The 54,685-nt window shown below is 67.2% G+C and carries 55 protein-coding genes, 4 tRNA genes and 3 pseudogenes (1 of these 62 cut by a window edge); 22 read left to right on the top strand and 40 right to left on the bottom strand.

Annotation, left to right across the window (positions count from 1 at the left end):
• The 3 genes and pseudogenes from ASF16_RS06910 to ASF16_RS27100 form a co-directional block, all read right to left on the bottom strand.
• A protein-coding gene (locus tag ASF16_RS06910) for a hypothetical protein (protein WP_056164722.1) crosses the window boundary here: on the bottom strand, positions 1–273 show its 5' portion. Its footprint begins 21 nt before the window's first position; the window shows 273 of its 294 coding nt (coding positions 1–273); its start codon is at positions 271–273; its stop codon lies off the left edge, out of view.
• Positions 274–449: 176 nt separating this feature from the next.
• Positions 450–672: pseudogene (locus tag ASF16_RS26670) on the bottom strand (DUF4148 domain-containing protein); the annotation flags it as partial.
• A 1-nt stretch (position 673) separates the two neighbouring features.
• Positions 674–836, bottom strand: a pseudogene (locus tag ASF16_RS27100) (DUF4148 domain-containing protein); the annotation flags it as partial.
• Positions 837–1,270: 434 nt separating this feature from the next.
• Here ASF16_RS27100 and ASF16_RS06900 point away from each other — a divergent pair.
• Both ASF16_RS06900 and ASF16_RS06895 read left to right on the top strand, forming a co-directional pair.
• Positions 1,271–1,867, top strand: coding sequence for a hypothetical protein (locus ASF16_RS06900; RefSeq protein WP_056164716.1), 597 nt, complete (start codon positions 1,271–1,273; stop codon positions 1,865–1,867).
• Positions 1,868–1,953: 86 nt separating this feature from the next.
• Complete coding sequence (locus tag ASF16_RS06895) at positions 1,954–2,661, top strand: RNA polymerase sigma factor (RefSeq protein ID WP_235507281.1); 708 nt, start codon at positions 1,954–1,956, stop codon at positions 2,659–2,661.
• 327 nt (positions 2,662–2,988) lie between these two features.
• Here the strand turns inward: ASF16_RS06895 and sctC are convergent, their stop codons facing one another.
• The 21 genes from sctC to ASF16_RS06790 form a co-directional block, all read right to left on the bottom strand.
• On the bottom strand, positions 2,989–4,914 hold the full coding sequence (gene sctC / locus ASF16_RS06890) for a type III secretion system outer membrane ring subunit SctC (RefSeq protein WP_082516786.1): 1,926 nt from the start codon (positions 4,912–4,914) through the stop codon (positions 2,989–2,991).
• 34 nt (positions 4,915–4,948) lie between these two features.
• Entirely contained in the window at positions 4,949–5,365 is a 417-nt protein-coding gene (locus ASF16_RS06885) for a type III secretion system chaperone (RefSeq protein WP_056164710.1), read from the bottom strand.
• 27 nt (positions 5,366–5,392) lie between these two features.
• Positions 5,393–6,445 (bottom strand): type III secretion system export apparatus subunit SctU, encoded by a 1,053-nt coding sequence (gene sctU, locus ASF16_RS06880; protein WP_056164892.1) that lies wholly within the window; start codon positions 6,443–6,445, stop codon positions 5,393–5,395.
• 8 nt (positions 6,446–6,453) lie between these two features.
• The gene (sctT, locus tag ASF16_RS06875) at positions 6,454–7,263 is read right to left on the bottom strand and encodes a type III secretion system export apparatus subunit SctT (RefSeq protein WP_056164708.1); all 810 of its coding nucleotides are present in this window, start codon (positions 7,261–7,263) and stop codon (positions 6,454–6,456) included.
• 53 nt (positions 7,264–7,316) lie between these two features.
• Positions 7,317–7,586, bottom strand: coding sequence for a type III secretion system export apparatus subunit SctS (sctS, locus tag ASF16_RS06870; protein WP_056164707.1), 270 nt, complete (start codon positions 7,584–7,586; stop codon positions 7,317–7,319).
• A gap of 68 nt (positions 7,587–7,654) precedes the next feature.
• The gene (sctR, locus tag ASF16_RS06865) at positions 7,655–8,302 is read right to left on the bottom strand and encodes a type III secretion system export apparatus subunit SctR (RefSeq protein WP_056164704.1); all 648 of its coding nucleotides are present in this window, start codon (positions 8,300–8,302) and stop codon (positions 7,655–7,657) included.
• A 7-nt stretch (positions 8,303–8,309) separates the two neighbouring features.
• Positions 8,310–9,392: a type III secretion system cytoplasmic ring protein SctQ gene (gene sctQ, locus ASF16_RS26455; protein ID WP_056164702.1), complete on the bottom strand. Its 1,083-nt coding sequence runs from the start codon at positions 9,390–9,392 to the stop codon at positions 8,310–8,312.
• A gap of 79 nt (positions 9,393–9,471) precedes the next feature.
• Positions 9,472–10,101: a hypothetical protein gene (locus ASF16_RS26450; RefSeq protein WP_056164700.1), complete on the bottom strand. Its 630-nt coding sequence runs from the start codon at positions 10,099–10,101 to the stop codon at positions 9,472–9,474.
• A gap of 139 nt (positions 10,102–10,240) precedes the next feature.
• Positions 10,241–10,747, bottom strand: a complete 507-nt coding sequence (locus ASF16_RS06850) for a YscO family type III secretion system apparatus protein (protein WP_056164698.1) — start codon at positions 10,745–10,747, stop codon at positions 10,241–10,243.
• Entirely contained in the window at positions 10,744–12,084 is a 1,341-nt protein-coding gene (sctN, locus tag ASF16_RS06845) for a type III secretion system ATPase SctN (protein WP_156371979.1), read from the bottom strand. The genes ASF16_RS06850 and sctN overlap by 4 nt, the downstream gene beginning before the upstream one ends.
• A gap of 44 nt (positions 12,085–12,128) precedes the next feature.
• Entirely contained in the window at positions 12,129–12,770 is a 642-nt protein-coding gene (locus ASF16_RS06840; RefSeq protein WP_082516785.1) for an HrpE/YscL family type III secretion apparatus protein, read from the bottom strand.
• Positions 12,740–13,438, bottom strand: a complete 699-nt coding sequence (locus tag ASF16_RS06835) for a hypothetical protein (protein WP_156371975.1) — start codon at positions 13,436–13,438, stop codon at positions 12,740–12,742. Before ASF16_RS06835 ends, ASF16_RS06840 begins: the two co-directional genes overlap by 31 nt.
• Before the next feature lie 44 nt (positions 13,439–13,482).
• Entirely contained in the window at positions 13,483–14,328 is an 846-nt protein-coding gene (gene sctJ, locus ASF16_RS06830) for a type III secretion system inner membrane ring lipoprotein SctJ (RefSeq protein ID WP_056164692.1), read from the bottom strand.
• The gene (gene sctI, locus ASF16_RS06825; RefSeq protein WP_056164690.1) at positions 14,325–14,768 is read right to left on the bottom strand and encodes a type III secretion system inner rod subunit SctI; all 444 of its coding nucleotides are present in this window, start codon (positions 14,766–14,768) and stop codon (positions 14,325–14,327) included. Before sctI ends, sctJ begins: the two co-directional genes overlap by 4 nt.
• Positions 14,769–14,782: 14 nt before the next feature.
• Positions 14,783–15,175, bottom strand: a complete 393-nt coding sequence (locus ASF16_RS06820; protein ID WP_056164688.1) for a hypothetical protein — start codon at positions 15,173–15,175, stop codon at positions 14,783–14,785.
• Between the two features lie 37 nt (positions 15,176–15,212).
• Positions 15,213–15,701 (bottom strand): tetratricopeptide repeat protein, encoded by a 489-nt coding sequence (locus tag ASF16_RS06815; protein WP_056164687.1) that lies wholly within the window; start codon positions 15,699–15,701, stop codon positions 15,213–15,215.
• A gap of 23 nt (positions 15,702–15,724) precedes the next feature.
• Positions 15,725–16,594, bottom strand: a complete 870-nt coding sequence (gene sctB / locus ASF16_RS06810; RefSeq protein ID WP_056164685.1) for a type III secretion system translocon subunit SctB — start codon at positions 16,592–16,594, stop codon at positions 15,725–15,727.
• A 25-nt stretch (positions 16,595–16,619) separates the two neighbouring features.
• The gene (gene sctE / locus ASF16_RS06805) at positions 16,620–17,756 is read right to left on the bottom strand and encodes a type III secretion system translocon subunit SctE (RefSeq protein ID WP_056164683.1); all 1,137 of its coding nucleotides are present in this window, start codon (positions 17,754–17,756) and stop codon (positions 16,620–16,622) included.
• Between the two features lie 13 nt (positions 17,757–17,769).
• Positions 17,770–18,972, bottom strand: coding sequence for a SycD/LcrH family type III secretion system chaperone (locus ASF16_RS26520; protein ID WP_200926873.1), 1,203 nt, complete (start codon positions 18,970–18,972; stop codon positions 17,770–17,772).
• Complete coding sequence (locus ASF16_RS06795) at positions 18,953–19,510, bottom strand: hypothetical protein (RefSeq protein ID WP_156371974.1); 558 nt, start codon at positions 19,508–19,510, stop codon at positions 18,953–18,955. Before ASF16_RS06795 ends, ASF16_RS26520 begins: the two co-directional genes overlap by 20 nt.
• Before the next feature lie 37 nt (positions 19,511–19,547).
• Positions 19,548–19,841: a hypothetical protein gene (locus ASF16_RS06790; protein WP_056164678.1), complete on the bottom strand. Its 294-nt coding sequence runs from the start codon at positions 19,839–19,841 to the stop codon at positions 19,548–19,550.
• A 190-nt stretch (positions 19,842–20,031) separates the two neighbouring features.
• Here ASF16_RS06790 and sctW point away from each other — a divergent pair, with 190 nt between their 5' ends.
• The 5 genes from sctW (at position 20,032) to sctV (ending at position 24,668) form a co-directional block, all read left to right on the top strand.
• On the top strand, positions 20,032–21,135 hold the full coding sequence (sctW, locus tag ASF16_RS06785) for a type III secretion system gatekeeper subunit SctW (protein ID WP_056164676.1): 1,104 nt from the start codon (positions 20,032–20,034) through the stop codon (positions 21,133–21,135).
• Positions 21,136–21,137: 2 nt separating this feature from the next.
• The gene (locus tag ASF16_RS06780; RefSeq protein ID WP_056164674.1) at positions 21,138–21,521 is read left to right on the top strand and encodes a hypothetical protein; all 384 of its coding nucleotides are present in this window, start codon (positions 21,138–21,140) and stop codon (positions 21,519–21,521) included.
• Positions 21,522–21,675: 154 nt separating this feature from the next.
• Positions 21,676–22,107, top strand: a complete 432-nt coding sequence (locus tag ASF16_RS06775; RefSeq protein WP_056164672.1) for a hypothetical protein — start codon at positions 21,676–21,678, stop codon at positions 22,105–22,107.
• An 8-nt stretch (positions 22,108–22,115) separates the two neighbouring features.
• Complete coding sequence (locus ASF16_RS06770) at positions 22,116–22,535, top strand: M48 family metallopeptidase (RefSeq protein WP_156371973.1); 420 nt, start codon at positions 22,116–22,118, stop codon at positions 22,533–22,535.
• 12 nt (positions 22,536–22,547) lie between these two features.
• Positions 22,548–24,668: a type III secretion system export apparatus subunit SctV gene (sctV, locus tag ASF16_RS06765; protein ID WP_082516783.1), complete on the top strand. Its 2,121-nt coding sequence runs from the start codon at positions 22,548–22,550 to the stop codon at positions 24,666–24,668.
• A gap of 104 nt (positions 24,669–24,772) precedes the next feature.
• On the opposite strand, the gene ASF16_RS06760 is transcribed toward sctV, so the two are convergent.
• A complete protein-coding gene (locus tag ASF16_RS06760; protein ID WP_056164669.1) occupies positions 24,773–25,105 on the bottom strand; it encodes an STAS domain-containing protein in 333 nt (110 codons plus the stop codon).
• Between the two features lie 146 nt (positions 25,106–25,251).
• Between ASF16_RS06760 and sctD the strand changes: the two genes are divergently transcribed.
• From sctD to ASF16_RS06745, 3 genes are all read left to right on the top strand, one after another.
• Complete coding sequence (gene sctD / locus ASF16_RS06755; protein ID WP_056164668.1) at positions 25,252–26,808, top strand: type III secretion system inner membrane ring subunit SctD; 1,557 nt, start codon at positions 25,252–25,254, stop codon at positions 26,806–26,808.
• Positions 26,805–27,059, top strand: coding sequence for a hypothetical protein (locus ASF16_RS06750; RefSeq protein WP_056164666.1), 255 nt, complete (start codon positions 26,805–26,807; stop codon positions 27,057–27,059). Before sctD ends, ASF16_RS06750 begins: the two co-directional genes overlap by 4 nt.
• Positions 27,060–27,128: 69 nt before the next feature.
• On the top strand, positions 27,129–27,368 hold the full coding sequence (locus tag ASF16_RS06745; protein WP_056164664.1) for an EscF/YscF/HrpA family type III secretion system needle major subunit: 240 nt from the start codon (positions 27,129–27,131) through the stop codon (positions 27,366–27,368).
• A 103-nt stretch (positions 27,369–27,471) separates the two neighbouring features.
• On the opposite strand, the gene ASF16_RS06740 is transcribed toward ASF16_RS06745, so the two are convergent.
• From ASF16_RS06740 to ASF16_RS06720, 5 genes are all read right to left on the bottom strand, one after another.
• The gene (locus ASF16_RS06740; RefSeq protein ID WP_056164662.1) at positions 27,472–27,954 is read right to left on the bottom strand and encodes a type III secretion system chaperone; all 483 of its coding nucleotides are present in this window, start codon (positions 27,952–27,954) and stop codon (positions 27,472–27,474) included.
• A gap of 69 nt (positions 27,955–28,023) precedes the next feature.
• Entirely contained in the window at positions 28,024–28,620 is a 597-nt protein-coding gene (locus ASF16_RS06735; protein ID WP_056164659.1) for a hypothetical protein, read from the bottom strand.
• An 87-nt stretch (positions 28,621–28,707) separates the two neighbouring features.
• Positions 28,708–30,819 carry a hypothetical protein gene (locus ASF16_RS06730; RefSeq protein WP_056164656.1) on the bottom strand — a complete coding sequence of 704 codons (2,112 nt, stop codon included), beginning with the start codon at positions 30,817–30,819 and terminating at the stop codon, positions 28,708–28,710.
• A 162-nt stretch (positions 30,820–30,981) separates the two neighbouring features.
• Positions 30,982–32,064 (bottom strand): ABC transporter substrate-binding protein, encoded by a 1,083-nt coding sequence (locus ASF16_RS06725; protein ID WP_056164653.1) that lies wholly within the window; start codon positions 32,062–32,064, stop codon positions 30,982–30,984.
• Positions 32,065–32,093: 29 nt separating this feature from the next.
• Positions 32,094–34,832 (bottom strand): MFS transporter, encoded by a 2,739-nt coding sequence (locus ASF16_RS06720; protein WP_056164650.1) that lies wholly within the window; start codon positions 34,830–34,832, stop codon positions 32,094–32,096.
• Between the two features lie 140 nt (positions 34,833–34,972).
• Between ASF16_RS06720 and ASF16_RS06715 the strand changes: the two genes are divergently transcribed.
• Positions 34,973–35,674 carry a GNAT family N-acetyltransferase gene (locus ASF16_RS06715; protein WP_156371972.1) on the top strand — a complete coding sequence of 234 codons (702 nt, stop codon included), beginning with the start codon at positions 34,973–34,975 and terminating at the stop codon, positions 35,672–35,674.
• On the opposite strand, the gene ASF16_RS06710 is transcribed toward ASF16_RS06715, so the two are convergent.
• From ASF16_RS06710 to ASF16_RS26000, 3 genes are read right to left on the bottom strand one after another with little or no spacing between them, the layout of a single operon-like run.
• Complete coding sequence (locus tag ASF16_RS06710) at positions 35,653–37,737, bottom strand: PP2C family protein-serine/threonine phosphatase (RefSeq protein ID WP_056164645.1); 2,085 nt, start codon at positions 37,735–37,737, stop codon at positions 35,653–35,655. The genes ASF16_RS06715 and ASF16_RS06710 overlap by 22 nt on opposite strands.
• A complete protein-coding gene (locus ASF16_RS06705) occupies positions 37,727–39,694 on the bottom strand; it encodes a hypothetical protein (RefSeq protein WP_056164642.1) in 1,968 nt (655 codons plus the stop codon). The genes ASF16_RS06710 and ASF16_RS06705 overlap by 11 nt, the downstream gene beginning before the upstream one ends.
• Entirely contained in the window at positions 39,691–40,515 is an 825-nt protein-coding gene (locus tag ASF16_RS26000; RefSeq protein WP_056164639.1) for a hypothetical protein, read from the bottom strand. The genes ASF16_RS06705 and ASF16_RS26000 overlap by 4 nt, the downstream gene beginning before the upstream one ends.
• Positions 40,516–40,556: 41 nt before the next feature.
• Here ASF16_RS26000 and ASF16_RS06695 point away from each other — a divergent pair, with 41 nt between their 5' ends.
• Positions 40,557–41,048 carry an ATP-binding protein gene (locus tag ASF16_RS06695; RefSeq protein ID WP_056164634.1) on the top strand — a complete coding sequence of 164 codons (492 nt, stop codon included), beginning with the start codon at positions 40,557–40,559 and terminating at the stop codon, positions 41,046–41,048.
• Between the two features lie 120 nt (positions 41,049–41,168).
• A complete protein-coding gene (locus ASF16_RS06690; RefSeq protein ID WP_056164631.1) occupies positions 41,169–41,609 on the top strand; it encodes a type III secretion system chaperone in 441 nt (146 codons plus the stop codon).
• Between the two features lie 93 nt (positions 41,610–41,702).
• Here ASF16_RS06690 and ASF16_RS06685 read toward each other — a convergent pair whose 3' ends face one another.
• The 3 genes from ASF16_RS06685 to ASF16_RS06675 are packed head-to-tail and all read right to left on the bottom strand — an operon-like array spanning position 41,703 to position 43,846.
• A complete protein-coding gene (locus ASF16_RS06685) occupies positions 41,703–42,269 on the bottom strand; it encodes a TPM domain-containing protein (protein WP_056164628.1) in 567 nt (188 codons plus the stop codon).
• Between the two features lie 2 nt (positions 42,270–42,271).
• Entirely contained in the window at positions 42,272–43,213 is a 942-nt protein-coding gene (locus ASF16_RS06680; RefSeq protein WP_056164625.1) for a YgcG family protein, read from the bottom strand.
• Between the two features lie 30 nt (positions 43,214–43,243).
• A complete protein-coding gene (locus tag ASF16_RS06675) occupies positions 43,244–43,846 on the bottom strand; it encodes a LemA family protein (RefSeq protein WP_056164887.1) in 603 nt (200 codons plus the stop codon).
• 260 nt (positions 43,847–44,106) lie between these two features.
• Here ASF16_RS06675 and ASF16_RS06670 point away from each other — a divergent pair, with 260 nt between their 5' ends.
• The 3 genes from ASF16_RS06670 (at position 44,107) to ASF16_RS06660 (ending at position 46,197) form a co-directional block, all read left to right on the top strand.
• Positions 44,107–44,550, top strand: coding sequence for a nuclear transport factor 2 family protein (locus ASF16_RS06670; protein WP_056164621.1), 444 nt, complete (start codon positions 44,107–44,109; stop codon positions 44,548–44,550).
• 68 nt (positions 44,551–44,618) lie between these two features.
• A complete protein-coding gene (locus ASF16_RS06665; protein WP_056164618.1) occupies positions 44,619–45,644 on the top strand; it encodes a YheT family hydrolase in 1,026 nt (341 codons plus the stop codon).
• A complete protein-coding gene (locus ASF16_RS06660; protein ID WP_056164616.1) occupies positions 45,637–46,197 on the top strand; it encodes a DUF2946 family protein in 561 nt (186 codons plus the stop codon). The genes ASF16_RS06665 and ASF16_RS06660 overlap by 8 nt, the downstream gene beginning before the upstream one ends.
• Positions 46,198–46,421: 224 nt before the next feature.
• On the opposite strand, the pseudogene ASF16_RS06655 reads toward ASF16_RS06660, so the two are convergent.
• The 4 genes and pseudogenes from ASF16_RS06655 to ASF16_RS06640 all read right to left on the bottom strand — a co-directional run.
• A pseudogene (locus tag ASF16_RS06655) lies at positions 46,422–46,982 on the bottom strand (cytochrome c5 family protein); the annotation flags it as partial.
• A 156-nt stretch (positions 46,983–47,138) separates the two neighbouring features.
• On the bottom strand, positions 47,139–48,557 hold the full coding sequence (locus ASF16_RS06650; RefSeq protein WP_056164611.1) for an efflux transporter outer membrane subunit: 1,419 nt from the start codon (positions 48,555–48,557) through the stop codon (positions 47,139–47,141).
• Positions 48,550–51,705 carry an efflux RND transporter permease subunit gene (locus ASF16_RS06645; protein WP_056164608.1) on the bottom strand — a complete coding sequence of 1,052 codons (3,156 nt, stop codon included), beginning with the start codon at positions 51,703–51,705 and terminating at the stop codon, positions 48,550–48,552. Before ASF16_RS06645 ends, ASF16_RS06650 begins: the two co-directional genes overlap by 8 nt.
• 13 nt (positions 51,706–51,718) lie before the next feature.
• Positions 51,719–53,032 carry an efflux RND transporter periplasmic adaptor subunit gene (locus ASF16_RS06640; protein WP_056164605.1) on the bottom strand — a complete coding sequence of 438 codons (1,314 nt, stop codon included), beginning with the start codon at positions 53,030–53,032 and terminating at the stop codon, positions 51,719–51,721.
• A 194-nt stretch (positions 53,033–53,226) separates the two neighbouring features.
• On the opposite strand from ASF16_RS06640, the gene ASF16_RS06635 reads away from it, so the two are divergent.
• From ASF16_RS06635 to ASF16_RS27095, 6 genes are all read left to right on the top strand, one after another.
• Complete coding sequence (locus ASF16_RS06635) at positions 53,227–53,883, top strand: TetR family transcriptional regulator (RefSeq protein WP_056164602.1); 657 nt, start codon at positions 53,227–53,229, stop codon at positions 53,881–53,883.
• Between the two features lie 98 nt (positions 53,884–53,981).
• Positions 53,982–54,057 (top strand) — tRNA-Arg (locus ASF16_RS06630).
• Between the two features lie 95 nt (positions 54,058–54,152).
• Positions 54,153–54,238, top strand: a tRNA-Tyr gene (locus ASF16_RS06625).
• A 67-nt stretch (positions 54,239–54,305) separates the two neighbouring features.
• Positions 54,306–54,379 (top strand) — tRNA-Gly (locus tag ASF16_RS06620).
• A gap of 61 nt (positions 54,380–54,440) precedes the next feature.
• Positions 54,441–54,515 (top strand) — tRNA-Thr (locus ASF16_RS06615).
• A 74-nt stretch (positions 54,516–54,589) separates the two neighbouring features.
• A partial coding sequence (locus ASF16_RS27095; RefSeq protein ID WP_033470817.1) for a GTP-binding protein occupies positions 54,590–54,685 on the top strand: 96 nt, incomplete at its 3' end.

Genomic DNA, 54,685 nt, shown 5'->3' with positions numbered 1-54,685 from the left:
CGAAGGGATCGTGCCGGTACGCACGGCTTCAGCAGCCTGGGCGCGCACGGCAGCGCGGTCAGCCGTGGACTTGTAGGTCACGACGCGCGAGCCTGCGGGCTCGATGCTGCGGGTCTGGGCCACGGTAGAGGCTTCGGCAGCCACTTCAGCACGGGTGCGGTTCGTGTCGAACTTGGTGGCGAACTGCGAAGCGTCGGCTTCGTCAGCGTGGGCGCCGAAGGCAGCGAAAGCGGACACAGCGGCGATGGAGAGGAAGCGTGCGGTCTTGTTCATGATGAAAGTCCAGTGTATTTTTTAGAAATCAGGTTTTATATAGAGAGAGTCAGGAAGCTGAATCCGTCGGATTCAGATCAGCCTTGCTCACCCGAAGGGATCTGGCCGGTGCGCACAGCGTCAGCAGCCTGGGCACGCACAGAGAGAGTCAGGAAGCTGAATCCGTCGGATTCAGATCAGCCTTGCTCACCCGAAGGGATCTGGCCGGTGCGCACAGCGTCAGCAGCCTGGGCACGCACAGCAGCGCGGTCAGCCGTGGACTTGTAGGTCACGACGCGCGAACCTGCTGGCTCGATGCTGCGGGTCTGAGCAACGCTCGAAGCTTCTGCAGCCACTTCAGCGCGGGTGCGGTTGGTTTCGAACTTGGACACATATTGCGAAGCATCGGCTTCGTCGGCTNGGGTCTGAGCAACGCTCGAAGCTTCTGCAGCCACTTCAGCGCGGGTGCGGTTGGTTTCGAACTTGGACACATATTGCGAAGCATCGGCTTCGTCGGCTTGTGCACCGAAGGAAGCGAAAGCGGCAACGGCGGCGATGGAGAGGAAGCGTGCGGTGTTGTTCATGATGAAAATCCTTGAAGTTAAAAAAGCGTCTCAATAAAGCCGGGACAAAAACCATTCTTGAACCGGGTTCGGTGAGTCGCCTTGCGGGTTCGGCTCATCGATGGGTTGAACTGTACGCCGGTGGTGTTCAGAGAAAAACCACCTGGTCGCGAACTGACTGTTCCAGTATTGAGAACAATNCTTGCGGGTTCGGCTCATCGATGGGTTGAACTGTACGCCGGTGGTGTTCAGAGAAAAACCACCTGGTCGCGAACTGACTGTTCCAGTATTGAGAACAATGATCACGGCTACACTGATGTGCATCAGCACCGTGCAGACACACTGCCGCCAATATCAGGCGCTAGTCACGCTGACAATCGTTTGCAATCCGGTGGAACTGCAACGAAGTCCTTGTTACTAAACTAGCGACGAACCTCATTGATCACCTGTTTCGCGTGAACGTTTCCAACCGCCTCTCTCCTGCAGATGCCATTGCTCGACCTTCGCTGGACGCCTTCCAGCAAGCCGCGCAGGAGGGGGATTGGGTGCACGTCAGCCGCGATGGCTCTCAGTGGAAGGTGCTAGGGACCGGGACCACGCCTTCCCAGCGGACGGTGGCCTGGATCGAGCCCGGGTCGGATTCCACGTCCGCATTCGTGGGCGCCTTGGGCCAAAGCTTTTCGCAAGGGATACAAGCGTCGGTGGTGCGCGAGCTAGGGCTTGGACCTGCGCCTGGTAAGCCGCTCTCGTCTCGCACGGTGATGCAGGCGATCGACATGGCGCAGACCAGCCGGCAGACGTTGCAAGGCGTGGATTTTCTGACCCAGCTCACGATGAGCGCAGTCGGCCAGTCGTCGGGCTTCAACGAGGCCTGCCGCGCCAGCGGTGTGCCTGCGACAGCGGTGACCGCACAGCAGCGCGAGTCGATCGACGCCGCCATGCAACAGCGGTTCGAAGCCGCTGCGCAGGAAGGGCGCTCCCCCGTGGCCCTTCAAGTGGCCCGTGAGTGGCTGCGTGAAGAGCTGCAGACACTTCAGCTTTCCGGCCGATAGGCAAGCCGACGCACAGACTTTCGGCATAAAAGCACTGTACGCAATTGTTGCTGTACAGGTGGGACTTCCTCTGTGAAAATCCCGCAGTGCAGGCTCATTTTGTAACATTTATTACCAATGCCGGAGGCCATCCGGGCGAATGTGTGCCGCCCGAGTTTCCGCAGCTTGCAGTTTCGGGGCTGGGCACTGACGCCATGGAGCCAGTGGCACCACATGCCCTGGCGGATCCTTCGGAGGCCGCATCCACCCCTCTGCACGAGCACGAAGTGGTCGAGCGCGATGCTTTGTTCCGCACCCTGGTGCAAGCGCATGGGGTGCGTCTGCACCGCTTCATCATCAAGAACATCGGTAACTCCACCGATGCGGAAGATCTGGCGCAGCAGGCCTTTCTCGAAGCCGTGCGCTCTTACGAAACATTCAAAGGCCAGTCGGAGCTCTCCACCTGGCTTTACGGCATTGCGATGAATCTGGTGCGCAATCACCTGTCGCGGGCACCCCATCGCCGTTATGAGTTCACGGACGAATCGGAGCTGTCCGAGATGGCGAGCGACAGCCTCACACCGGCGCAGGCCGTGGAACAGGCACAGCACATGCGCTACCTCGAAGAGGCGATGGCCGAGCTTCCGGAGAGCATGCGAGACATCCTGCTGATGGTGGCAGTGGATGAGCTGTCTTACGAAGACGCCGCGGCTTTGTTGACGGTGCCTGTGGGCACTGTTCGCAGCCGGCTTTCACGTGCACGCAGCGCTCTGCGCGCAAAACTCTTCGCCCGCGGCGTCGAGTTTGAATTCTGATCTTGGCGTGCCCGTGGTGATAGCGTCGCGCAGATAAGAGATTCAGAGATTCCTGGCACCAGGTGGGCCAGACTCCGGCATCGGTTCAATCTGCCGCGCGCTGGGCGTGCCGTGATCAGCACGGTGTGCGCCATCGACGCTTCAGGTCCCCCATTCACCAGTTCGTGCTGACCGTCGTGCAGTTCCGCGACGGCATGCGCGTGATGCTGCGGGGCCAGCCAGCGCATCACTACTGAAGGACAACCGGCGGGCAGGATGGCGCAACGGCAGGGCGGCCCCTGTCGAACTCCGACGCCATGCGCAACCGGCCGCTCCCACCGCATCACTTCACTGCTGCGTGGCAGGATTTCCCGTCATGGGTTGCACGAACATCGGCGTGACAGGCGCTACCGGCGCTGCCTGCACGGGCAACGGGAAGTTCTGAGGGGGCATGACCACCGCCGGGTTGCTGCGCAGTGCATCGGCCGCCGACACCAGATTGGACGGCAGCGACACCAGCCGCGGCTTGATCATGAATACGCGCTCGCGCGACTGCACGTTGTTGATGCGGTTGGAAAAGAACAGGCCGACCACCGGCACCGCGCCCAGGCCGGGGACCTTGTTCAGCTCGTTGGTTCGCTGCGTGCTCTTGTAGCCGCCAATCACCAGGGTCTGCCCCTCGCCGACGATGGCCTGCGTACTTACCACGCTGCGCCGAACGGTGGGGATGGTGTCCACCGTCGTCTCCTGGATCTGCCCGTCTTCGATGTCCACATCGAGCTGAATGACCGGGCCTTCGTCGCGCTGGACGAAATGCGGTGTCACCCGCAAGGTGGTGCCTGCCGTGATGGGCGTGATGGTGGCCACGCGCTCGCCGATGCTGCGGATGTAGAAGGTTTCCGACAGATCCAGCAGCGCGCCGATGTTGTCGATGGTGAGGATGGACGGGCGGGACTGTATGGACGCTTCGCCAGCGCCTTCCAGCGCGCGGATGCGGCTCATCAGGAAGTTGCCCGAACTGACGACCAGGCTGGTGGGGTCCACGCTGGCGCCACGCTGCAGGGCGCCCAGCACCAGGTCGTTGCCATCGTCGACCCGGGTCATGTTGCCAAAGCCTCCCACGCTGCCACCGCGGCGGCCGCTCCAGGAGATGCCCAGCTCGTCCAGGCGGCTGGAGTTGATGTCGAGGATCATGGCCTCGATCTCGATCAATGGGGTGGGGATGTCGAGCTGATCGATCAGCGCCTTGTACAGCGGAATGCGTTCCGGCGTGTCCTGCACGATGATGGCGTTGAGCCGCGAGTCCGCCTGGATGGAGGGCGCCAATCGCCGGGTGGACGACACACTCGCGGCGCCTGCCGACCCACCGCGACCGCTGGAGCCGGACGCCGCTGCGCCTGATGCACCCTGGGTGTTCGATGCGCCCGAGCCGGACGCCGTTCCGTTGGGCGACGCTGCAGGCCCGGTCTGCATGCCGGAGCTGGCCGGGTCGAACGAAATCCCGGCCGTATTGGCCGCCACGGGCATGCCCGCCATGCCACCGGATTGGCCAGCCACCGACGACAGCAGGGCGTTGTTGACCCCCGCCGTCCCGCCGCTGCCGCTGATGAGGTTGCGCAGCACCTGCGCAAGGCCCGGCGTCGTGATCTGGCGGTCGCGATAAAGAATGGTGCGGTCGTCCACCGACGCGTGTTTCAGGCGGAACACGGCCACCTGCTGCCCGCCAGCCATCAGTGGCAACGAGGCCATGGTGCGCTCGATCAGGGCCACGTAGGCCGGAGGGCCGGAGACCAGGGCCACACCCTGCTCGGGCAATTCACCCCACCCGAAGCGCGTGTCCAGCACGCCCAGGCTGGTCAGCGCCTGGCGGACCGCGGCGATGCCGCTGCCGCCGCCGGTGATGCTGCGGGTGCTCATCTCGGTGGTGCGACTCACGAACAGCGTGCCGGCGTGGGTGAACCAGGTCAGGCCGTAGACGCTGGCCATGCGGTCCATGAACTCGGTCGGGTTCTGCGCGTTGAAGCGTCCGTTGACCTTGCCTTCGACCAGCGGCGAGAGCTCCAGCGACAGGCTGAAGCTGCTGGCGAAGTCCCGCAGCACGTTGGCGATGGGGGCGTTGTCCGCGTAGTAGCTGTAGGGCGCGTTGGCCCACGGCGGTGTGCCGGCCTGTACAGGGGCGGCGCCCAGCAGCAGGGCGCATGCCAGTGCGATGGCAGAGCCGACGTGGCCCGCGGCCGGCATGCGTGGGAAGAAAGAGCGTGGAGTGGCGTGCATAGGATTCAGAACGTGCGCAGGGACCGGGGATCAATCAGACGGTGGCGATGGCCTTGGACCAGAACGCCAGAGCATTCACCAACCCGCCCACGGCGTCGTCGATGTCCTGGCTGGAGGCCGCGGACGCGGTCTGCTGCAGCCAGATGGCGCGCCCGCGCTCATCGACCACGCAGCCACTGGCGTGGTCCTTCATGGTGCCGCAGGCCAGGCGGGCCACGCCCAGCAGCATGTCGTCGCGGGCCGGGCCGGGCTCGGGCAGGGTGCGTAGCCGCGCGCTGACGGCCACACCGCCCTGGGGCAGCGCACGCAGGCGAATGCGGTAGATGCCGTCCACCGTCATGTCGACGGGGGCACTGCTGCTGGCGGCGCCCGGCGCCGTCAGGCCGTACTGGCTGGCGTAGGCCTGCAGCAGGCGGGCGGAAGCGGGATCGGCGGGGGCGGACGATTTCATGGTGTGTCTTGGAATCAAGAGCCAGGGCTACGACAGGCCGGGATCGGAATTCATCTGCTGCAACAGGCGCAGCAGTTCCGCCACGGGCTCCACCAGCTCGGAAGGGATGTACTGGCCGGCTTCCGCATGTTCGGTGAGGGCGCGGGCCAGCGGAATGTTCTGCATCACCGGCACACCGGCTTCGCGTGCCGCCGCCATCATGCGTTCGGCCAGCGCGCCTTCGCCCTTGGCCAGCACCACCGGCAGCGGCGTTTCTTCGGAGTCGTAGCGCAGCGCCACGGCCAGGTGGGTAGGGTTGGTCACCACCACGGTGGCCTTGCGCGAGCTCTCCACCGCGCCGTGCTGCATCATCTCCTGGTGCAGGTGCTTGCGCTGGTGCTTGATGTGGGGGTCGCCCTCCATCTCCTTGTATTCCTGCTTGATCTCGTCCTTGGACATCATCAGCCCCTTGCGGTACTGGTAACGCTGCCACGCGAAGTCGGCCAGCGCTATGGCGCCATACGCCAGGCCGATGTGGATGAGCATGGTCTTGAGGAGCGCGGCCACCACCTGCCCCAGACCCGGCAGGCCGGCCTGCGGAATGCTGGTCATGATCGGCAGCGCGTCCTTGATCAAGAGCGTCAGCAGGGTGGACAGAAAAGCGATCTTGAGGATCGACTTCAAGAACTCCATCAGGTTCTTCTTGGTGAAGATGTTCTTGAGGTTGTCCAGGACGTTGAGCTTCTTGGCCGAAGGCTTGAGCTTCTCGAACGCGAATAGCACGCCCACTTGCAGCGCGTCGGCAAACACCCCGGCGCCCAACACGATGCCGATGATGGGCAGGGTGAGCCACGCGGCCTCCCGGAGCAGCTCTTCCACCAGCGTGTTGGCGGCCTCGTTGAAGCCCAGCTTGAGCAGCGTGGTGGGCAGCAGGATCATCTGGCCCATCACCTCGACCATGTGCCCGGCACTGGCCAGCAGGTAGCCGAAGATGGCCAGGATCAGAAAGGTCTGTGTGAAGTCCTTGCTGTAAGCGACGTCGCCCTTTTGCCGCGAATCGCGCAGGCGCTTGGAGGTGGGTTGTTCGGTCTTTTCGCTCATGGTGCTCCTCAGCCGCCGGACGGCGCTGCCCACTGCTCGCGCAGGAAAGGCAGGATGTGGCCCATGGATTCGACCTGCTCGGCGCCATACTCGAAGAGCGACGCCCCATAGAGCAGCAGCACCAGCATCGCCAGTGCGCTCTTGATGGGCATGGCCATGAAGAACACCTGCAGCTGAGGCGCAAAGCGGCTCACGAGCGCCAGGCCGATCTCGGCGAGGAACATCGCCACCAGCACCGGCGCCGCCAGCAGCATGGCCATGCGCACCAGGCGGTCGAGCTGATCGAGGAGCAGGGGGATCGATTCAGGCCGCAGCGTGGGCGCCCACTGGGTCACGCTCCACAGGCCGAAGCTGTCGTACAGCACGCCCAGCAGCAGCGTGAAGCCACCCGTGATCAGAAAGAACACGATGAACGCCTGGTTGAACAGGATGCCTAGCGGCGACGAGTCGTTGCCCGTCAGCGGGTTGAGCGTGGACGCGATGCTGGCCCCGCGCTGGTTGTCCACCAGGAACCCGACGGCTTCGAAGATCCAGAACGGGATGGCGGCGATGTAGCCGATGACGAAGCCGATGAACGCTTCCTTCATGATCAACAGCAGCAACTGCGCCGCGTGCAGTTCGGCCACCGCGATCTGCCCGGACAGCGCGGGCACCATGACGATGCCCAGCGACACGGCCACGGAAATGCGCAGCAAGCCCGGCACCAGCTGGGTGTTGAAAAGCGGCAGGACGATGAACATGGCCAGGATGCGCGGTTGTGTCAGGGCCAACGTTCCGATGAACGTCTTGGCTTCCTGGTAAGTAACCGGCAGGTCCATGCGGTTCCGTCCTGTGCGTGTGCGGGCTGAGGGCGCTGCGGTCCGTGCGGGGCTCAGCGGCCCAGCGACGGAATCGAGTCGAAGATCTGCACCGTGAAATTGAACATTTCACCGCCGACCCAGCGGGCCGTCAGCAAAATGGTCACGGACACGGCGATCAGTTTCACGCCGAAGGACAGCGTCTGCTCCTGGATCTGCGTGAGCGCCTGGAACAGCGAGAACAAGGTACCCACGACCGAGCCCACGATGATGGGGGGCAGGGACAGCCACAGCACCAGGTACAGCGCCTGAGTGAAGAACGAAACGACGTCGACGGATTGCATGTCAGTGGTCCAAGGTAGGGTGTGCCGCGCGCGGTGTTGCTGCCGTCAGCGCCAACAGGGGAGTGTGTTCATGCATAGGTCAGGACCAGGCCCTGGATCAGCCGCGACCAGCCGTCCACCATCACGAACAGAAAGAGCTTGAGCGGCAGCGAGATCGTCACGGGCGACACCATCATCATCCCCATCGCCAGCAGGATGTTGGAGACGATCAGGTCGATCACGACGAACGGCAGGTAGAGCAGGAACCCTATCTGGAACGCCGCCGTGAGCTCCGACACCACGAAGGCCGGCATCAGCACGATGAAGTCGCGCTGCGTGATGCCCTCGGACAGCTTGGGGCCCCACATGCGCTGCGCGGTGCGCACAAAAAAGTCGCGCTGCTCGGCGCGGCTGTTCTTGAGCATGAACTCGCGCAGCGGCTCCGCCCCGTCGCGCACCGCGCCCACCAGCGTGGGCACGCTCTTGAGCGTGTCGGGGCGTTCGGTGAGCCGATCGAACATGTGCATGCCCACCGGCGCCATGACATACGCCGACAGGATCAGCGCCATGCCGTACAGCGCCAGGTTGGGGGGCATCTGCTGCACCCCGATGGCATTGCGCAGCAGCGACATCACCACGGCGATCTTGAGGAAGCTCGTGCTCACCACCACCAGCGTGGGCATCAGCGCCATCAGGGCCAGCAGTACCGCCAGCGTGATCGGATCGAAATTGGTCATTGGGGGCTCAGTGGCTGGCGGAGTGCAGGCTGCGCACGGACACGCCGATCTGGCCGTCGATGTCCACCAGGTCGCCTTCGCCCACCAGCGCGCCGTTGGCACGAATGCGCACGGCACCTGCCAGCGGGTGGCCCAGGTCCAGCGTCTGGCCGGGCTGCAGCGCGCGCAGCTGCGCGAGCGTCAGGGTCACATCGCCCAGGTCGAAGGAAAGCCGCACCGGCACCGTGTCGAGTGCCGCGGTGTCGGTGGAAGGGGTGTCGGAGGTGGCGGGCATGGTTTCGGTCCAGGGGTGGATGACGGTAAGGCGGGTCGGCGGTGCCGTATCTGCTGCATCGGGCGCAGAGGTCACGGAAGGCCACTGCACGTGCACGCCCCGGCGTCCGTCGGCGCTCAGCCACAGCGCACGGTCGGCCGTGGCGAAGAAAGCATCCAGCAGCACCACGTCGCCAAGCGCCAGCGTGGCGGCATCGCTGGCGGGCAGGCGGGTGAAGCCGACTTCCGCACGCAGGGTGACGGGCAGGCTGTCGTCCAGCGGGCCCGGCTGCGGCGGGCGCTTGCCGACCAGGCCTGCCACGAGCAGCAGCCCCAGCCCATCGAGGTGCAGCGAGCCGGCAATCGCCTGCACGCCGTCGTCAGCGGCCAGATAGACATCGCAGGCATGGGGCGGCAGGTTCTGCACGTCGCCCGGCTGCGCCGGGCCCCAGGCCAGCAGCTCTGGCGTACCACGGCCCAGGGCCTGCAGGCTCTGGAGCAGCTCGCCCGCGCTGGCTTCCAGCACGGCATCGGCCAGGGTGGACGGGATGGCGGGCAGCGCGGCACCTTCCAGCACGCTGGCCAGGGCCTGTTCGATGGCTGCGGCGGGCAGCCGCAAGGCCATGGCGGCACCGGCCCATTCCAGGCGGAGAACGTAGCCGGGCTCGGGCCAGGGCGCGGCCGAGCCGGCCACCGGATGAAGGCGGGCCTGCCAGGCGGACGCGCCCAGGCGCAGCGGCAGCCCCGCGGCGCGCTGGGCAATGGTGGTGCGGGCCTGGGCCTCGTTGCGCGACAGGCGCAGGGGCTGCAAGGCGGCGGTGGCGTGGGGGGAGGACATGGGTGCTCGGTAAAAAGGCGAGTCGATGGGTGGTTCGGTCAGCGGTGCAAGCGGTGGGATACAGGCAGCAGGTGGGGTGTCACCCGCCGGCGTGCGCCTCCACCAGGCAAAGGTCTTCCGGGTCGTCGGTCTGCACCCGCACGGACACGCCCTGGGCCAGGCGCTCGGCCAGTCCGTCCGCCAGCCACTGCGCATTGCGCACCAGGCGTTCGCGCGACGACTCCTGCATGCAGGTGAACTGCGCCACGACGCGGCCACCGTCTTCGAAGATGTCGACCACCACGCCCGGCAGGCTGTCGTCCGCCAACTGGATCTGCACCGAGCGCCGGCCGGTGCTGCCGTCGCCCACCAGCAGCCGCTGGGCCATCTGCGACAAGGTCTCGCCAATGCCCCGGGGCGCATCAGCGGGGGCCGCGGCGGTTGCGGCAGCCGTGGTCTGGGCCGCCTGCTGCGGCACCTGGCCTGGCAGTGCGGCGGCACCGGGGCCGAAGAGGTCGAAGGGGCGCGGGGCACTGGGCGGCTGCGCCGCGCCAGCGGGTGGCGCCGCACGCTGCTGCTCCAGCAGGCTGCGCAATGCCTTCGCATCGTCGGACAGCGTGTCGGTGTCGCGCGGGTCGCTGCCGGTCTGTGCGCCGGTGCCGGTGCGGGCTTCGAACGCCGTCGAAGCCGGCATGCCCAGGTCCAGGTGGATCGGCCGTTCAGTGTTCATGCCAGCACCTGCGCAGCCATGGGTGGTGCGATAAAAAATGGCCCCTTCCGCTGGATGGACGTGCTTCTTAAGCTATCAAATGTGTAGCATTCGGTGTGTGGGCGGTTTTTGCCGCCGCAGGGTGCGCCTTGCAGGGGGGTCATGCCACAGTCTCCGGGTCGTACGCTTCCCAATCTTCGCGGTCGCGCTTCACGCTGGCAGCCTCTTCCATCTCCAGGTCTTCCTTGCGCTCGGTCTCGCGCATCTGCTCTTCGGTGTAGTTGCGCGCCAGGTCGACGAACTTGGATTTCTGCCGGCTCGCCTCCTGGTGGGCAGCGCGCGCGGTCTCGAGCTTCTCGTTGGCCTGCTCCTGCACCTTGGTGGCCGCCACGACCGCGTCCTGCTGCTGCGCCTCGCGCTGGCGCAGGCCGACCACGGCCAGCTGCACGTCTTCGATCTCGCGCAGCCGCACGATGCGCTCGCACAGGTCGCGGTAAAGCTGCATTTCGTGCGCCAGCCCTTCGCGCACCAGCCGCTCCAGCAGCGCCTGGGCCGCCTCGCGGGCCTCGCGGGCCTCGCGCAGCGCATCGCGCTGCACGCGCACGGCCGTCTCGGCCTTGTTCTCGCGAAAGGCCTTGATGGCGAGCAGGTCGCGAAAGATGCTCACCGGCGTACACCCGAGCCCACCAGGGCAGACAGTTGTTCCAGCGTCTGCTGCATGGTGGCGTGCTCGTCCGTGCGCTGCCGCAGGAAGCTGCGGATGGCTTCGATCTTGTCGATGGCCTCGTCCGTCGTCGGATCGCCGCCGCGCTTGTACTCGCCGATCTTCACCAGCAGCTCGACCTCTTCGTACTTGGCCATCAGCTCGCGCAGCCGGCCGGCCAGCTTCTTGTGCTCGGGCGTGATCACGGCATTCATCACGCGCGATGCGGACGCGAGCACATCCACCGCAGGGTAGTGGTTGGCGGCGCCCAGCTTGCGCGACAGCACGATGTGCCCGTCCAGGATGGACCGGGTTTCGTCGGCGATCGGCTCGGTCATGTCGTCGCCTTCCACCAGCACGGTGTACAGCGCGGTGATCGATCCCTTGTCGTTCATGCCCACGCGCTCCATGAGCTTGGGCAGGGTGGCGAACACGCTGGGCGGGTAGCCGCGCCGTGTGGGCGGCTCGCCCGCTGCCAGGCCGATCTCGCGCTGCGCCCGGGCAAACCGCGTGACCGAGTCCATGAGGAACAGCACCTTCTTGCCCTGGTCGCGGAAGTACTCGGCGATGGCGGTGGCCACGTACGCAGCCTTGGCGCGCTCCATGGACGACTTGTCGCTGGTGGCGCAGACGATCACGCTCTTGCGCCGGCCTTCCTCGCCCAGTTCGTGCTCCAGGAACTCGCGCACTTCGCGGCCCCGCTCGCCGATCAGCGCCACCACGGTCACGTCCACGGCAGCGCCTTTGACCAGCATGCCCATCAGGGTCGACTTGCCCCCGCCCGCCGCCGCGAAGATGCCCATGCGCTGGCCTTCGCCGCAGGTCAGCACCGAGTCGAGCACCCGCACGCCCAGCTCCATCGGTTCGGTGATGATGCGGCGCTTGAGCGGATCGGGTGCATCGGCGAACACCGGGTAGAACTTGGTGGCCTCCAGCGGGCCGCGCTCGGCCTCGTCCAGGGGGCGGCCCAGGCCGTCCAGCACACGGCCCAGCAGGCCGAAGCCCACGGGCACCATGTGCGCGCGGCCGGTGGGGATGACCTCGGTCGCGGCAGAGATGCCGTACATGTCGCCGATAGGCGTAAGCAATGCGGCATCGCGCGCAAAGCCCACCACCTCGGCCTTCATCTCGAAGTCTTCGCCGGGGTTGCGCAGCACGCACACCTCGCCGACCTTCACCGTGGGCACCACGGCCTTGATGATGGTGCCGATCACCTGCGTGACGCGGCCCTTGATCTGCAGCACCGGCGTGTCGTCCAGCGCCAGCTGCATCATCTCGGCGATGTAGTCGAACTGGCGCACCGAGCGCGTGGCGCCCTGCGGGTGGCCCGTGGTGCTGGGGGGGGTCATATGCGGCTGCCCAGCACTTTCTGGAAGGCGCCTTGCAGCGCGGCGATCTGTCCGTCGATGCTCGCCTCCACCAGGCCGATCTCGCTTTCCAGGATGCACGCCTCCTTGCCCAGGCGGCCGTCGGCCACGATGTCCAGGTAGCCCACGCCGGGGTACGCGGCCAGCAGGTCGTTGACCCGTGCGCGCACGGTGTCCACCTGCTGCGGGTGCAGGCGCAGCGTCATCTGCTTTTGGTTGCGCACCACCGACAGTGCGTTCTTCACCACGATGATCACGCGGTCCGCGTCGTCGTAGCCGTCGATGATCTTGCGCACCGCAGACATCACCAGGGCGACCATGTCGGTCTCGACCTTGGAGAAGTAGTCCACCGTGCGGCTCACGTTCTCGATCATTTTCTCGGCCTGCTCCAGCTGGGCCTCGGCCACGCCTTCCTCATAGCCGCGCTGGCGCTCTTCTTCGAAGGCGGCCTGCGCCTGCGCCACGATGGCATCGGCCTGCGCACGTGCCGCGGCAATCAGGCCCTGTGCGTCGGTCCAGGCGGCCACGTCGGCGGCGCGCACCACGCGGCTGCCCGGTGCGATGCGCGCTTGCAGCGTGCGCTGGGGGGTCAGCGGGTCGCGGGGAAGTTGGAAAGCCATGCAGGGTCCAGTCGGGCCAGTAGTTGAAGGCAAAGTTGTCGCGCGCCTTGGGGATCCAGGGCGCTGGCGGTGCGCACCGCGGTGTCTTCCACTGCCGTGGGGGGCAACTTCCAGTCGGCGCGCAGTTTGATGGGCGCGGGGGCGTCCTGCCAGGACTGGGCGATGACGCCTGCACCCAGCAGGTCTGCCGCCTCGCCCAGGTCCGACTGGGTCCACCGGCCGGTTTCTGCCAGGCCGGGGTGGACATCCGCTGCGCCGTGGAGGGCCCAGTCCAGGCCCGATGCGCCCAGGGATTCACGCGCCGCCAGCACCGCGTCGCGGGCGATGGTGCGGCGCAGATAGGCGCCCAGCAGCGCCACCCCTGCATCGCGTGCCACGCGGCCCAGCAAAGCCGGTGTGGCCAGCGCCACGGGCAACGCTGCATGGGACAAGTCCAGCACCGGCTGCGCGTGGTCGCCCAGCTGGGCCAGCAGTTGCGCGGACCAGCGCCGGTGCAGTGCGCGCTGCACGGCAGGGGGCGCGGCCAGGGCCGCAGGGCCCTGCGCCGGCATGCCGGCATGCGCCAAGGCCTGCGCGCGGCCGGCGTGCAGGCTGCGGCTGGGCAGCAGGTTGAACTCCTGCAGCGGTGCCTGCAAAAGACGGTGGGAGAAAGCGGCCTGTGCGGGCATGCGAAAGGGGCGGGCTGAGCGTGAAGGCGGATGGAGTGGTGCGGTCAGGCAGCCCGTGCCAGGCCATCACCGCGTGCGGCAGCCTTGCGGGCCGGCAGCACATAGCGCCACAGCAGAAAGCCCAGCGCCGCCAGGGACAGCACCGCCACGGCCAGCAGGCCCCACAGCACGCCGCCCAGCGTGCCAGCGCTGCTGCTGGGCACCGCCATGCCCCAGACCGTGCTGCCTGCGCCGGCACCTGCCTCTGCGCGGACACCGTTGGTGCGGGGCTGTGCGGACACGAAAATCACCGAGACCCGGTCCGCCGTGAGGCCCGGAATGCTGTTCGTGACCAGCCTGCGGATCTGCGGCTGGATGACATCGAGGTTGTAGCCCTCCTGGTGCTTGATGAACACGGCCGACGTCGACAGCACGCCGGTTTCGCCCGCGGGGCCACGCTCGGGCAGCACCACGTGGACGCGGGCGGCCAGCACGCCGTCGATCTTGGACAGTGTGTTGGACAGCTCCTGCGACAGCGCGTAGATGTAGCGCGCACGCTCTTCCAGCGGCGAGGAGATCAGGCCTTCCTTCTTGAACACCTGGCCCATGCCGGCGAAGCGTTCGCGCGGCAGGCCGTTCTCGCGCAATATCTCGAGCGCACGGCCCACCTGGGCGGCATCCACGCGCACGCCGACCATGCCTTCCTTGCCGGCAATCTTCTCGGCGGGAATGTCGGCTTTCAGCAACGCCGAAAGCACGTCGTTGGCTTCGTCTTCGGGGATCGACCCCATCAGGTCCACGCGCGCCCCGCAGGCAGCCACCAGCGCCAGCAGGGCGCAGGCGAAGGACACGCGCAGCCAGCGTACCAGCGATGAGGAGCCCGTCGAGCCCGTTGAAAAATGCAGCTTCATTGGATACGTACCAACTGATCGAAATTCTGGGTGGAGCGGCTCACGGCCTTGCCGACGAGGTCGTACTGCACGGACACCTGCACCAGCTGCAATTGCAGCTTGAGCAGGTCTTGCATGCCCATGGACTGCGAGTTCGCGTCCAGCGACGCGGACACCGACTTCCAGGCCGACTGGAAGTCGCTGGACACACCCTGCATGCCGGCCAGGATGCGGTCGCCCACGGACGAAGGTCCCTTCACCGCCACCGCACCGCTGGCGGCTGCGGGCTGCGCCGCCATGGACGCGGCCACGCTGTCCATGACGGTGGGGGCTGCTGGCGGTGCCTGCATCAGCGCAGCGAACCGCGCGGTGGCCGACGCATCGGGCACGGCGGTGACGACCGAAGGCGATGACAGGGCCGGCAAAGTGGTGGCAACCAGTGGGCTTGCAACGATGTCCATGGTGGTTCCTAGGGTCAGGATGGGGATGTGGAAAGACCGGGTTGCTGCGCGCTGCCGGGAATGCCGACGGGCTGGCCCAGCAGGCGCTGTGCCAGCCGCACACCTTCGGTGGTGTCTGCCGTGTTGCCATTGTCACCGCGTGCTGCCACGGGGCGCAATACGCGCATGGCTTCTCCGGCCCGGCCGTCGAGCTGCAGTGACAGTCCGAGAAACGCCTGGACCAGGTCGGTTTCTTCGCCCGCCGATGTACGGGCACTCGCCAGCCGCGTCGCCGCATCGCCAGCGCGGCCCGCATTGAGCAACGCCGTGGCCATGCCAATGTGTCCGAAGGCACGCTCGGGACGCACGCACAAAAGCGCGCCGAAGATACGTTCGGCGCGCTTGACGTCTGCGCGGGCGGAGGCCATGAACCCGACCTCGGTCAGCAGGCGAATTTCCGGGGCATCAAGCAGACACAGCCCCTTTGGCGGACGACAGCAGGCCCAGCAGGGCTTCGGCACGGTCGCCGACCTTGCCGGTGATGGCGTTTTCCTTGCAGTACTGCAGCAGCGTGGTCACCGTGTCCTGGGCTTCCTCGAATTCGCGCTTGAGCAGCAGGCACTCGACGATGGCCATGGTGTGGTCCAGGTTGTCCGGGTCGATGGTGGCCAGGAACGAGTACACGTTCAGCGCCTCGTCGTAGCGCTCCATCATGCGGTAGGTCAGCGCCAGGCCCTGCAGGTAGGCCGTGTCGGTCGGCTTGTACAGCGTGAGCAGCGAGAAGTAGCGGTAGGCGGTCTCGTAGCGGTTTTGCCCGACCAGTTGATAGGCCAGTGCGTAGATGGCGTCGGCGTCGGCCGTGGACAGGCGTGTGTTGGACGGCAGGGACTCGAGTGCGGCCTTGAGGTCCAGGATGGACTGGACGGCGGCGGAGGGAGAAGCGGTGTTCGACATGGCGGCTGGGTTCCTCTCGGGGTTCAGATGTTGCGCGCGATGCCGCGGTTGGTTTCGATGGACGCCTGCTGGATGGAGGACAGCTTTTCGCGCACGTCGCGGATCACGTCCATCATCTGCTGCATCATGTCGTTGGCATGCTGCACGCCGGTCTCGGCGACCTTGGCCTGGGTTTCCAGGTTCATCTTGTCGGCTTCGAGCAGATCGGCCTTGTGGGTGAACGAGGCGCCGATGATGCCGCCCAGGCCTGCGGTAATGCCGCCCGAGGCTTGTGCGTAGCTCACCTGCGCCTGGCCGGTGGCCGTCAACTTGGCGGCATCGGCCTTGGCACCGGTCATGACGGCGGCCTTGGGGCTCATCGCATCGGCTTCTGCACCCATCTTGGCGCCTTTGACCGTGTTGGAAATGGAAGCCGCCGACAAGCCGACCTGCATCACGCCACCCGCAATTTGCATGGCTCCCTGCACGACGGCCGCCGTGAGGCGCTCCGCCGCCGCATCCTTCATCTTTTCGGCTGCGTTCTGCAGTGAAGACACTTGCGCCTGCATGTCGGTCGTGCGCTGCGTGCGGGCCGTGTCGCGCATTTGCTGCGCGAGCTTCTGGAACAGCGCCATGAAGGCAAAGATGTCCGCCGTGACCTGGGTGTCGGAAAAGCCGCCCAGATTGTTCAGCGCTGCTTCCTGGGCCTTCGGGTCGCTGGACGATGAAGGCGTCTTGAGTGCATCCGCCGCGCTCTTGGCGCCGCCTGCGGGGCCGCCTTTCGCGCCCAGCAGCGCCTCGATGTCGATTTCGGAATAGCCCTTGGCCCCGGCGGTCTTGCCTGCTGCCTGGGTGGGCCCGGTGTCGCCCAGCGGGGCGAGGGTGGGGGCTCTGTTGATGCCGTCGATGCTCATGAAATTCTCCTTGGCGCCTGGTGCGTCAAATGGTTTGTGCCTTGCCGGACAGGTTCGATGAAATCTGGGCGCGGCTTTCGCCGGCGGAGTTGATCATCTTGCTGACGATGTTCATGCCTTCCATCATCTGGTCGAGCACCTTCTTGATCTCGTCCCGGTCCTCGTCCATCTGCTTTTGCAGCTTGGCGAGGATGGCGTCGATCTTTTTCTTGTCGGCCTGGATGAGGGTTGCGTCGCGCTGGTCGTGGGCCACCGCAATGTCCACACCGCCCTTGGCGGCCGTGGTCGCACCGGCAACGACGCCCGCCACCGCCTGGCCCACGCGGGCCGCCGTGAGGATCATCTTTTGCACATCGCTCACTGCCGATGCGCCGCCGGTGAGGGCGATGGACGCAGCCATGATGGCGATGGTGGCCACCACCGCGAACGTGGCCGACACAATGGCGGCCTGTTCGTCGTTGGCGCCGAATGCCTTGGCCAGTTCACCCATGCCCTTGCCGATGATCGAGCCCGGGTCCATCCACTGGGTGACGTGATCGAACCCCTTGCCCCCGTTGGCCTTGTCGACCTCGCTGGCAATGTCGACCGCAGACGAGGCCAGGGCAAGCACCGCCAAAGCCAGCAATGGGGCTGCCGCACCGCCGGTTGCCACTGTGGCGACAGCGGCTGCCACCACCGCGAATGCAGCGGCGATGGCGCCGGCGATCTTCTTGAACCAGTTCAGCACGCCGCCGGCCTTTTCCTTGGCCGCAGCATCTTCACACTTCTTGATCCATTCGTTGATCTTGTTCGTGGCGCGCTGGTTCTGGTCCTCCATCTTTTTCTTGTTGGTATTGATGCCTTCCTTGGCCGTAGACAGCTGGGCTTCCTGGGTCTTGCCCTGCAGGACCAGCAGCGTGGCCGCCATGTCTTCGGCCGAGAAGTTGACCGTGACGCCGTCCAGCTGGGGCGCGCCGTTGCCGTTGACGATGGAGTTGCCGCCCGTACTGCCCTGTGGATTCAAGGTCTTGATCGTGCCGGCAAGGTCCACGAGTTCCTTGATCGACTGGGTGGGGTCGAGCCGTGCCTGCTGCATGCGGCTGGCCACATCGGCACTCAAGTTGTCGGACTGAAAGGGGGTGAAAGCAGCGGGGCCGCCTGCCACGCGGGTGATGTCGTTCATGGGATATCCCTGTTCAGTGCGTGGACGTGGACGTAGACGATTTGGCGCTGTTCATCAGCTCGAGCATGGCCTGCGCGCGCGACTTGAGCTCTGCGCGTTCTGGCGTGTCGCTCTGGCGCAGTACGAACTGCAGCGCTTCCTTGGCTTCTGCCGTGTAGCCCAGCGCGATCATGCATTCGGCGGTGTGGTACGTGGGCAGCGGGTCGCCCATGTCCATCAGCGACGCCATCGAGTAGTACTTGATGGCTTCCTTGTAGCTCTTGAGCATTTGCAGGCTGGCAGCAAACGCGTTCATGAATCGCTTTTCCATGTGGTTGTGGGTGACCAGGAAGCCGAATGTGCGCATGGCATCCTGGTATCGCGTCTGGCTGTACAGGCTGTGACCCAGGGCGTACAGCACTTCGTAGTCCGTGTCGTCGTAGTCGTAGACGGAACCCAGGGTTCCACCGTTCGTCAGCAATTCCGCAATCTGTTCTGGAAGATTGTCGGGAATCGAGACGGGAGCGTTTTTTGTATTCATGGGTGACTCTCGGGGGTTGGCTGGGGCTCGCGTTCGCGTGATCTCAGCGCATGTTGCCGATGATGGAACTGCGGCTGTCCTGCATGCTTCGTTGCGCTTGTTGGACAGGCTTTGCAGGCGCAGCATGTCCATTTGCTGGGAGTTGCTCATGCTGTCGATCTGCGACTTGACCTGCTGGATGAAACCATCGAGCTGGCCTTTGGTCGGCTGGGGCGTGGTTTCCGTGATGGATGCGATGCCCTTCTTGCCGCTGTAGTCGCTGGAGCGGAACGCCCAGTTCTTGGATTTGTAGTCGTCCGCTTCCTTTTTGCCAGCTTCGTCCACCTTGTGCGTGGTGCCGTCGCGCAGCTTCACTTCCCAGGACTTTTCGGCGCCGAGCTCGGGGGGCAGCGTGATGCCGGCACTCGCCGCTGCGGACTTGAGTTCCGCGGCGGAACCGGACATGTCAACCTTGTCGCCCGCCTTGGCATCCGAGGCCACACCGGCTGCTGCCTTGTTGAGCGAGCCCAGGATCTGATTCAGCTTGGAGATCTGGTCGTTCTTGGCCTGCACCGAAGCAATCTGGTCTTTCAGCTGTGCTTCGAGCAGATTGGCACGGTTGGATTGAACGGCCATCATGGCGGTTTCCAGATCCATGCCCTGGACATTGATGGAGCTGACGCCCCCGACATTTACGTTATTGCCAACAGTCGACATGATGGAGTCCTTCAAAAAATCTGTGGTGATTGATCTCAGCGCATGTTGCCGATGATGGAACTGCGGCTGTCCTGCATCTTGCTTCGTTGCGCTTGTTGGACAGGCTTTGCAGGCGCAGCATGTCCATTTGCTGGGAGTTGCTCATGCTGTCGATCTGCGACTTGACCTGCTGGATGAAGCCGTCGAGTTGACCTTTGTTGGCGTCAGCAGCCTTGGTTCCGCCGCCCAACTCCGTAGGCAGCGTGATGTTGGCACTTTGTGCTGCCGTCTTGATCTCGGCTGCCGTGGATGCCAAGTTGACTTTGTCGCCTGCCTTGGCATCCGACGCCACGCCGGCCGCTGCCTTGTTAAGCGAACCCAGCAGTTGATTGAGCTTGGAGATCTGGTCGTTCTTGGCCTGCACCGAAGAGATCTGGTCTTTCAGTTGTGCTTCGAGCAGGTTGGCGCGGTTGGACTGAACGGCCATCATGGCGGTTTCAAGATCCATGCCCTGGACGTTGATTCCTTGAGCGCCGCCAATACCGGAGATGCTTGACATAGTTTTCTCCTATTGAGATAGTTTGTTGATTTTTTTATCAAATCATGGAGCGGGGGCGACGTGCCCCGCCTGCGCCGGGCGCAGAAAACGAAGCGCGGGCCTGCTCTTCCTTCACATCCTGTTCCACCGCAGCCATGTCTTCCAGGAAGGCCTTCTGCGCGGCTTCGATACCCTTGAGGTCGAGCTGGGCGTCCAGGACACTGCGCACCTTCTCGGGGTCCAGGCCCTGGCTGCGGTAGAACTCGTCGGCGGCTGCCAGCTGGCCTTGCACTTCATCGATCAGCGCCTGAGCGCGGGCTACGATGTCCTGGGGGTTGTCTTGTCCTGCCATTTCGAAACTCCTGTTGATATTGGGCGGTGGTGGTGCGAAATGAGCCGCACGACACCGGGTAAGTAACCACCCCGCGGGTCCGGTTCCACGGTCGCGCAGAAATTTTCGGCAGGCCTGGCAGGGAACCCGATGGCGCCAGCTGTTACCCACCCAGGGGTGCCATGCGCGCGAGCCCATAAGAGAATTCCCTATGTCCAGAATCGAATCGTTCAACACCCCGTCTTTTGACAGCATGTCGTTGCGCGGCGGGCTGCAGGGCGGGGGCCAGGCTTTGGCCGGGCAGTACGCCGGCCAGCAGATCCATGTGGACGACGGGCTGTCCGTGCTGGCCGACGCGGCGGAAGAAATCAGCCTGCACCATTCGGAAAAGGCCGAGACCAAGCACGCCTCCGAACGCAAGAAGGAGGCCACCCGGCCCATGGAGCTGATGAGCCCCGAGGCCATCACGGCCTACATGGAGGCGGCCCAGGCCTTCGAGGACCCCGAGCAACTGGTGCAACTGGCCAAGCGGATGCTGTCCGGCCAGGGCGACCCCGCAGCCCAGGCCAAGCAGGCCTTCCAGGGGCCCACCGAGCAGTTCATGGCGCTGCAGTACGCGCTGCACCAGGGCGAGCGCGAAGGTGCGCCGGCCGAGGTGCTGGACGCGCTGCGCGAGGCCCTGGACGACCTGGAGATGGAGCACGGGCCGCGCATGCGGGCCGATGTCAACACCATCGGCACGGCGCAGGAGGGTGCACGGGGCCATGCCGATGTGGCGCAGTTCCAGTCCACCTACCGCGACGTGGTGCTGGGCAACCCGTCGCTGGCGGGCACCCTGAAGCTGGCGCTGGAGCGTTTTGGCGACAGCGACTTTGCGGCCGGATTGGCACGCCTGACCCAGGCGCTGGGCCAGGACCTGGCAGCCGCCCGGCCCTCGGCCGACCCCACGCGGCTGCAAAACCTGGTGCAGGACCTGTACCACCTGGGGGTGGCCTCGACGGTGCTCGATGCCAGCCGCGAGCTGCACGCCAAGATCAGCGAACAGCACGGCCCGCTCACCGGCACGCCGGTCGCACTGATGCAGGACCTGGTGGGCATCAGCGCCGAAAAATGGGTGTCGGGTGCGCGGTTCACCGCGCTGGCCGAGAAGTTCGGCGCCACCGGGGTGGAGGCGCAGATCCATTTCCTCACGGGGGTGAAGCTGCTGGTGCGGGACATGCCAGTCAAGGTGTTCGTGGACGGGGACCAGCGGCAGACGATTTTTCAGGCGGTGCAGGATGCGCTGGACGCCGCCATCGACAAGGAGGACTACTGACCATGGCGCATTTGCAACAGGCGCTGGCCGATTTCGGCCGCGATATCGGCCTGCCCACGCTGGAGAGCGGCCCGGACGGGGGCGTGCAGCTGCGTCTGGAGTCGGGCGCGCTGCTGGGGGTTGCCCAGCAGGGCGAGGAGGTGGTGGTGCACTGGGCCGAACCGGTGCGGTACGACATTGCTGCGCTGCTTTTGCGCGCCATGAAGCAGGCGGGCGATGCCCGCGATGCCGCCCAGCCCGTGCAGGTGGGCCTGCGCAGCCTGCCGTCCGGCGACTGGCTGGTGCTGGCCACCCGGTTCGCGGCCGACGGCGTCAGCGCCCGCCGCATTCGGGAGGCTTCGGAGTTTCTGCGCCAGTGGCAGGCCGACCTGGGCGGTAGCCGCTGACCGCGCGCGTGCGAACTCGCAAGCGGCAGAAGGCCACCACCGGGGCGCATCGGCACAACTAAACTGCGCGCGCCATGGAACTTCCCGGTGCGCGCGGTTACTGAAACACGCAAGGCTGCGCCCGCACCCTGCGAATCTTCTGGGAGCATGCTGTATGACGGATATGAGAATCAGCGGTCTGATGTTTGACCGGGGCATCGACAGCATTACCTACGCCCAGCAGGATGCGCAGGCCATGCTGCCCGAACGCGGTGAATCTGCCCCGCCCGACGTGGGCTCGCGCGCCCAGCTGTCGACCTTGCTGGACAAGCCCTCCATCGACGACTTCCTCGACACGGCCACCCGCCCGCAGATCGCCAACCGCGATCTGCTGGTTCCTTCGCGGTTTCGCGAGGCGCTGGACAACACGCTGCAGCAACTGCGTGACGCGGCAGCCCAGTGGCAGTCGCCTGCCGGCACCGAGGCGCCCGCCCAGGGGCGCGACGACGAGCTGCGCGTGCTCAACCGCGCCACCCGCTTGCTGACCGAAGAAGTGGGACTGCGTGACCTGGTGCAGATGTACCGCAGCGCCCTCTACCAGGGCTGATGGCGCACATGGCATCTGAAGCATCAGCAGCAGTGGCAGCAGCAACGGCGAGCACCGAGCCTTCTGGTGCAGTCCCGGCGGCAACCATCGAACTGATGGACCTGCTGGCCTTCGTGTACCTGCAAAACGGCCTGCCCGACAAGGCGGCCGTGCTGCTGGCCGCCCGCAACATCCTGGCGCCCGAAGATCCCCGGGCCCTGCTGTCGCTGGCACTGGCCCAGGTGCGCTCGGCCAAACCCCAGCGGGCCCTGAACACCCTAGAGCAACTGGCGCTGCTGGGCGCCATGGACGCTTCCTTTCATCTTGTGCGCGCCCAGGCCTTGCATGCGCTGGACCGCCGCGACGAAGCGGCGGCTGCGATGCGTGCCTTCGTCGCACAGCGCAACGCTGCAGAGCCCACCCCGGAGACCGCGCCCACCGGGCGCTGATTGCATTCCACCATGTCCCAGACTGCTTCGTTCTCCCCGTTCGCCCGCCTGCAGCGCTTCGTCCAGATACTCACCAGCCGCAACGACCTGATCCTGGCGTTCTTCCTGGTGGCGGTGATCTTCATGATGATCCTGCCCCTGCCGACCTGGCTGGTGGACGCGCTCATCGGCATCAACATGACGATCTCGGCCATCTTGCTGATGGTGGCCATGTACCTGCCGTCGCCGCTGGCGTTCTCGTCGTTTCCGTCGGTGCTGCTGGTGACCACGCTGTTTCGCCTGGGCATCTCGATCGCCACCACCCGCCTGATCCTGCTGCAGGGCGACGCGGGCCACATCATCTTCACGTTCGGCAACTTCGTGGTGGGCGGCAACCTGGTGGTGGGCCTGGTGGTGTTCCTGATCCTGACCATCGTGCAGTTCGTGGTGATCACCAAGGGCGCGGAGCGCGTGGCCGAAGTGGCGGCGCGCTTCTCGCTCGACGCCATGCCCGGCAAGCAGATGTCCATCGACGGCGACATGCGCGCGGGCACCATCGACATGGACGAGGCCAAGCGCCGCCGCAACATCGTCGAGAAGGAAAGCCAGCTCTACGGCGCCATGGACGGCGCGATGAAGTTCGTCAAGGGCGACGCCATCGCCGGCCTGATCATCGTGGCAGTGAACCTGCTGGGCGGCATCGTCATCGGCACCACGCAGCGCGGCATGACCGCTGCGGACGCGATGAAGACCTACTCCGTGCTGACCATCGGCGACGGCCTGATCGCGCAGATCCCGGCGCTGTTCATCGCCATCTGCGCCGGCATGATCGTGACGCGCGTGCAGACGGGCGACGGCCCCTCCAACGTCGGCAAGGACATCGGCCAGCAAGTGCTGGCGCAGCCCCGCGCACTGCTGATCGCTGCGGCCGTGGCGCTGGGCATGGGGCTGATCCCCGGCATGCCGCTGCCGGTGTTCCTGATTCTGGCGGTGGTCATTGGCACCATCGGCTTCACCATCCTGCGCGGCACCCGGCGCGTGGTGGACGAAAAAACCGGCGAGGTCACCGAGGTGCCCGCCATGCAGCCTGCGGGCGAGGCGCGCACCAAGCCCAAGGCATCGGACGGCAGCGACGAGTTCGCACCCACGGTGCCCTTGTTGATGGATGTGGCCGCGGGGCTGCAGACCAGTTTTGACGCCGGCATCCTCAACGACGAGCTGCTCAAGATCCGCCGGGCTCTGTATTTCGACCTGGGCGTGCCGTTCCCGGGCATCCAGCTGCGCTTCAACGAATCCCTGCCGCCCGAGAGCTACAACATCCTGCTGTCCGAAGTGCCGGTGTCGCAGGGCCGCCTGCGCCCCGGCTACCTGCTGGTGCGCGAAAGCCTGAGCAACCTGGATGCGCTGCAGATTCCCTACGAGGAAGACCGCAAGTTCCTGCCGCACATCCCCACCCTGTGGGTGGGCGACCAACTGCGCGAGCCGCTGTCGCGTGCGGGCATTCCGTTCATGGACCCCAGCCAGGTGCTGACGTACCACCTGGCGTTCGTGCTCAAGAAGTACTCTGCCGACTTCATCGGCATCCAGGAAACCCGCTTTTTGCTGAGCGCGATGGAGGGCCGCTTCCCCGATCTGGTCAAGGAGTCCACCCGGGTCCTGCCGATCCAGAAGATCGCCGAAATCCTGCAGCGGCTGGTGTCCGAGGACATCTCCGTGCGCAACCTGCGCGCCATCCTGGAGTCGCTGATCGAATGGGGCCAGAAGGAAAAAGACTCGGTGCTGCTGACCGAGTACGTGCGCTCCACCCTCAAGCGGCACATCAGCTACAAGTATTCGAGCGGGCAGAACATCCTGCCCGCCTACCTGCTGGCGCCCAGCATCGAAGACACCGTGCGCGGCGCGGTGCGCCAGACGTCAGCGGGCAGCTACCTGTCGCTGGACCCGGCGGTGAGCAAGCGGCTGGTGGAGAACATCAAGAAGGCGGTGGGCGACATCGGCGGCAACGCGCAGCGCCCGGTGCTGCTCACTTCCATGGACATCCGGCGCTACATGCGCAAGATGATCGAGCAGGACCTGTACGACCTGCCCGTGCTGTCCTACCAGGAGCTGACCCAGGAGATCAACATCCAGCCGCTCGCGAGGATCGACCTGTGAGCGGAAGCCGACCCTGGAGCGATGCTCCTGAATTCATAGCTGCTACCGCTTGTCCAGCAAGCGGTAGGGCCTATTTTTTCTTCAAATTGAACGCCCCGTCGGCGTTACACCTTGGCGAGGCCTTCGTCCAGCGTGGCAGTCACGGCAAACAGGGTCAGGAAGCCGCTCATGTCGAACACCTCGCGCACCATGTCGCGCAGGCCCACGAGCACCAGCTTGCCCTTGGTGGTGCGCAGCTTCTTGCCCGCCAGCAGCACGACGCGCAGGCCGGCGGAGCTGATGTAGTCCAGGGCCGAGAGGTCGAACACCAGGCGCTGGATGCCCGTGTCGAGCTGCTCGGTCACCACGCGTTCGAGTTCTGGCGAACTGCTGCTGTCCAGACGGCCACGGGGACGCAGGATGAGGATGTCATTGCGGCGTTCCTGTTCGAGATTCATGGACGCAGTCCTTCGGGGGTGAGGGGTGAAATGAGGGAGAAAACCGGGAACGGCGCATTGTATGGGCCGCCCTGCCAACCCGCGCGGATTAATTGCCCGGCGGCTGCCCGGCGTGCAGCGCGGGCGTCGGCCGCCGGAGGCGCACGATGAGCGCCACGGCAGAACTGCGCATCCTGACCGGCCGGCACGCCGGGGCGCGCGCACCCCTGGCGGGCGGCGAGCGCATGGGGGCGGACGACGGTTGCGACCTCATCCTGACCGACCTGGACCTGCCCTCCGACATGGGCGCCTGGGTACAGATTGCCATGGGCCGCTGGTGGGTGCGGTCATCGCCGCCGGAGGCGCAGGCACCGGCCGATGCCCCGCCGGCAGATCCCGCTTCCTCCTGGGTGTCCGAGCAGCCCTGGGGTGCCGTAGCCTACCTGGGGCAGGTGGCGATCACGGTCAGCGCGGCGGACGCCGCCTGGCAGGCCGTGCCGCACGGCCATGTGGATGCGGCTGGTGCGGCTGCAACCGCTGACAAAACCGCCGCAGGAACCAGTGTGACGGCGGCCAACGGCGGCTCGCCAACGCAGGCCTCCGGCACCGGCGACCCGATGCTGGCTGTCATTCCACAGAACGACGCGGCCGATCCACAGCACGGCCAACACCAAGCATTGGAGCAGGGCGGGCGTGCGGTGGACGCCGCGGTGCGCACCGGCGCGGGTGTGGCCGCAGGCGCCGCGTCGTCGCCCAAGGCGCGCCGCCGGTGGCAGCCGGCATTGATCATCGGCTTGGCGCTGGCGGCGTTGCTGCTGTCGGTGTTCTGGTCGTTGCTGAAGGGCCAGGGGGCCCAGCGCGCGGCCCAAGGCGCAGAGGCTTCGGAGGCCAGTGCCGCGGCGGCCGGGGCCGAAAGCCAGCAGCGCCTGCTGCGCGACATCCAGCTGGCCATCGCCCGTGTGGACCCCGGCCTGCGCATGCGCATCGAGGCGCTGCCCACAGGCGGCGCCCGGGTCAGCGGCTGGGTGGCAGACATCGCGCAGCTTGACCGTCTGGCGGAAGGGCTTTCCGGCATCCGCCCCGCGCCCGCGCTGGCGGTGCGCACGGCGTCCGATCTGATGGACGACCTGGTCGAAGCGGGCGGGCCGGACGCGCAGGCCCTGCGGTTCGAACTGCTGGGCGAAGGCCGGGTTCGCGCACATGGCCTGGTCATGGCACCGGCCGAGCGCGACAGGGTGCTGGCTCTGGTGCGCGCCCGCGTGCCGCCGGGCATCGAGATCGTGGACGGCCTGCGCGTGGCCTCCGCCCAGGGCGGCACGGTGCAGGAATGGCTGCGCACCGCGGGTTTCGCGGGCGCAGAGGCACGCTGGGACGGCGAGCAGATGGTGATCGGGCTGGAGATCGGCGGCCAGGAAAGGTCGCGGCTGGAGTCACTGCTCGCGCGGGCCGCCACGCCGCTCTCCGGCATACCGTTCGTGCTGCGCGCGCGCGAGGTCGGCCGCGCGCCGGTCGTGGCCGCGGTGCCGGCGGTGCCTGCACACGCCAGCAAAGCGCCGTTGCCTTTCAGCATCCGCAGCGTGGTGGGCGGGGCAGTGCCTTATATCGTGCTGGGCGATGGCTCCAAGCTGCAGCCCGGCGGCCGGCACGCGGGCTGGCGCCTGGTGGCCGTGGAGCCGGACCGGATCGTGTTCGACGGGCCGCGCTCCCTGGTGGTACTGCGGTGAAGCTGTTGCTGCCCGATGCCCACCCGGTAGCGCCCGACGAGCCGCTCAGCGAACTGGAGGCGCAACTGCGCGGCCCCCACGCCGACGTCGCCCGCGCCGACGCGCTGGCCCGGATCGCCGCCCTGGAGCAGCGAATGCGCGCCGTGCTGGCCGACGGCGTGCTCCCGGCGGACTATCCCGCGCTGATGGCAGTGCTGGACGCTTGCCAAGCAGCGCGTGAAGTGTTGACAATGGCGGTGCGCGCGCCCTGAAGGGGCCACGACGGCACCGTTATGCCTTTTTTCATCGTGTTCACCCTTTCTTGAATCAGGAGCTTTCCCATGCTGACAACCGGCGGTATTACTTTCAACTCGATCAACAGCTCCATCTCGCAAGTCACCTCGCGCCGCGAAGCCGACCTGCAGAACACCATCAACAGCCTGGGCGACAGCCCCAGCACCGGCGAGCTGCTCGGCCTGCAACAGCAAGTGCAGCAGTGGACCATGTTCACCCAGATCCAGAGCACCATCGTCAAGGAAGTGTCCGAAGCGATGAAGGGCGTGATCCAGAAGGCTGCCTGAGCGCGCGCACGCAGTGGCACCGCCCTCAGGGCGCTGCCACTGCGTCAATCAATCCAGGGGGGCCCGGGGCGACTGGGCTCGGGGCGATTTCGTCTTCAGGGCTTCACGCCCGCTGGTGGAAGAAGGCCATTCCACCCTGAGCCTCCGCAGTCAACGACTGCGCCGCCGTGCCCTGCGGCTCGCCGCCCAGGAAGGTGGACCAATCCTGCGCATGGTCCACAAAGCGTTCCACCGCCTGCACAAACTCGGCAGGTGCGCCCGGCACCCGCTCATCGAAACGCTGCGTCAGCAGCACCGACGCCGGTTCGTTTTCATCCAGCGACAGCGTGGCGCCGCCGGTGCCGCGCCAGAATCGGTTGGCGCGCAGCATGGCGGCCATCACTTCCTCGCGGCGTGCGGAGGGCACGGCGCCCAGCACCGCAAAGCAGGTGAGCGCATGGGCCGCGGCGTCGTGCTGCAGGTGCACGGCGATCTGGTCGAACGCCAGGGTGCAAGCGCCCTGTGCATCGAGTTCGACCGGGAACAGGCCCGCGGCCTGGCGCAAGGCATCGAACAGCGCACTGCGCGTTGCGGCGGTGTCGGTCATGGGAATCTCTCGCTTTCTTGTCTTCAAAGGTGGTTTCGTTCGCCCGGTGGCGGCAGCGGCACGGCCTGGTTACAGCGCACGCACCGACACGAGTGCCGACAAGTAGGCATCGCCGTCGGCGGCCAGGTCGTCCAGCGACGCTGCGCGGCCGGGTTGGGTCCAGCCCCATCGCTGCGGCTGGCTGCCGAAGGCGTCGTCCACCAGCACCAGCGTGCGTCCCTCGGGCCAGCGGCCGTCGGCGCGGGCTGCGGCGGCGCGCTCCTGCAGCAGGCGTGCCAGCGTGAATGCGCCCTCTACCGCCATGGCAGGCGTAGCGCCGGCCGTGCCTGCGCCATCCCCCGCCGGTGACCAGTCGCGCTGCATGAACAGCGCCACGTCCGGGCCTGCGCTGTAGCAGCGCAGCCGGGCATGCAGCCCGCTGCCGATGATGCCGAGCACCGCGTCACCACGCACGCTGCCACCGCGCGAAGACCAGGCCTGAAAGGCTTGGTCTGGGTCGAGTTCAGCCCATTGCGCAGCCACGCCACTGGCGAACAGGTGCGAGGCCAGGGGCTCCAGCGCGTGCACCACGCCCTGGGCGAGCGGTGGCGCGGGCAGGCCAGCACGGGCCAGCCAGCCAGAGGCCGCGGTGCTGGGGCGGGAAAGAAGACCGGAGAGCTTGTCCATGGTGCGTTCCGAGGTGTTGGTAGTCCGGGTGGAAAGTTGCGTGGCGGCTTGGCGCAAAGACCGGGGTGTCGGCGTTCCGGATGTGCGTCAGCGAACGCTGCGCGGGTCCAGCAGCGGTTGCTGGCGACTTGTGCGGACCTCGGCCAGGATGGACGATTCGCGCGCGACGTAGCTGACGTTGGAGATCTGTTCTTCCAGCGCCTGGATCTGCCGGTTGACCGCGGGGGTGCGGGGCTGGCTGCGCAGTGTTTCGAGCTGGGTCAGGGCGTCGGTGGTGCCCATGCCCAGCAGGCTGCCAACGCGCTCGGAACCCCAATCTTCGGTGCGCTCGGCGACCTGGCCCTTGGCCTGCAGGTCGCGCACATGCGTCTGGATGGCGCCGAGCCGGCTCTGCGCGGCCGCTTGCTCCCCGGGGGTGAAGCCCGGCCCCATCAGTTCGAGCATCTTGTCGGGCGTCATCGCCAGCAGTGCGGTGGCGGTCTTGGTGCTGACCACCTGGGGCAGCACGCAGCCCTTGAACGGCGGCGATTCGCCGGTGCGCGAACGCATCGCCGCGGGGTTCACATCGTTGGGGTGGGTCAGCTGGTCGCCGAAGGCGATGTCGTTGTCGATGCCGATCACGCCGGTGACGCGGCCATCCGCGCCTTGCTGCACGATGTAGTTGTGGCCGTGGCGGTCCACCTGGCCGCACAGCGCATCGAGCCACTGCAAATCGGTGGTTTTCTCGCGCAGCACCGGGTCGGAGAAGTCGAACGCCACGAAGGCATCCTTCTCCTGCACCGTGGTGTCGCCTTCCATGTTTTCAACTTCCATGGAGTTGATCAGCTGGATGCCCCCTTCCACCAGCTTGCCGTCCACGAAGCCTTTTTCCCGTGCGTAGGCCGTGGCCAACTCGGGGCTGGCGCTCAGCTCGGCGCGCTTCTCGGGCGACAGCGTCACGACCACATCCCCCGACTTCAGCGGCGACAAGCCTGGCGCGAACGACATCACCAACCCCATCCGCTGCTGGCCATCCACCTCGTGCACGCCGATTTCGGCTTTGGGTGTCACGCCCATGCCCAGGTGCTGGTCCAGCCGGTGCACCGCCACGTTGCGCTGCTCCATCACGGGCCGATCGGTGTTGATGCCAGACGCCGAGACCGCATCAGGCTGGGCGCCCCCCGGCACGGAGGGCTTGAACACGCCGGTGAAACGTGTGCCGTCGCTCAACTGGTAGTGGCCCTTGAACACCGTGTTGACCGCGCCGCTGCCCAGCTTCGTCAAGCCGCCGCCGGCCTCCGGGCTCCTGTCGAGCGCCTTGTCGTTGAAGGCCAGGCCCGCTGTCTCGGGGCGGATCGGCACGCCGGTCTGCGCGTACTGCTGCGCCAGGCCTTCGGGCATCTTGAGCTTGATGGCCTGCACCAGCGACTCTCCGTCCAGCGGCAGGCTGAACAGCCTTTCGACGCCCGCCTGCAGTTCGGCGGGGTTCATGCCGCTGGCGCGCAGCTCGGTGGTCACGGCACGAATGTCCTGCAGCGACAGCGGCGGCTTGTGTTGCGAGAACGCGCGCGCATCGGCAACGCTCAGTCCCTCGGGCATGCCTTCCCTGCCGATCTGGTCGCGCAGCCCATCGAGCTGCGCGCGCTGGGCCTGCACCTGGCTCTTGAGCTGGGCGATGTCGTCCCGGTGACTGTGGCGCGAATTGCCCTGCGCATAGGCGTCGCAGGAGCGTTCGAGCTCGCCCAGTTCCTGCGACAGCTTGTGGATTTGCCCCTCGGCATAGGCCTTGCGGGACTCCGGGGTGGTGGGCGGTGCGGGCGCGCGGTCGCTGCCGGCGGCCTGGTGAAAGGACTCGAGCTTGTTCAGCACTTCCTTGTAGCCGGTGGAGCGGTGCAGCACGGTGATGCCGAACAGCTTCCAGTCACGCTTGGGCTCGCCCACGGTGTCGCGCAGCGCGGTGGGTGTGGCCAGCGCCTCGCGGCGCAGCGCTACCGGCGCCTGGGGCGCGGTGGTGACGGTGCGCTCCTGCAGAGACCGTCCGCTCGCGGGCTGGGGTGTGGCGCGCAGCTCTTCGCCCAGCGATGCGTGGGGCGGGGTGGCCAGGGCGGTCACGGTGTGGCCGCCGAGCTTTCCCTGCACTTCGCCGCTGCCCGTCGGGGCGGTGCCTGAGGTCCAGGTCGGAGCCGTCGTGGTACCGGTCTGGATCGGAGAAAAGGACATGGCTGCTGCTCCTGGCGGTGCGGGGAATGGGTGGGGCGGCCTCAAGGCCGCGGGACTGCCGCCCGGGCGCCAAGGCGCGGGCGGTGCATGGACTTGGTAACCCCGCCGTGCAAGAGGTTCCATCGCGCCCGGCCCACGGCGGCGATGGATGGCGTTGCGCGCCTACTTCGCCGCTGCCTGCGTTTCCACGTTGATGACTTCCGCCACGTTGAGCAGCAGCATGGGCGGGTACAGGCCCAGGGCCTGCACGGTGCGCATGTTGATGAGCAGCGAAAAGCGCTGCAGCGTCGACGCCGGAATGTCCTGGGTGCGTTTTTTCTCGACCAGGATCTGGCGCGCCATGGACCCGGCGTAGCGGCCGATGTTGGCGCCGTTCGAGAACAGCCCGAACATGCAGCCCGACTGCCGCACGATGCTTTCGGTGGCGCAGAAGGTCGGCAGCTTGTTGTACAGCGCGGCGGCAGTGACGGCATCGCGGTGCGTGAAGGCCAGGAAGGTGATGGGCCCCACATACAGCAGGTCGGCGCCGCGCTCGGCCAGGCTCTTGACCTGTGCGGCGATCTGCCCTGGGTCCGGTGCGCCGGTGGGCAGCAATGGCAGGGCGGCCTCGACGACTTCGAAGTTCTGCGTCTTGGCCAGGTCCTTGAGCCGGTCGCGGATGAGCGCCGAATTGGGCTCCACCGGGTTGTGCAGATAGCCCAGCTTGGCAAAGGGGCGGTAGGCGCGGATCGCGTTGAGCTGCACCGGCAGGGGCGCCACGTGGCTCACGCCCGTCACGTTGCGCGCGGGATGCTCCAGCGTGGGGAGCAAGCCGGCGCCTACCGGGTCGGTCACTTCCGTGAAGACGATCGGGATGTCGCGGATCGGGTTGCCGGCGTTGGGCTGGTCGTGGCGGCCTGCCAGTGCCAGCGACGTGGGCGTGCCCCACACGTAGATGAGGTCCGGGTTGGCTGCGCGAACCCGGCTGCGCAGGTCGGCAATGTCGTCGGCCTTGCCCGAGTAGCGGATGTTGACGTAGCGCACCGGCACGTCCTGGCGCTGCAGGTAGCTGGTGAACCCAGCCTCGATGTTCTGCTCGTCGCGCGGCAGCACCATGGCCACGGTGTAGCGCGCGGTAGCGGCCGCCACCGCGGCGGCGGCACCGCTCGATGATGCGGCGGGGGCGGGCTGCTGCGCCTGCGCGCCAAGCCCGCAGAGAATCGATGCGGCCGCCAGGGCCTGAAGTGCTTTGGAAACGAAGGGCATGAATTTCTCCTGTGTGCCGGGCACGGGCGTTACGCGGCCACGCCGGCGCGCGGTGCCACGCGCAGGCCGGCCAGCAGTCCCAGGGTGGCAACCGTCAGCAAGATGCCGACCGCGACGACCGCCCCGGCAAAACCGAAGGCCGTGACCGCAATGGCCGTCACAAAAGGGGCGACGATGCTGCCGGCCCGCTCGATGAGGCGGAACGCCGCCAGCGCCTGCTCCGGCGTGGCCGTGGCCTTGCCGTCGGGCTGGTGTTCGAACACCTCGGTGGTCAGTGCGATTTGGGGCGACGACTGGAACGCCTGCCCGAAGCCCAGCAAGGCGCAGCAGGCGGCCATGCCCCAGACACCACCGAGCGCCGGCAGCGACAGGCAGGCCAGCACGCTCAGCGCGCCACCCAGCACGATGAAAGGCTTGCGCTGCCCCAGCAGGTCCGACCAGTGCGCCACCAGCGTGGCGGTGGACGCAAAGCACAGAAAGTACAGCAGCAGCACGCGGCCTGCCACGGCGGGCTGCTGCTGCAGCTCGCTCATGTACAGCGGCACCACCACCGACAGCACGGTGACGGCCACCAGGCGGCCGGGCAGGGCGGAGCCCAGGATCACGCACACCGCGCGGGGTTCGCGCAGCACGGCCCAGTAGCCGCGCCAGCCGCCCGTGGTGGCCAGTCCGCGCTGGGCGGCCTGGGCGCCCATGGTGGCGCTGTCGAGCGACAAGCGCATGGCGGCCACCAGGGCGGCGGCCATGCACAGTGCGCAGGCCACGAAGCCCGCCACATCGCCAGCGCGCGCCGCGATCATTCCGCCAAACGGCGGGCCCACAATGCCGGCTGCGACGATGGCGGCGGCCACTTCGGCCAGCCCACGCGCGCGCTGCTTGGGCGGTGTGATGCGAACGATGGCGGTCTGCACCAGGATCAGCGCCAGCCCGTAGGCCGCGCCGCCCGTGGCGCGCAGCGCGATGAGCGTCCAGGCATCCTTGGCCCAGGACGTGGCGGCCAGCGCGAACATGCCGACCAGGGCCGACAGCACCAGGCTCCATCGCAGGTCGAATCGCTTGGCCAGCGCCGGGCCCAGCGGCTGGGCCAGTGCCAGCGTGGTCATGAACGCAGCGACCGGCAGGCCCGCCACCATGGTGGGCGACAGCGCCACGTCGAACGGACGGACCTCGCTGGCGAATACCGTGAAGAACGGCCGCAGCAGCTCTTCGGACAGCGCCACCAGAAAGACGGTCAGGCGCAGCAGCGTCAACTGCGACGCGACGGCGGCGGGCACTGCCGTGGCCTCGGCGCGGTCGCCCTGCCGGTGGCCCGCAGCCTCCAGCAGCTGCGCGCGGCACTCTGCGGCGTCGCGGTCATGGGCCTCGGCCGCGTCGCGCGCAACCGCGTGCCGGCGTTGCCAGCGGCGTTGCACGCGCTGCCAGCCCCGGGCCTGGGCGTAGGCGGCCAGCGGGTACAGCAGCGACTTGCGCCACAGGCCGCGCGACAGCTCGCGCACCAGCACCGCTGCAATCACCAGGGCCAGCACCAGATCGAGCAGCATGCCGCCCAGCTGGCGGTTCACGTAGTCGGCAGGGTAGCCCACCACGATGCGCCCGCCATCGGGCGTGACGTTGATTGCGCGCTGGGAGAAGTCCTCCTCGCTCTCTCGCCGCTGGCCCGCGGGCACATCGCCGCCCCAGGTGGTGTGCGTGGCGGCGGCATCGCCCTGGCGCAGCGCCAGGTAGCTCAGCTCCGGTGCCTCGGCCAGCTGTTTCTTGAAGAGCTCGTCCATGCCGTTCAGCTGGCTCCATGGCACGCCTGCGGCGAGTGCACGGGCCACCTGGCCGGACAGGGTGCGGGCCACAGCGTCGGCGTTGTTCTGGATCTGCTCGGTGACGAAGGGGCGGGCGGATTCGCGCGCGATCCACACCATGGTGGAGGGCGCTGCCACCCCGGCCAGCAGCAGCGCCAGCCACAGCGCCTTGCCGTAGCCTTGGGTGCGCGTGCCGTTCGTACCGTTCGTACCGGTGGTTCCGTTCGAGCCATGGGCCCGGTCGGTGCGGGCTGTGGGGTCCGCTTCCATGGCGCGACTGGCGCCATGGCGGCGGCGCTGCAGCGACTCGATCACGCGGGTGCCCCAGCGGATCAGCGCCCACCAGGTCAGGAACAGCGTGCCGACAATGAGGGGCAGCGCCTTGAGCACCATGCTGGTGGCGGCATGGTGGGCCTGCTGCCGCACGACGGTGGGGTCCAGCGCCGCCCAGATGGTGGCGGCAGGCGTACCCGTCGAATCGAACATGACCGTGCCCACGAAGACGCCCCGGCCCGTGGTGCGCACGCTGGGGGGGTGGTCCGGGCCGCCGGTGCGCAGCGGCGCGTTCCAGCGCCCGTCGATGGCGGTGCGCAAGGTCTCGTCGCCGGCCTTGGCCACCGGGTCCCCGCGGTCCGTGTGCACAAAGACGGCGCGCAGCGCCTTGTCCTCGGACTGCATGCGCTGCAAGCGCTCCACCAGGGAAGTCTGGTCGGCCACCGCCACGCCGAACTGCATGCCGCGCTCCGCCTCGTCCGCCACCTGCTGCAAGAGCCGCACCACCCGGTCTTGCGACAACTGGGTGAGCAGTTGCTCGGTACGCCAGGCGATCAGCACGAGCGAGAGCCCGAACAGCGCCAGCGAGAAAATCGCCGCGAACACCAGCGATTCGCGGCACAGGCGGGGGCGCAGCGCCGCGAGATCGACGGACGCGGCAGGGCTCTGCGCGGCGCCTTCTGTGATGGTGCTGTCACTCATGAGGTATACCCTTTGGCTTGGCTGCGATGCAGGGGCTTGCTTTGCAACAGCCACGTTGTCGTGCAAACTCGCACGCTGCTGTCGGAGTCTCTGGTTTGCTGTCGTCGATTCAACTTACGCCCCCGTCCCTGTCGCCTGATGTGGCATTCGCCCATCTCCCGGATCTGAGTGCCCACATCCTTTTGCCGCGTGACTTTGCGGCATGGAGCGCGCTGCGCGACCGGGTCATCGCCGACTTGCCCAACCCCGACTTCTATGTGCGCGAAGACGATGAGCAGGCGTTCTTCGAGGCCCACACGCAGCCCCGGGGCGAGACCATCGGTGTGTTTGCGCACGGCGCGCTCGTCGCCTATGCCATGGTCGGGTTTCCCGAGGCGGATTCGCCCGAGAACCTGGGGGCCGTGATCGGCATCGAGCCGGAACTCCACGCCCAGGTGACCCACCTGTCGAGCTGCATGGTGCTGCCCGAGTGGCGCGGCCGCAAACTGCAGCGCACGCTGCTGGCCGCGCGGCTGGCGCTGGCGCATGCGCGCGGCCGGCCGCTGTGCATGGCGATGGTGTCCCTGCTCAATCACAGCAGCAGGCACAACCTGCTGCGCCAGGGCCTGCACATCGCGTGGACGGGTGTCATCGACGGCCTTCAGCGCCATGTGGCCATGATCGACCTGCAACACGGCCTGCATTTCGACATGGGCGACGAGAAGCTGCTGCAAAGCGATGACTTCCATGCCCTGCAAGAGGCCTGCACCGCTGGCTACACCGGCATCGGCGAGGTGCGCGATGCATCGGGCGTGCGCCTTCGGTACGTGCGGCACCTGCATCACGACCGCGCTCCCTGGTAGGTGATGGCCACGACGGTGATGTCGTCCGCCTGCGCGGCCCCGGCCTCGAACGTGCGCACTGCCTGAACCACGCGCTGCGGCACGCCGCCCGAGTGGCCCTTGTGCAGAGGGTCGGCACCCACGGCCACCATGGCGTCGAGCAGCGCCTGGTCGCCGAACAGATCGCCTTCGGCATTGTTGGCCTCGGTCACGCCGTCCGTGTACAGCAGCAGCGTCTCGCCGGGTGACAGCATGACCTCGCCTTCGTTGTATTCCTGGCCCTCCAGCACGGCCAGCGCCATGTTGGTGCCGCGCTCGAAGAAGGTCGCCTTGCCGTCCCGCAGCCGAATCGGCGGGTTGTGGCCGGCGTTCACGTAGGTCAGCCGTCCGCTGCTCAGGTGCAGCACGCCGTAGAACACGGTGACGAACATCATCTGGTCGTTCTCGGCGCACAGCTGGTCGTTCAGCGCGGCGATGGTCGCGCCGGGCAGGCGCAGGAACAGCGCATTGCTCTTGAGCAGCGTGCGCGAGATCGCCATGAAGAAGGCGGCCGGCACGCCCTTGCCCGAGACATCGGCCACCACGATGGCCAGGTGCTCGTCGTCGATGGGAAAGTAGTCGTAGAAGTCGCCGCCCACTTCCTTGGCGGGAATCATGGTGGATGCGATGTCCACCTCGTCCATGTCGGGCGCTGACCGCGGCAGGATCGACAGCTGCATCTGGCGCGCGATCTCCAGTTCCTGCTGCAGGCTGGCCAGCATGGCCTGTGTCTGCACGGCGGCCTGCAGCTCGCGCAGCAGCTTGAGCAGGCGGCTTTGCTGCGTGCTCACCAGGCCCGACATGCGCCCCAGAATCCCGGCCAGTTCGGCCAGCTGGTTGGTGCCGCTCTGCACGGTTTCGGCGACGGGCGTGGGGATTTCGCCCCGCGTGGCGAGCGACGCAAGGATCTCCTCGCGCGACGCCGGGTCCAGGCTCTCGGCCAGCGAGCGAAGCTGGTCGCGGATCAGGCGCTCCTGCTGGTGGCGGATGCGGATGCGTTCCTGCCGCAGGGTTTCCAGGTTGAGCAGTTCCGAACGGATGGCCACCACGCCCCGCGCGATGGCGCCGGACTCGTCCTCGGCCTCTTCCTCGCCGTCGTCCAGCGACGCATCGGTGGCCCCGCTGGCCAGCGCCTTGAGCACCCCCACCGAGCGGCTGAGCGGCTCCATGGCGTGCTGCATGTAGGCTGCCAGGCCCATCACCACCAGGGCGGCAAACAGCAAGGCACCGCCGGCCGCCGCCCAGTTGAAGAACTTGTCCGACCGGTACTGCGCGGTGACGTCCTGCGCCCACACCAGTGCGCCCACCACGCGCCTGTCGGGATTCATCACCGGTTGGCTCACCAGCTGCAGCGCGCCCTGGCCGGTGGCGGATGTGGTCGACAGCGGCAGGATCAGCGCCTGCGAAGACCGCACGGGCACCACGGCGCCGGTGGCGGCCAGGCTGCCGGGCTGGGTGCCCAGGGTTTCCTTGCCGCGCATGTTGACGAGGAAGATGTCACCGCCCAGGTAGGCGGCCAGCTCGGGCAGCCGCTGTGCGACGTCCTGGCCGATGGCCAGCGCACCGCCGTCGAAGCCGCGCACCAGCACCCAGTCGTACTGGCGCGGCGCCACCTGGCTCAGGCCGCGCACGCCCGAGGGCGATTCCATCGCAGCCTTGACCCAGCCGGATTCGGCCAGCGGCTGCGGGTCGAACCCGGGCTCGGTGGTGGAGATGAGTCCGCCGCCGGGCCCCAGGATGTCGATGCGCAGGCCCGGTGCCTGGCGCACCGCATGCGCCAGCAGGGAGTCGATGCGCTGCTGCGCACCGGGGGCCTGCAGGTTGCGAAACGATGGGTCTTCCAGCAGCTTGCGCGCCAGCGCGTCCTGGCGGTCCAGGCTCTCGTTCTGGAGCTTGTCCCACGCAATCCGCTGGCCCTGCAACAGAGCCTCGTTGTAACGCTGCGCCCAGCGCTGTTCGCCGAGCCAGCCCATCATGCCCAGGGCGGTCACCAGCAGTGCCATCGCCAACAGCAGGATGAACATGATGCGCCGCTTAAGCTGCATCGTTGTCCTTTCGTGTCGGCTGCCAGGGCTGCGGACGGGGTTGGGCCCACCAGCTGGCCCCAACGGCCAGCGTGGCGACGAGCATCAGGCTGGTGGTCGGCAGGCCCGCTGCCGCGATGCCGCCAGCGAGCAGGGCGCCGATGGCGGCTCCGAGCAGCGTGGCAGACGCCGTGGTGTGGCGGGTGCGCTGTGTCGAGGTCACGGCATGGCCCAGCAGGTACGCCGTGAGCAGGGCCGCCACCGACAGGGCGGCGATGTGCCAGGCGCCCGCGCCAGGCAGTGCCAGGGCCAGTGCATTCAAGGTGGCTGCCACCCCCAGAGCCGCGCCGGTGTGGCGGCGCCGGCGCAGGGGATCGAGCAGACCCCCCAACAGTCCGACACCCAGTGCACTGGCCACTGCGGCTTCAGAAAGTCCGTGGGGAATGGCAGTGGCCGCCACCCAGCCCAGCACCATGAGCAGGCCCGACGCCGCCGCGGTGCAGGCCGTGGCGCCCCATGCGCGCAGACCGGTGCGGGCCGCCGCCGTGGGCTGCGGCAGGTTGCGCCCGCCGACCCGGTGGCGCCAGGGGCTGCGCGGCTCGTTCCAGCGCAGCAGCAGGAAGCTGGCGCACAGCAGCGGCAGCGTCAGTGCCAGCCCGCCATACAGCCCGCCGAGCGCGGTGAACGCGACCGAGCCCAGTGCCGGGCCGAGCCAGACCGTGGCGCCCACCCAGGCCCCGATCGCTGCCTTGGGCCAGCGGGGCATGGCGTGCTTGAAGTCCTGGCGGCGCGGCACCTGCTCGACCGTCATGCAGGCCGCCAGCGCGGCACCGGCGAACCCGCCGCACCACAGCGCCACGACCGGCAGCAGGTGCAGGGGGTTGTATCCCGTCAATGCGCCCGAGGCCAGCACCAGGGCCAGTGCGGCCAGCCCGGCGCAGGCCGAGAACAGCACCGACAGCACAGGCCAGCGCCGGCCCTGCGTGATCCAGGCGGCAACGGTGGCAGCGACGATGAACGCGGCAGGCAGCAGCGCGAAGTGGAGGGGGGCGATGTCGGCCACCGCGCTCGATGCCGATGCGGCCAGCCCCAGCAGAGCCATGGCAGCAAGGGTCATGAGCAGGCTGGTCCAGAAGGACTGCGCCTCGGCGGCCACCACACGCACCTGCGTGAGGCCGTGGTCGGCAAATCGGTGGGTGCCCTGGGCTTCAGCCAGCAGCATGTCCAGGTATTCGCGCCGCTGGGCCTGGGGCTCGGTCTGGCGCAGCGACGAAATCAGGCGGCGCACCCGGGTGAGTGTTTCGTGGACGCCGCGCACGGCATGGCCCAGCTGCTGCGCCCGCAGGTCGAACCCGCGCCGGTGCGGCAGCACGATGGACCGGTCGTAGCGCCCGCTGGCAATGGCGCGCATCGCCAGCCGCACGGCATGGTTGCGCAGCTTGACACCCTGGGCTTCAGAAAAGCGCGCGGCCAGGAAGGCCAGCGCCGCCAGCAGCAGCACCGTGGGCAGCAGCAGGATGGCGGCCGAGCGTGCAAACGGCCCGGCGCCTGTCTCCTGCAGGGCCAGGCGCACGGTGCCGCGCGGCTCGCCGCGCACGGTGATGGGTGCATCGGCCACGGTACCGGCAGTCGCCTTCGCGGACCTCTCCCGTTCCACGAACCACAGGACCTTGCCGGGCCCCTGCAGCAGTGCGATGGACTGGATTTCGGCATGGGCGCCCAGGCGCTGGTTGAAGAGTGCCTCCACCCCCACCAGGCCCTCGAGCGGGATGCCGATGTCCAGCGCGTGGCCGATGCGCTGGCTCAACGAGTCGGCCATGAGCTGGGCGCGCACGCGCTCGCTCTCTTGCCGCATGCCGCGCAGCTGCTCGTACGTGTTCCAGGCCAGGGCAGCGGCCGCTGCCAGCAGCAAGACCAGGGCGACGCTGCCCAGGCGCAGGGCGGCATTGGGGCGACGGGGCCTGCGGTGGCTGCTCATTCCAGGCGCTCGCTTTCGTCCAGCCGTGCCAGGCAATCGTCCATGCGCGCACGCACCGCAGCCGCTTCGGCCAGAGACTGGGCCATGCGGCCGGTGCGCTCGTAGGACTGCCGGCGGTATTGCGGTGCCAGGGCCCAGCGCGCGGCCGCCCAGCCGATCACCACCACCAGCACGAAGATCGCCAGGGTGGTGAGCAGGATGGGGCTGAGCAGCTTGTCGCGCAGCGAGCCGCCGTCCACCCACTGCAGGGCCGGTGCCGGGGCTGCGTAGCTGGTGCTGATGTGTCCCACCACTTCGCCGAAGGCGTTGTGCAGGGGCAGGCCCATGACGGCCTCGGTGCCTACCAGGGCAATCCAGGTGCGGTCGCCGTGGGCTCCGGCTTCGGCGGCCTGCGCGACGCGGGCATGCAGGGGCTCGCCAATGGCGCCGCGGTCGGTGCTGAACAGCGCGATGCCGGCGCGGTCGACCACGTCGATGGCATGCAGTTGCCGGTCGCTGGCCAGTGCCTTTTCAAGCCGCGATGGCATGGCACGGTGGTCGGGAAGGTCCAGGCCCAGCGCCAGGTCGCCCTCGATGGACTCCTGCAGGCCGGCCAGCGTGAGCGACAGCCGGGCGCGCTGGATGCCCTGTTCTTCCTGGGTGCGGATGTTCAGCAGCAAAAAGGCGATGAGAACCACGCCTGCCAGCACGATCAGCAGCCACAGCCCGGCCAGCTCCCACAGCGCCGCAAACCCGGGCTTGGCGCCCACGGGCGGCGTGGCCGGCGCGGCAGCACCGGGCTGCGCCGGGGTATCAACGGGTGAAAAGGCGGCTCCGCTCATGCCACAATGCGCCGACGCGTGTGCAGGCCGAGCGAGCGGCGATGCGCATCGATGTCCACGGCCCTTTCGAGCGCATGCTGTCTATGAACCCTCCGGCTGAACTGCACTGCACCCTGTCCGGTACCGTCGCGGAGCTCCCGTCGTTCTTCGAGCGCATGGAGGATTGGGCCATGGAGCAGGGCGCTCCCATGCCGCTGGCATCTTCTTTCGGACTCATGCTGGATGAGTTGCTCACCAACGTCGCTACCCACGGGTATGGCGGTCAGGGCGGGCCGGTGTCCGTGCAACTGGTGTTCACGGCCCCCAGCACCTTGAGCGCTGTGGTGCGCGACGAAGGTCCTGCGTTTGATCCCACCACGCTGGTGGCTGCCGATATCGAGGCGTCGCTCGAGGACAGGCATATCGGTGGGCTGGGTGTGCATTTCGTCAAGAAGTTGGCGGATCGTTTCGTTTACCGCCGGGACGGCGCCGTCAACGAAATCGCGGTGTCTCGCACATGGGCGCCGGGCGGCGCTCTGGGCGAAGGTATGTAGCAAAGTGTACAGGCGTATCATTGCCTGTGACCAGCGCCATGTGCGCTCCCCGGCCGCGCTCGCGCCCGGGTGCATCGACTCCTCCCCCTACCGTTTTCCCTTCGACCGCTCCCTGGTGCCATGTCCGACAGCCACGTGTCCCCGTTGATCGCAGCACTGGGTGAAGCCATTGGCATTCCGGCACTGCGCGCCGATGCGCAGGGGTGCTGCCGGCTTCTCTTCGATGGCGACCGCGCGGTGGAACTGCGGTGCGCCCCGGCGCAGGGGCGCTGGGTGCTGTCCTGTGCGCTGCGCGGGCAGCGTCTGGACACGGCGGGAATGCAGGTGCTGATGCAGGGAAACCACATGGGCGCCGGCTTTGGCGGCGGATGGTCGGGCGTGGACGCTCAGGGGCTGGCTGTGGTGCATTTGCCACTGCCGCTGCCCGAGGCATCGGCCAACGCCATGCTCAGCGCCATTGAGTTGCTGCTCAACCATGTGGAGCGATGGGAGCGGCGTCTGCTGGAAGCCGTGCCCGCCGCATCCGGCTCCCGCATGGCTGAGTGGGCGCAGCGCATCTGACGCTCGCGCTGCCAGCGGTTTGAGCGCCTGCCGCTGTCGCCTCATTCCGCGCATTCTCTTTGCCACCAGGGCGTGGAACCTTAACCGTGGCCTTCAGCCCCTGCGGCCGATGATGGGCTCGTCGGGCAGCTCGTTGCCAGGGCGTTTGCTGGTGCTGCCTGCAGCACCCGTAGCACCCGCGGGGCTCGCAGGGAAGTGCTGTTGCAGCAGCGCAGACACTTCGGAAATGGCGCGGGCAAGCCCTTCCTCGTGGCGCCCGGCGCGAAACGCATCGCCCATCGCGGCCACCATGCGCTGCCAGGTGTCGGCCGGCACGGCGCCTGCCAAACCCCGGTCGGCCACGATCTCGATGGCGTGCTCGGCCTGCAGCAGATAGATCAGGACGCCGTTGTTGCCTTCGGTGTCCCACACCTGCAGCTTGCCGAACTGGGCCACTGCGCGCTCACGGGCGCTGGCACCGCGCCACAGGTACGACAGGGGCAGCCCTGCCTCGACGCAGATGCGGATCTGCCCGGTGTGCAGTTGTTCGCTGGTCGCGACGCGCTCGGTGAGCCGCGCAATCAGATCGGCAGGGAAAGACCGCGTGAGCGCACCGTCGGCCCAGCGGTGGCGGGCCAGGCGCTGGCAGCGGTGCCAGAGGGAGTGGTTATGTCCTGCCATGTTCACCAGCCTCCCGACGCGCCGCCGCCGCCAAAGTTACCGCCGCCGCCCGAGCTGAAACCGCCCCCTGACCCAAAACCTCCACCGCCGCGGCTACTGCCACCGCCGCCCCAGCCGCCAGCGCCCGCACCCCAGCCGCCCGCGCTGCCGCCGTGGATCACCGGGCCGCTGCGGCCGCCAAAGAGCCAGGTGTAGAGCAATGCGATCAGGCCGGCGCCGCCGGCCAGCAACAGGCTGGAGGTGATGAAGAAGGCAACGGCGCCCACGCCGCCGCCCATGACCAGGCCGCCCATCCGCCCGCCCAGCAGGCTGCGTGCCAGCGGGCCCGCGACGATCACGCCGAAGAACAGAAAGATGGCGAGGTCCGTCCAGTCGAACCCGCTGCCTCCCGCAGAACTGCGGCTGCGCTGGGGCTCGCTGCCTTGCTCCGGGGCGGGCAGGGCCTCGCCTGCGATGCGTGCGCTCAGCTGGGCTACCGCGGCGGTCAGGCCGCCAGCGTAGTCGCCCTGTTGAAACTTCGGCTTCATGGCGCCGTCAATGATGCGTGCCGCGGCGATGTCGGGGATGGCGCCTTCCAGCGTCTTGGCGACCTCGATGCGCATCTTGCGGTCGTTCTTGGCCACCACCACCAGCACGCCGTCGCCCACCTCACGGCGGCCGATCTTCCACACGTTGGCGACGCGGTTGGCGTATGCCGCGATGTCTTCGGGCGCGGTGCTCGCCACCATCAGCACCACCACCTGCGCGCCGCGGGTGCGCTCCAGCGCCTGCAGCTGTGCGTCCAGCGCGGCAGCGTCGTCGGTACTGAGCGTGCCGGTCTGGTCGATCACGGCGCGGGTGAGGGCGGGCACGGGCTGCAGGCCCTTGTCAGCCTGGGCCCAGGCGCTCGATGTTGCTATTAAAAATATAGCTGTCAGCGCCCACCAGATAAGCGGTAGAGGCATTTTTGACCCTGATGTGGCTGCGCGCAGGCGTCAGCGCTTGGGTTGGGAGGCCGAGAAGTCCACCGTGGGCGGTGCGGAGATCTGCGCTTCGTTGGCGACCGTGAAGGTGGCCTTGGGCGCGTAGCTGAAGGCCTTGGCCGTGAGGTTGGTCGGAAAGCTGCGCGCCAGCACGTTGTAGTTCTGCACGGTCTCGATGTAGCGGTTGCGCGCCACGGTGATGCGGTTTTCGGTGCCTTCCAGCGTCACGCGCAGGTCGCGAAAGCCCTGGTTGGCCTGCAGCGTGGGGTAGCGCTCGGACACCACCATCAGCCGCGACAGCGCGCTCGACAGCTCGCCCTGCGCCTGCTGGAATTTGCTGAAGGCCTCGGGGTTGTTCAGCGTCTCGGGTGTGACCTGGATCGACGTGGCCTTGGCGCGGGCTTCGACCACGCGGGTGAGGGTTTCCTGCTCGAAGTTGGCCTCGCCCTTCACGGTGGCGACGATGTTGGGCACCAGGTCGGCGCGGCGCTGGTACTGGTTGAGCACCTCGCTCCAGGCAGCCTTGGACTGCTCGTCCAGCCGCTGGAAGTCGTTGTAGCCACAGCCGCTCAGGGCCAGCACGACGGTGAGCAGGGCAAGAATGCGTTTTGTCATCATGAAGGTGTGCACCAAGTGAACTAAAAAGCCCGATATCAGGGGTAAGGGCGCCGGCGAGCGCTACCGCCGTGCCGACCATTTGGCGGATTCTGCATTACACCGGCGCCAGCAGAACTGCCCGGTGCTCTGTACGGTTGGGGGGTCGACTGCACGGGTTGGCCGCACAGGTTGCCTGCACAATAGCAGCCTGCGCGCAGCCCGACCATGGGCCCAGCACGCTTGTCGTCCTCGGACTTTTCCTACGCCACACTCACCCCATGCCCCGCCCCAGCGCCGCCACCCTCGGAGGGTCCTCGGATGACACCGAGGCCGCTTTCTATGAAGCCCTGCAGCGCGGCGACATCGAACTGCTGATGTCCTGCTGGTCGGAGGACGACGACATCGTCTGCGTGCACCCCGGGGGCCCGCGGCTCATGGGGGCTGCAGCGATTCGCGCCGCGTTCGAGGCCATGTTCGCCCATGGCACGGTGCGGGCCCGGCCGGTGCAGGTGCACCGTGTGGTGGCCTTGTCCAGCGCCGTGCACAGCGTGGCCGAACAAGTCGAGGTGATGCTGCCCGACGGCCTGCACCAGGCCGTGGTACTGGCCACCAACGTCTACCACAAGACCCCCGAAGGCTGGCGCATGGTGGCCCACCACGCCAGCCCTGGCACGGCGCCTGACGCGCAGGTGGTGGACACGCAGCGTCCGGTGCTCCACTGAGCCGTGATGCGGGCCGTGGATTCAGATGATTTTGTGCCCTGCCGCTTGATAGGTAAGCGTTTTAAGCTATGAAATATGTAGCGCCGCGCTGGTTGCCCGGTGGCCAGCTGCAGACCATCTGGCCTGCCCTGTACTCCCGCCGTGCGTTCGGCCCCCCGCCCCAGTACCGGCGCGAGCGCTGGGACACGCCGGACGGCGATTTCATCGACGTGGATTTTCTGGTGGGCGGTGCCCCCCGCACCGGTACAGCGGCGCCGCAACCCCTGCTGGTCGTGTTCCACGGCCTGGAAGGCTCGTCGCGCAGCCACTACTGCGAAGCGTTCGCTGACTTCGCGCGTGAGCGAGGCTGGGCCTGCGCGCTGCCGCATTTTCGGGGCTGCAGCGGCGAAATCAACCGCGCCCCGCGGGCCTACCATTCGGGCGACCATGCCGAGATCGGCTGGATCCTGCAGCGCCTGCGCGCATCGCACACCGGGCCGCTGGTGGCGGTGGGCGTGTCGCTGGGGGGCAATGCGTTGCTGCGCTGGGCCGCCGAAGTGGGCGAGGACGCCGCACGCAGCGTGGACGCGGTCGCAGCCGTGTGCTCGCCCATCGATCTGGCGGCCGGTGGGCACGCCATCGGGCGCGGCTTCAACCGGCAGGTCTACACCCGCATGTTCATGCGCACACTGGTGCCCAAGGCGCTGCAGAAGCTGGCGCAGCACCCGGGGCTGTTCGACCGGCAGGCGCTGCTGGCCGCGCGCGACCTGTACGCTTTCGACAACGTCTTCACCGCGCCCGTGCACGGCTTTCGCAACACCGAGGACTACTGGCTGCGGGCCTCGTCCAAGCCGATGCTGCACCGCATCCGCGTGCCGGCGCTGGTGGTCAATGCGCGCAACGACCCCTTCGTGCCGGCGGCCAGCCTTCCACAGGCGCATGAGGTCGGCCGCTGCGTGACGCTGTGGCAGCCCCCGCACGGCGGCCACGTGGGCTTTGCGCAGGGGCGGCTGCCCGGCAATGTGCGCGGCATGCCCGACGCCGTGGGCGGCTGGCTGGCGAATCAGGCTGACATCGGTGGCTGGACACCCGCCGCACAATCGCCCCATGGATGACATCGTCAAGCAAGCTATCGCCAAATGGCCCAACGTGCCCCACTGCTACGGCTGGTTGGGGCTGGACGCGCGGGGCCGCTGGTACCTGCGCGACGACGCGGTGCAGGCCACGGGCCCCTTCCCCGAAGCCAAAGGCTCCCTGCTGCAGCACGAAAAGCTGATCGAGTTCATCGAGCGCAATTACGAGGCCGATGGCCAGGGCCAGTGGTTCTTTCAGAACGGGCCGCAGAGGGTGTATGTCGAGCTGGAGGTCACGCCCATCGTCTGGCGCATTCAGCCGGACCTGTCGCTGGTATCGCACACCGGGCAGGCTGCCACGGCGCTCGATTGCCTGCTCGACGAAGAGGGCCGCGTCTATCTGGTCGCAAACCAGGGCCTGGGCCTGGTGCATACGCTGGATGTTCTGCTGGCGTCCGAGGCGGTGGAACGGGGACTGTGGTCGCCGCGCGAGGTACGGGCAGCCGATCTGGCCGGGCTGTACGGCTACATCCAGAGCCCCCAGGCGCTCCGGGCTGCCAGCGGCGGCGGGGCGGCTGCACCAGCGCCGGTCTGATGCGGCGGCGGGGCTCAGTGGAAATGGTGGGAACAGTGGGGCTGGCGCGTACCGCGCGGGCATGAAAAAGCCGACCTCGGTGGGTCGGCTCTCTTTGGTTGGCTGCGAAGTGACGGCGTACGCCCCTCAAGGCACACGGGCCATGCGCCCTTCGCCCCCATGACCGCAGCGTGGTGCCGCAGCCACAGTGTGCGGGCCGCAAGGCCCGCGGAGGATCACTGCGATGCAGCCGAGGCAGGTGCCGCAGCGGCAGAGGCATCCGCGGCAGGTGCCGATGCACCCGCAGCCGCCGGAGCGGCGGGCTCCGCAAACTTGGCGCCCGCGGCATTGGCCATGTAGGCCACGGCGCGTGCGATTTCGGTGTCGTTGAAGTCACCACCGCCCTGGGGCGCCATGGCGCCCTTGCCCTTCAGGGCCGAATGCACCAGGGTGTCGAAGCCGGTCTTGATGCGTTCTGCCCAGGCCGCGGCATCCGCCAGCTTGGGAGCCCCTGCAGCGCCCGTGGCGTGGCAGGCAGCGCACTGGCCCTTGAAGACTGCTTCACCCGTTGCCAGAGGCCGGTTGGCATCGCGCACCTCGACCATGCCCACCTTCTGAATCCGCTCGGCGATGGACTTTTCAGGGTTGGCCGCACCCATGGCCGGCTTGTCGGCCGACGTGACGTACATGACCAGGCCGATGATGGCAAAGATAGGAACCACAAACGAGAAAAAACTCGCCAGCAGCAGTTGCTTGGGGCTCTTGATCGGGCCGGTGTGCGCTTCTTCGTGGTGGGTGTCGCTCATGACTTCCTCTGGTGTATCGGGGGGCTTTGTGAAATCAACCTTAAATTATATCTGCGGCCCCAGGAACTTCAGTCCCGCGCGACGCACACGCGCACCCCGATGAACCCTGAGTGCACCCCTCGCAGCCATGGGCGGGCCGCGGGGGGGCAGCCCGCCTCAGGAGCGGTTGTCGGCCACAGCCGGCGCGCCGCCGCCCAGGGCCTTGTACAGCGTCACCTGGTTTTGCAGCTGCGCCAGGCGCACCTGCACCACTGCTTGCTGCGTGGCAAACAGCGAGCGCTGGGCGTCCAGCAGGTCCAGGTAGCTCGATACGCCGTTGCGGTAGCGCAGGTCGGCCAGCTGCAGGCGGGCGCCCTCGGCCTCGGCCTGCCGCTGCTGGGCCAGGGCCTGCTCGCCCAGCGTGGCCTGCCCGGCCAGGGCATCCGACACCTCGCGGAAGGCGGTCTGGATGGATTTTTCGTACTGCGCCACGGCGATGCTCCGTCCGGCACGCGCGCTCTCCAGGTTGGCCTGGTTGCGGCCCGCATCGAAGATGGGCAGCAGCAGCGACGGCGCAATCGAGAAGCCCCACGAGCCGCTCTTGAACAGCCCCGACAGCTCGTTGCTGGCCGTGCCCGCCTGCGCGGTGAGCGCAATGCGCGGGAAGAACGCCGCCCGCGCCGCGCCGATGTTGGCGTTGGCGGCAATCAGCTGCTGCTCGGCCTGGCGGATGTCCGGGCGGCGCGTGAGCAGCTCGGACGGCAGGCCCGCGGGCAACTGCGCCATGGCCGGCGCGTTGGCCAGGCGGCTGCCCGCCAGGCTGGCGCGCACGTCGTCGGGCAGGGCCTGGCCCAGCAGCAAGGCCAGGGCGTTTTCGTCCAGCGCGCGCTGGCGCTGTTGCTGCGCCAGCGTGGCGCGGGCCGCCTGGGTCAGCGATTCGGCCTGGCGGAAGTCCAGCTCCGACGTAACGCCTGCGTCCAGGCGCATCTTGGTCAGGCGCACCGATTCTTCGCGCGAGGCGAGGGTCTGGCGCGACAGCTCCAGCAGCTCTTCGTCGGCCAGCAGGTTCAGCCAGCCGTTGGCCACGGCAGCCACCAGGCTCACCTGCGCGGCGTTGCGGCCTTCTTCGGTGGCCAGGTACTGCGCCAGCGCCTGCTCCTTCAGGCTCGCGATGCGGCCGAAGAAGTCGATCTCCCAGGACGAGATGGCCAGGCCGACGCTGAACGAGTTGGTCAGGTCGCCGTTGCTGGCCGACGGGCCCCGGGTCGCGTTGGCGGCCAGGCCCACGCCCGGGTACTGGTCGGCACGCCGCACCTGGTAGGTGGCGCGGGCCTGCTCGATGTTGAGCACCGCCACGCGCAGGTCGCGGTTGTTGGCCAGCGCTGCTTCGATGAGCTGGCGCAGCCGGGGCTCGGCAAAGTAGTCCTGCCACGGGGCGGCGGCCGCGCCTTGTGCAGCGCCGGTGGTGTCTGCGCCGAGCGTCGTGTACGCCGACGGCACGGGCGCCGCGGGGCGCTCGTAGGTTGGGATGAACGAGCAGCCGGCCAGCAGCGCGGCCGCGGCCAGGGCGGTGAGGGTGCTGCGGTGATTAGTCATGGGTTCCAACTCCTGCTTCTTCTGCATGGCGGCGGTTCATTTCCTGCTGGCGCGCGCTGCCCTTGAACAGGCTGCGCACCACGACGAAGAACACGGGCACGAAGAACACGGCCAGTGCCGTGCCGGTGATCATGCCGCCGATCACGCCGGTGCCGATGGCGCGCTGGCTGGCCGAGCCGGCGCCCGATGCAATGAACAGCGGCACCACGCCCAGGCCGAACGCCAGCGATGTCATCACGATGGGGCGGAAACGCAAGTGCGCGGCCTCCAGTGCGGACTCGACCAATCCCTTGCCCTGGGCATGCAGGTCCTTGGCAAATTCGATGATCAAGATGGCGTTCTTCGCAGACAGACCAATGATGGTGATCAGGCCCACCTGGAAGTACACGTCGTTGGCATACCCGCGCAGCAGCGTGGCCAGCAGCACGCCCAGCACACCGAGCGGCACCACCAGGATCACGGCCAGCGGGATGGTCCAGCTTTCGTACAGTGCGGCCAGGCACAGGAACACTGCCAGCACGGCAAAGCCGTACAGGATGATCGCCTGCGATCCCGCCTGCTTTTCTTCACGCGACGTACCCGTCCACTCGAAGCCGAAGCCCGGTGGCAGCTGCGCGGCGAGCTTTTCCATCTCGGCCAGCGCGGCACCGCTGCTGTAGCCCGGGGCAGGCTCGCCGCTGATGCGCATGGCGGGGTAGCCGTTGTAGCGCACCGTCTGCTGCGCACCCTTGACCCACTTGGTGGAGGCAAAGGCCGACAGCGGCACGGGCTGGCCCTGCGCGTTGGTCGCGTTCAGGCGCAGCAGGTCGTCGGGCTGCATGCGACCTGGCGCGTCGGACTGCACCACCACGCGCTGCAAACGGCCTTTGTTGGGGAAATCGTTCACGTAGCTTGAACCCAACGCGGTGGAGATGGCGCTGTTGATGGCGTCAAAGCCCACACCCAAGGCCTGCGCCTTGTCACGGTCGATGTCGATCTGCAGCTGTGGAGCGTCTTCCAGGCCATCGGGGCGCAAGCCCGTCAGCACCTTGCTCTGCATGGCCATGCCGAGCATCTGGTTGCGCGCGTTGACCAGGGCGTCGTGCCCCATGCCCGAGCGGTCTTGCAGGCGGAAAGAGAAGCCGCTGCCGGTACCCAGTTCCGGAATGGCCGGCGGGCTGAGCGGGAAGATGAACGCATCGCGCACGGTAGACAACGCACCGAAGGCGCGGCCCGCCAGGGCGCTGGCGGATTGGCCGGCGTCCTTGCGCTCGTCCCAGTCCTTGAGCGTCACGAATGCAATGCCCGCGTTCTGCCCCTGGCCCGAGAACGAGAAGCCCAGCACGCCCACCATGCTCTGCACTTCAGGCTGCTTGAGCATGAAGCCTTCGACCTGCTTCATCGCCTCGAGCGTGCGCTCTTGCGTGGCGCCGGGCGGCAGCTGAACGTTCACCAGGATGTTGCCCTGGTCTTCCTGCGGCAGAAACGCCGTGGGGATGCGCGTGTACACGACACCCACCACGGCCAGGATGGCGCCGTAGATGACCAGGTAGCGCGCCGCTTTGCGCAGGATGCGCGACACCAAGCCCTCATAGCCCTTGGCAGTGCGCGTGAACACGCGGTTGAACCAGCCGAAGAAGCCGCGCTTTTCATGGTGGTGCCCCGCCTCGACGGGCTTGAGCAGCGTGGCGCACAGCGCTGGCGTGAGCGACAGCGCCATGAAGGCCGAGAAGGCGATCGACGCGACCATCACGGCCGAGAACTGGCGGTAGATGTTGCCGGTGGAGCCCGCAAAGAACGCCAGCGGCACGAACACCGAGATCAGCACCACGGTCACGCCGATGATGGCGCCCGAGATCTGGCGCATCGCCTTGCGCGTGGCCTCCAGGGGCGAGAGCCCTTCTTCGCTCATGATGCGCTCGACGTTTTCCACCACCACGATGGCATCGTCCACCACGATACCGATCACCAGCACCATGCCGAACATGGTCAGCACGTTGATCGAGAAGCCCAGCGCCAGCAGCGTACCGAACGTGCCCAGCAGGGCAATCGGCACCACGATGGTCGGGATGATGGTGTAGCGCCAGTTCTGCAGGAACAGGAACATCACCAGGAACACCAGCACCACGGCTTCGACCAGGGTCTCGGCCACTTGCGAAATCGAGATCTTCACGAAGCGCGAGCTGTCGTACGGGATCGAGTACTTCACGCCTTCAGGGAAGAACTTCTGCAGCTCGTCCATCTTCTCGCGCACCAGGCGGGCCGACTCCAGCGCGTTGCCGCTGGGCGACAGCTGCACACCCAGGCCGACTGCCGGGGCGCCGTTCAGGCGCGCCGAGGTGGCATAGCTCTGGCCGCCGAGTTCGAGGCGTGCCACGTCCTTCAGGCGCACCGACGATCCGTCGGTATTGGCGCGCAGCACGACGTTGCCGAACTGCTCCACGCTGGACAGCTGGCCCTTGACCACGACCGTGGCCGCAATGCCCTGGCCGGTGATGTTGGGCAGGTCGCCCATCACGCCGGCGGACACCTGGGCGTTCTGTGCGCGGATGGCGGCCGTCACGTCGGCGGCAGACAGGTTGAAGCCGCGCAGCTTGTCGGGATCGATCCAGACGCGCATCGCGTTTTCGCTGCCGAACAGCTGCACCTGGCCGATGCCCTTGACGCGCTGCAGCTCGGGCTGCAGGTTGCGGGCCGCGTAGTCGCCCAGCTCCACCGGGGTGTACTTGGGGTTGTCCGACGCCAGCATGGCAAACAGCAGGAAGTTGCTGCGGGCCTTGTCGACGCGCACGCCCTGCTGGGTCACGACGGACGGCAGGCGCGGCGTGGCGCGCGACAGGCGGTTTTGCACATCCACCTGGGCCAGGTCGGAGTTCGTGCCGGGCTCGAAGCTCAGGGTGATGCTGCCGGAGCCATCGGCCTGGGCCACGGACTCCATGTACAGCAGGCCGGGCGAGCCGTTCATTTCACGCTCGATGACGGACAGCACGCTGTCCTCGAGCGTCTGGGCAGAGGCGCCTGGGTAGGCGGTGTTGATCACGATCGATGGCGGGGCCACCGGCGGATACTGGGCAATCGGCAGTTGCGTGATGGCGACGCCGCCCATCACCATGATGAACAGCGCAATCACCCACGCAAAGATGGGGCGGTCGATAAAGAACTTGGCCATGCTGAGCTGCCTCTTATGGCTTGGAGGCCGCGGCCGATGCGGCTGGAGCAGCCGATGCAGCCGTGGCGGTTGCCGCAGCCGGTGCCGCGGCGGAGGCGCCCGGCTGTGCAGGCGCGGCGCCCGGCGCTTGCCACGGCACAGGCTTCACCGGTGTTCCGGGCGGCAGCATCTGCAGCTTCTGGAAGCCGTCCACCATGACCTTATCGCCAGCCTTCAGGCCGTCGAGCACCACCCAGCGGTTGTTCTGTGCGGCGCTGATCTTGATGGTGCGCTGCGAGATCTTGCCGTCATCGGACACCACGCTGATGGTGTCGCCTTGCTGCGTGCGCGTGACCGCCTGCTGGGGCAGCGTGATGGCATTGCTGGCCTGGGCCTGCTCGATGCGCACGCGCAGGTACAGGCCGGGCAGCAGCTCGCCCTTGGGGTTGGGCACTTCTGCGCGCAGCGTGACCTGGCCCGTGCTGGCATCCACCGACAGATCGGTGAACAGCAGCTTGCCCGGCTGGGCGTATTCGGTGCCATCGCTCAGCACCAGCTTGACGCTGGCGGCCTCGCCGCCGGCGCGCTTGAGCTGGCCGTTCTCCATCGCGCGGCGCAGCTGGAACACATCGCTGGCCGACTGCGTGAAGTTCACATACACCGGGTCGATCTGCTGCACCACCGCCAGCGCCGTCGCCTCACCCTGGCCCACCAGTGCGCCTTCGGTCACCAGCGCCCGGCCAATGCGGCCGGAGATGGGGGAGGTCACGCTGGCGTAGCCCAGGTTGATCTCCGCCGTGCGGACAGCCGCCTTGCCAACGGCCACATCGGCTTGCGCCTGCTTCTCGGCCGCTTCGGCGTTCACGAAGTCCTGCTTGCTGATGGCATTGGCGCTCACCAGCGGGCGATAGCGGTCCACCTGGGCACTGGCCTGCGCCAGATTGGCCTGCGCCTTGGCCAGGCTGGCGCGCGAGCTTTCTGCAGCGGCAGCGTAGGGGGCGGGGTCGATGCGGAACAGCGCCTGGCCCGCCTTCACGTCGCTGCCTTCCTTGAACAGGCGCTGCTGCAGGATGCCTGCCGCGCGTGCGCGCACCTGTGCCGTGCGGGATGCCTCCACGCGGCCTGGCAATTCAGTGACCAGCCCCACATCTCCGGGAGTGGCCGTGACAACTCCCACCTCGGGCGCAGGCATTTGAGGGGGTGCACCGCCGGCAGCCTTGCCGTCGGTTTTTCCGCAGGCGACAAGGAGCATCGCCACCGCGCTCACCGCCACGAAAGTGCGCGTCGTGCGGTGCGAAAGGGCCTGGGGGAGGGCGGAGCTGACGGATGGGTCACGCAGTGTGCGCATGAGAGTCCTTCTGATATGCGTCAAGGAAATGGGGTTGTAGGGGATGGCGGGTCGGCCACGGGCCGTCCCCGGAGAACCCGACAAAACAAGTGCGCGATTATACATACAACCATGAATGTATAATTGTCGATGTGTATGCCCGTGCGTTCTTGCAGGGGCATTCGGACCGGACGGAGCAGAGGAGACAAGCCACCATGGCACGCCGAACCAAAGAAGATGCCATTGCCACCCGCAGCAGCCTCATCGATGCTGCCGAGCAGGTTTTTGGCGAAAAAGGAGTGTCGCGGGCGTCGCTCAGCGATATCGCCCAGGCCGCAGGTGCCACACGCGGTGCCATCTACTGGCACTTCAAGGACAAGGTCGACCTTTTCAACGCCATGATGGACCGCGTGACGCTGCCCCTGGAGCAGGGCTACGGCGAGTTCGAAAGCAGCACGTGCCCCGACCCGGTACAGCGCCTGCGCGCCGTGATGGCGATGGTGCTGCGCGGAGTGGCCTTTGATGAGCGCACGCGCAGGGTCTTCGAGGTGGCGCTGTACAAGGTGGAGTACGTGAGCGAGATGGTGGGCGTGCGCGAGCGCCACATCGCGGCGTCCGAAGGGTTCACGCGCCAGCTGGCCCGGGATTTCGAGCTGGCGTCGCAAGTGCAGGGCGTCGTATTGCCGATGACGCCGACGGAAGCGGCGGTGGGCCTGCATGCCCTGTTCGACGGGCTCATCCGCAACTGGATACTCAGCGAAGGGGGCTTTGATCTGGTGGGGGTGGGCCGTGTCAGCACCGATGCGTTCCTGGTCGGCCTGGGTCTGTCGTTGCCCGAGGCTCGCTGCGATGGGTCGGGTGCGCTCGCTTGACGGCGTGGCTTGGCTGGTGCGCTGCTTGCGGACATGTCCATCTTGTTGGGGATCATGGCTCTGCATGCGATAATCTCGGGCTGTATTGATGCAGTCACGCGGCTGTAGCTCAGTGGATAGAGTATTGGCCTCCGAAGCCAAGGGTCGTGGGTTCGATCCCCGCCAGCCGCGCCAGATACCTGGGTCCAACGACTTGGGTTTCGAAATTGTGCGGCCTCGCACAATTTTTCAGACGGGCTAAAAATCAGTGCTATAATTCGAAATTCTCCGGAGGGGTGCCCGAGTGGCTAAAGGGGGCAGACTGTAAATCTGTTGGCTTACGCCTACACTGGTTCGAATCCAGTCCCCTCCACCAGTTAGTGAGTGTTGAGAGTGTCAGCTGTTCTGCTTGCGCAGGGCGGTCGCAAAGGTTGTCAGCCGATGCGGGAGTAGTTCAATGGTAGAACCCTAGCCTTCCAAGCTAATGACGCGGGTTCGATTCCCGTCTCCCGCTCCATCGCTTGGTAGTGCTGGTTGTTGAGTTAGAAATTTTGATGCCGTGCAAGTGGCATCAAGCTGCCCATGTGGCTCAGTGGTAGAGCACTCCCTTGGTAAGGGAGAGGTCGCGGGTCCGATTCCCGCCATGGGCACCACTTTCAGGTGCGTCCGATTCTGGTTGCGCCGAGATCCTGTTGTGTTGATTTAGATTTTTTTCGGAGTCGGAAAAATGGCAAAAGGTAAGTTCGAACGTACCAAGCCCCACGTCAACGTGGGCACGATCGGCCACGTGGACCATGGCAAGACGACGCTGACGGCGGCGATC

It is taken from the genome of Acidovorax sp. Leaf78, assembly GCF_001422735.1.
Taxonomy (GTDB): Bacteria; Pseudomonadota; Gammaproteobacteria; order Burkholderiales; family Burkholderiaceae_C; genus Acidovorax.
This window is presented reverse-complemented; position numbering and strand designations above follow the sequence as displayed.

Excerpts from the sequence above, each read along its gene's own strand:
- ASF16_RS06665 (WP_056164618.1), top strand. The coding sequence starts at position 44,619 with ATGAAATATGTAGCGCCGCGCTGGTTGCCCGGTGGCCAGCTGCAGACC.
- sctI (WP_056164690.1), bottom strand. The coding sequence starts at position 14,768 with ATGGACATCGTTGCAAGCCCACTGGTTGCCACCACTTTGCCGGCCCTG.
- ASF16_RS06795 (WP_156371974.1), bottom strand. The coding sequence starts at position 19,510 with ATGTCAAGCATCTCCGGTATTGGCGGCGCTCAAGGAATCAACGTCCAG.
- sctQ (WP_056164702.1), bottom strand. The coding sequence starts at position 9,392 with ATGTCCTCCCCCCACGCCACCGCCGCCTTGCAGCCCCTGCGCCTGTCG.
- sctC (WP_082516786.1), bottom strand. The coding sequence starts at position 4,914 with ATGCACGCCACTCCACGCTCTTTCTTCCCACGCATGCCGGCCGCGGGC.
- ASF16_RS06780 (WP_056164674.1), top strand. The coding sequence starts at position 21,138 with ATGGCGCATTTGCAACAGGCGCTGGCCGATTTCGGCCGCGATATCGGC.
- ASF16_RS06680 (WP_056164625.1), bottom strand. The coding sequence starts at position 43,213 with ATGCCTCTACCGCTTATCTGGTGGGCGCTGACAGCTATATTTTTAATA.
- ASF16_RS06775 (WP_056164672.1), top strand. The coding sequence starts at position 21,676 with ATGACGGATATGAGAATCAGCGGTCTGATGTTTGACCGGGGCATCGAC.
- sctW (WP_056164676.1), top strand. The coding sequence starts at position 20,032 with ATGTCCAGAATCGAATCGTTCAACACCCCGTCTTTTGACAGCATGTCG.
- ASF16_RS06735 (WP_056164659.1), bottom strand. The coding sequence starts at position 28,620 with ATGGACAAGCTCTCCGGTCTTCTTTCCCGCCCCAGCACCGCGGCCTCT.
- sctU (WP_056164892.1), bottom strand. The coding sequence starts at position 6,445 with ATGAGCGAAAAGACCGAACAACCCACCTCCAAGCGCCTGCGCGATTCG.
- ASF16_RS06725 (WP_056164653.1), bottom strand. The coding sequence starts at position 32,064 with ATGCCCTTCGTTTCCAAAGCACTTCAGGCCCTGGCGGCCGCATCGATT.
- ASF16_RS06745 (WP_056164664.1), top strand. The coding sequence starts at position 27,129 with ATGCTGACAACCGGCGGTATTACTTTCAACTCGATCAACAGCTCCATC.
- ASF16_RS06720 (WP_056164650.1), bottom strand. The coding sequence starts at position 34,832 with ATGAGTGACAGCACCATCACAGAAGGCGCCGCGCAGAGCCCTGCCGCG.
- sctS (WP_056164707.1), bottom strand. The coding sequence starts at position 7,586 with ATGCAATCCGTCGACGTCGTTTCGTTCTTCACTCAGGCGCTGTACCTG.
- ASF16_RS06695 (WP_056164634.1), top strand. The coding sequence starts at position 40,557 with ATGCGCATCGATGTCCACGGCCCTTTCGAGCGCATGCTGTCTATGAAC.
- ASF16_RS06690 (WP_056164631.1), top strand. The coding sequence starts at position 41,169 with ATGTCCGACAGCCACGTGTCCCCGTTGATCGCAGCACTGGGTGAAGCC.
- ASF16_RS06635 (WP_056164602.1), top strand. The coding sequence starts at position 53,227 with ATGGCACGCCGAACCAAAGAAGATGCCATTGCCACCCGCAGCAGCCTC.
- ASF16_RS06760 (WP_056164669.1), bottom strand. The coding sequence starts at position 25,105 with ATGAATCTCGAACAGGAACGCCGCAATGACATCCTCATCCTGCGTCCC.
- sctD (WP_056164668.1), top strand. The coding sequence starts at position 25,252 with ATGAGCGCCACGGCAGAACTGCGCATCCTGACCGGCCGGCACGCCGGG.
- ASF16_RS06885 (WP_056164710.1), bottom strand. The coding sequence starts at position 5,365 with ATGAAATCGTCCGCCCCCGCCGATCCCGCTTCCGCCCGCCTGCTGCAG.
- ASF16_RS06650 (WP_056164611.1), bottom strand. The coding sequence starts at position 48,557 with ATGACTAATCACCGCAGCACCCTCACCGCCCTGGCCGCGGCCGCGCTG.
- ASF16_RS06790 (WP_056164678.1), bottom strand. The coding sequence starts at position 19,841 with ATGGCAGGACAAGACAACCCCCAGGACATCGTAGCCCGCGCTCAGGCG.
- sctJ (WP_056164692.1), bottom strand. The coding sequence starts at position 14,328 with ATGAAGCTGCATTTTTCAACGGGCTCGACGGGCTCCTCATCGCTGGTA.
- ASF16_RS06740 (WP_056164662.1), bottom strand. The coding sequence starts at position 27,954 with ATGACCGACACCGCCGCAACGCGCAGTGCGCTGTTCGATGCCTTGCGC.
- sctE (WP_056164683.1), bottom strand. The coding sequence starts at position 17,756 with ATGAACGACATCACCCGCGTGGCAGGCGGCCCCGCTGCTTTCACCCCC.
- sctT (WP_056164708.1), bottom strand. The coding sequence starts at position 7,263 with ATGGACCTGCCGGTTACTTACCAGGAAGCCAAGACGTTCATCGGAACG.
- ASF16_RS06815 (WP_056164687.1), bottom strand. The coding sequence starts at position 15,701 with ATGTCGAACACCGCTTCTCCCTCCGCCGCCGTCCAGTCCATCCTGGAC.
- ASF16_RS26450 (WP_056164700.1), bottom strand. The coding sequence starts at position 10,101 with ATGAACACTGAACGGCCGATCCACCTGGACCTGGGCATGCCGGCTTCG.
- ASF16_RS06820 (WP_056164688.1), bottom strand. The coding sequence starts at position 15,175 with ATGGCCTCCGCCCGCGCAGACGTCAAGCGCGCCGAACGTATCTTCGGC.
- sctB (WP_056164685.1), bottom strand. The coding sequence starts at position 16,594 with ATGAGCATCGACGGCATCAACAGAGCCCCCACCCTCGCCCCGCTGGGC.
- ASF16_RS06685 (WP_056164628.1), bottom strand. The coding sequence starts at position 42,269 with ATGGCAGGACATAACCACTCCCTCTGGCACCGCTGCCAGCGCCTGGCC.
- ASF16_RS06710 (WP_056164645.1), bottom strand. The coding sequence starts at position 37,737 with ATGCAGCTTAAGCGGCGCATCATGTTCATCCTGCTGTTGGCGATGGCA.
- ASF16_RS06730 (WP_056164656.1), bottom strand. The coding sequence starts at position 30,819 with ATGTCCTTTTCTCCGATCCAGACCGGTACCACGACGGCTCCGACCTGG.
- ASF16_RS06705 (WP_056164642.1), bottom strand. The coding sequence starts at position 39,694 with ATGAGCAGCCACCGCAGGCCCCGTCGCCCCAATGCCGCCCTGCGCCTG.
- ASF16_RS06770 (WP_156371973.1), top strand. The coding sequence starts at position 22,116 with ATGGCATCTGAAGCATCAGCAGCAGTGGCAGCAGCAACGGCGAGCACC.
- ASF16_RS06675 (WP_056164887.1), bottom strand. The coding sequence starts at position 43,846 with ATGACAAAACGCATTCTTGCCCTGCTCACCGTCGTGCTGGCCCTGAGC.
- ASF16_RS06835 (WP_156371975.1), bottom strand. The coding sequence starts at position 13,438 with ATGCCCGCACAGGCCGCTTTCTCCCACCGTCTTTTGCAGGCACCGCTG.
- ASF16_RS26000 (WP_056164639.1), bottom strand. The coding sequence starts at position 40,515 with ATGAGCGGAGCCGCCTTTTCACCCGTTGATACCCCGGCGCAGCCCGGT.
- ASF16_RS06660 (WP_056164616.1), top strand. The coding sequence starts at position 45,637 with ATGGATGACATCGTCAAGCAAGCTATCGCCAAATGGCCCAACGTGCCC.
- ASF16_RS06670 (WP_056164621.1), top strand. The coding sequence starts at position 44,107 with ATGCCCCGCCCCAGCGCCGCCACCCTCGGAGGGTCCTCGGATGACACC.
- sctR (WP_056164704.1), bottom strand. The coding sequence starts at position 8,302 with ATGACCAATTTCGATCCGATCACGCTGGCGGTACTGCTGGCCCTGATG.
- ASF16_RS26520 (WP_200926873.1), bottom strand. The coding sequence starts at position 18,972 with ATGTCGACTGTTGGCAATAACGTAAATGTCGGGGGCGTCAGCTCCATC.
- ASF16_RS06640 (WP_056164605.1), bottom strand. The coding sequence starts at position 53,032 with ATGCGCACACTGCGTGACCCATCCGTCAGCTCCGCCCTCCCCCAGGCC.
- ASF16_RS06645 (WP_056164608.1), bottom strand. The coding sequence starts at position 51,705 with ATGGCCAAGTTCTTTATCGACCGCCCCATCTTTGCGTGGGTGATTGCG.
- sctV (WP_082516783.1), top strand. The coding sequence starts at position 22,548 with ATGTCCCAGACTGCTTCGTTCTCCCCGTTCGCCCGCCTGCAGCGCTTC.
- ASF16_RS06840 (WP_082516785.1), bottom strand. The coding sequence starts at position 12,770 with ATGGCTTTCCAACTTCCCCGCGACCCGCTGACCCCCCAGCGCACGCTG.